Annotated in this window: 51 protein-coding genes (1 of these 51 cut by a window edge); 28 read left to right on the top strand and 23 right to left on the bottom strand. The window is 69.7% G+C overall.

The window, feature by feature from the left end:
• On the top strand, window positions 1-465 hold a 465-nt coding region (locus HNV26_RS03740; protein WP_216611762.1), incomplete at its 5' end, for a hypothetical protein.
• A gap of 227 nt (window positions 466-692) precedes the next feature.
• Here HNV26_RS03740 and HNV26_RS03735 read toward each other — a convergent pair.
• A complete protein-coding gene (locus tag HNV26_RS03735; protein WP_171440031.1) occupies window positions 693-1,094 on the bottom strand; it encodes a hypothetical protein in 402 nt (133 codons plus the stop codon).
• A gap of 163 nt (window positions 1,095-1,257) precedes the next feature.
• Between HNV26_RS03735 and HNV26_RS03730 the strand changes: the two genes are divergently transcribed.
• Window positions 1,258-1,917, top strand: a complete 660-nt coding sequence (locus HNV26_RS03730; protein ID WP_253816192.1) for a hypothetical protein — start codon at window positions 1,258-1,260, stop codon at window positions 1,915-1,917.
• A gap of 60 nt (window positions 1,918-1,977) precedes the next feature.
• On the opposite strand, the gene HNV26_RS03725 is transcribed toward HNV26_RS03730, so the two are convergent.
• Complete coding sequence (locus HNV26_RS03725) at window positions 1,978-2,277, bottom strand: hypothetical protein (protein ID WP_253816191.1); 300 nt, start codon at window positions 2,275-2,277, stop codon at window positions 1,978-1,980.
• A 206-nt stretch (window positions 2,278-2,483) separates the two neighbouring features.
• Here HNV26_RS03725 and frmR point away from each other — a divergent pair, with 206 nt between their 5' ends.
• The 3 genes from frmR to fghA are packed head-to-tail and all read left to right on the top strand — an operon-like array spanning window position 2,484 to window position 4,766.
• Window positions 2,484-2,759, top strand: coding sequence for a formaldehyde-responsive transcriptional repressor FrmR (gene frmR, locus HNV26_RS03720; RefSeq protein WP_002636402.1), 276 nt, complete (start codon window positions 2,484-2,486; stop codon window positions 2,757-2,759).
• 43 nt (window positions 2,760-2,802) lie between these two features.
• A complete protein-coding gene (locus HNV26_RS03715; protein ID WP_171440028.1) occupies window positions 2,803-3,912 on the top strand; it encodes an S-(hydroxymethyl)glutathione dehydrogenase/class III alcohol dehydrogenase in 1,110 nt (369 codons plus the stop codon).
• Window positions 3,913-3,914: 2 nt separating this feature from the next.
• Window positions 3,915-4,766 (top strand): S-formylglutathione hydrolase, encoded by an 852-nt coding sequence (fghA, locus tag HNV26_RS03710; protein WP_171440027.1) that lies wholly within the window; start codon window positions 3,915-3,917, stop codon window positions 4,764-4,766.
• Window positions 4,767-4,827: 61 nt separating this feature from the next.
• Here fghA and HNV26_RS03705 read toward each other — a convergent pair whose 3' ends face one another.
• From HNV26_RS03705 to HNV26_RS03695, 3 genes are all read right to left on the bottom strand, one after another.
• The gene (locus HNV26_RS03705) at window positions 4,828-5,325 is read right to left on the bottom strand and encodes a hypothetical protein (protein WP_011557011.1); all 498 of its coding nucleotides are present in this window, start codon (window positions 5,323-5,325) and stop codon (window positions 4,828-4,830) included.
• Window positions 5,326-5,475: 150 nt separating this feature from the next.
• Complete coding sequence (locus HNV26_RS03700; protein WP_171440026.1) at window positions 5,476-6,984, bottom strand: HAD-IG family 5'-nucleotidase; 1,509 nt, start codon at window positions 6,982-6,984, stop codon at window positions 5,476-5,478.
• A gap of 95 nt (window positions 6,985-7,079) precedes the next feature.
• Window positions 7,080-7,631: a glutathione peroxidase gene (locus tag HNV26_RS03695; protein ID WP_171440025.1), complete on the bottom strand. Its 552-nt coding sequence runs from the start codon at window positions 7,629-7,631 to the stop codon at window positions 7,080-7,082.
• Between the two features lie 133 nt (window positions 7,632-7,764).
• Here HNV26_RS03695 and HNV26_RS03690 point away from each other — a divergent pair, with 133 nt between their 5' ends.
• The 9 genes from HNV26_RS03690 to HNV26_RS03650 all read left to right on the top strand — a co-directional run bounded on the left by HNV26_RS03690 (window position 7,765) and on the right by HNV26_RS03650 (window position 16,052).
• The gene (locus HNV26_RS03690; protein WP_171440024.1) at window positions 7,765-8,385 is read left to right on the top strand and encodes a hypothetical protein; all 621 of its coding nucleotides are present in this window, start codon (window positions 7,765-7,767) and stop codon (window positions 8,383-8,385) included.
• Window positions 8,382-8,621, top strand: coding sequence for a hypothetical protein (locus HNV26_RS03685; RefSeq protein ID WP_011557007.1), 240 nt, complete (start codon window positions 8,382-8,384; stop codon window positions 8,619-8,621). The genes HNV26_RS03690 and HNV26_RS03685 overlap by 4 nt, the downstream gene beginning before the upstream one ends.
• 158 nt (window positions 8,622-8,779) lie before the next feature.
• On the top strand, window positions 8,780-9,427 hold the full coding sequence (locus HNV26_RS03680) for an START domain-containing protein (RefSeq protein WP_253816190.1): 648 nt from the start codon (window positions 8,780-8,782) through the stop codon (window positions 9,425-9,427).
• 165 nt (window positions 9,428-9,592) lie between these two features.
• A complete protein-coding gene (locus HNV26_RS03675) occupies window positions 9,593-9,856 on the top strand; it encodes a TraR/DksA family transcriptional regulator (protein WP_171440022.1) in 264 nt (87 codons plus the stop codon).
• A gap of 120 nt (window positions 9,857-9,976) precedes the next feature.
• Window positions 9,977-10,198 carry a hypothetical protein gene (locus HNV26_RS03670; RefSeq protein WP_171440021.1) on the top strand — a complete coding sequence of 74 codons (222 nt, stop codon included), beginning with the start codon at window positions 9,977-9,979 and terminating at the stop codon, window positions 10,196-10,198.
• Entirely contained in the window at window positions 10,195-11,190 is a 996-nt protein-coding gene (gene map / locus HNV26_RS03665; protein ID WP_171440020.1) for a type I methionyl aminopeptidase, read from the top strand. The genes HNV26_RS03670 and map overlap by 4 nt, the downstream gene beginning before the upstream one ends.
• 200 nt (window positions 11,191-11,390) lie before the next feature.
• The gene (locus HNV26_RS03660) at window positions 11,391-12,296 is read left to right on the top strand and encodes a transcriptional regulator (protein ID WP_436410028.1); all 906 of its coding nucleotides are present in this window, start codon (window positions 11,391-11,393) and stop codon (window positions 12,294-12,296) included.
• Window positions 12,293-15,358 (top strand): serine/threonine-protein kinase, encoded by a 3,066-nt coding sequence (locus tag HNV26_RS03655; RefSeq protein ID WP_171440019.1) that lies wholly within the window; start codon window positions 12,293-12,295, stop codon window positions 15,356-15,358. The genes HNV26_RS03660 and HNV26_RS03655 overlap by 4 nt, the downstream gene beginning before the upstream one ends.
• An 85-nt stretch (window positions 15,359-15,443) precedes the next feature.
• Entirely contained in the window at window positions 15,444-16,052 is a 609-nt protein-coding gene (locus HNV26_RS03650) for a hypothetical protein (RefSeq protein WP_171440018.1), read from the top strand.
• A gap of 102 nt (window positions 16,053-16,154) precedes the next feature.
• Here the strand turns inward: HNV26_RS03650 and HNV26_RS03645 are convergent, their stop codons facing one another.
• Both HNV26_RS03645 and HNV26_RS03640 read right to left on the bottom strand, forming a co-directional pair.
• On the bottom strand, window positions 16,155-16,871 hold the full coding sequence (locus tag HNV26_RS03645) for a class I SAM-dependent methyltransferase (RefSeq protein WP_171440017.1): 717 nt from the start codon (window positions 16,869-16,871) through the stop codon (window positions 16,155-16,157).
• Window positions 16,872-17,068: 197 nt separating this feature from the next.
• Window positions 17,069-17,944: a helix-turn-helix domain-containing protein gene (locus HNV26_RS03640; protein WP_171440016.1), complete on the bottom strand. Its 876-nt coding sequence runs from the start codon at window positions 17,942-17,944 to the stop codon at window positions 17,069-17,071.
• Window positions 17,945-18,001: 57 nt separating this feature from the next.
• On the opposite strand from HNV26_RS03640, the gene HNV26_RS03635 reads away from it, so the two are divergent.
• Both HNV26_RS03635 and HNV26_RS38145 read left to right on the top strand, forming a co-directional pair.
• The gene (locus tag HNV26_RS03635; protein WP_171440015.1) at window positions 18,002-18,991 is read left to right on the top strand and encodes a PD40 domain-containing protein; all 990 of its coding nucleotides are present in this window, start codon (window positions 18,002-18,004) and stop codon (window positions 18,989-18,991) included.
• 105 nt (window positions 18,992-19,096) lie between these two features.
• On the top strand, window positions 19,097-20,398 hold the full coding sequence (locus HNV26_RS38145; RefSeq protein ID WP_244172147.1) for a hypothetical protein: 1,302 nt from the start codon (window positions 19,097-19,099) through the stop codon (window positions 20,396-20,398).
• Window positions 20,399-20,429: 31 nt separating this feature from the next.
• On the opposite strand, the gene HNV26_RS03620 is transcribed toward HNV26_RS38145, so the two are convergent.
• Entirely contained in the window at window positions 20,430-21,206 is a 777-nt protein-coding gene (locus HNV26_RS03620) for a hypothetical protein (RefSeq protein WP_253816189.1), read from the bottom strand.
• Between the two features lie 35 nt (window positions 21,207-21,241).
• Entirely contained in the window at window positions 21,242-21,583 is a 342-nt protein-coding gene (locus HNV26_RS03615; RefSeq protein WP_216611761.1) for a DUF2917 domain-containing protein, read from the bottom strand.
• Window positions 21,584-21,779: 196 nt separating this feature from the next.
• On the opposite strand from HNV26_RS03615, the gene HNV26_RS03610 reads away from it, so the two are divergent.
• Window positions 21,780-23,216 carry an aminotransferase-like domain-containing protein gene (locus HNV26_RS03610; protein ID WP_253816188.1) on the top strand — a complete coding sequence of 479 codons (1,437 nt, stop codon included), beginning with the start codon at window positions 21,780-21,782 and terminating at the stop codon, window positions 23,214-23,216.
• A gap of 8 nt (window positions 23,217-23,224) precedes the next feature.
• Here the strand turns inward: HNV26_RS03610 and HNV26_RS03605 are convergent, their stop codons facing one another.
• Together HNV26_RS03605 and HNV26_RS03600 are read right to left on the bottom strand one after the other, a co-directional pair.
• Window positions 23,225-23,941, bottom strand: a complete 717-nt coding sequence (locus HNV26_RS03605; protein WP_171440011.1) for a hypothetical protein — start codon at window positions 23,939-23,941, stop codon at window positions 23,225-23,227.
• Window positions 23,942-24,075: 134 nt separating this feature from the next.
• Complete coding sequence (locus tag HNV26_RS03600) at window positions 24,076-25,911, bottom strand: metallophosphoesterase (RefSeq protein WP_171440010.1); 1,836 nt, start codon at window positions 25,909-25,911, stop codon at window positions 24,076-24,078.
• 185 nt (window positions 25,912-26,096) lie between these two features.
• On the opposite strand from HNV26_RS03600, the gene HNV26_RS03595 reads away from it, so the two are divergent.
• Together HNV26_RS03595 and HNV26_RS03590 are read left to right on the top strand one after the other, a co-directional pair.
• Complete coding sequence (locus HNV26_RS03595) at window positions 26,097-26,561, top strand: acyl-CoA thioesterase (RefSeq protein ID WP_140869255.1); 465 nt, start codon at window positions 26,097-26,099, stop codon at window positions 26,559-26,561.
• Window positions 26,558-27,364: a class I SAM-dependent methyltransferase gene (locus HNV26_RS03590; RefSeq protein ID WP_171440009.1), complete on the top strand. Its 807-nt coding sequence runs from the start codon at window positions 26,558-26,560 to the stop codon at window positions 27,362-27,364. The genes HNV26_RS03595 and HNV26_RS03590 overlap by 4 nt, the downstream gene beginning before the upstream one ends.
• Window positions 27,365-27,385: 21 nt before the next feature.
• Here HNV26_RS03590 and HNV26_RS03585 read toward each other — a convergent pair whose 3' ends face one another.
• Entirely contained in the window at window positions 27,386-27,988 is a 603-nt protein-coding gene (locus HNV26_RS03585; RefSeq protein WP_171440008.1) for a malonic semialdehyde reductase, read from the bottom strand.
• Between the two features lie 171 nt (window positions 27,989-28,159).
• On the opposite strand from HNV26_RS03585, the gene HNV26_RS03580 reads away from it, so the two are divergent.
• Window positions 28,160-28,513 (top strand): winged helix-turn-helix transcriptional regulator, encoded by a 354-nt coding sequence (locus HNV26_RS03580; protein WP_171440007.1) that lies wholly within the window; start codon window positions 28,160-28,162, stop codon window positions 28,511-28,513.
• 3 nt (window positions 28,514-28,516) lie between these two features.
• On the opposite strand, the gene HNV26_RS03575 is transcribed toward HNV26_RS03580, so the two are convergent.
• Window positions 28,517-29,662: a hypothetical protein gene (locus tag HNV26_RS03575; protein ID WP_253816187.1), complete on the bottom strand. Its 1,146-nt coding sequence runs from the start codon at window positions 29,660-29,662 to the stop codon at window positions 28,517-28,519.
• 181 nt (window positions 29,663-29,843) lie between these two features.
• Between HNV26_RS03575 and HNV26_RS03570 the strand changes: the two genes are divergently transcribed.
• From HNV26_RS03570 to HNV26_RS03560, 3 genes are all read left to right on the top strand, one after another.
• Window positions 29,844-30,227 carry an Mpo1-like protein gene (locus HNV26_RS03570; protein WP_090495666.1) on the top strand — a complete coding sequence of 128 codons (384 nt, stop codon included), beginning with the start codon at window positions 29,844-29,846 and terminating at the stop codon, window positions 30,225-30,227.
• 128 nt (window positions 30,228-30,355) lie between these two features.
• Window positions 30,356-31,222, top strand: a complete 867-nt coding sequence (locus HNV26_RS03565; protein WP_366816744.1) for a methyltransferase domain-containing protein — start codon at window positions 30,356-30,358, stop codon at window positions 31,220-31,222.
• 121 nt (window positions 31,223-31,343) lie between these two features.
• Entirely contained in the window at window positions 31,344-32,066 is a 723-nt protein-coding gene (locus HNV26_RS03560; RefSeq protein WP_090495668.1) for a YebC/PmpR family DNA-binding transcriptional regulator, read from the top strand.
• Between the two features lie 106 nt (window positions 32,067-32,172).
• On the opposite strand, the gene msrA is transcribed toward HNV26_RS03560, so the two are convergent.
• Both msrA and HNV26_RS03550 read right to left on the bottom strand, forming a co-directional pair.
• Window positions 32,173-32,829 (bottom strand): peptide-methionine (S)-S-oxide reductase MsrA, encoded by a 657-nt coding sequence (gene msrA / locus HNV26_RS03555; protein WP_171440005.1) that lies wholly within the window; start codon window positions 32,827-32,829, stop codon window positions 32,173-32,175.
• Window positions 32,830-32,924: 95 nt separating this feature from the next.
• The gene (locus HNV26_RS03550; protein ID WP_171440046.1) at window positions 32,925-35,144 is read right to left on the bottom strand and encodes an ATP-binding protein; all 2,220 of its coding nucleotides are present in this window, start codon (window positions 35,142-35,144) and stop codon (window positions 32,925-32,927) included.
• A 57-nt stretch (window positions 35,145-35,201) separates the two neighbouring features.
• On the opposite strand from HNV26_RS03550, the gene HNV26_RS03545 reads away from it, so the two are divergent.
• Both HNV26_RS03545 and HNV26_RS03540 read left to right on the top strand, forming a co-directional pair.
• Window positions 35,202-36,164, top strand: a complete 963-nt coding sequence (locus HNV26_RS03545; RefSeq protein WP_171440004.1) for an ornithine cyclodeaminase family protein — start codon at window positions 35,202-35,204, stop codon at window positions 36,162-36,164.
• Window positions 36,161-37,549: an MFS transporter gene (locus HNV26_RS03540; RefSeq protein ID WP_216611760.1), complete on the top strand. Its 1,389-nt coding sequence runs from the start codon at window positions 36,161-36,163 to the stop codon at window positions 37,547-37,549. The genes HNV26_RS03545 and HNV26_RS03540 overlap by 4 nt, the downstream gene beginning before the upstream one ends.
• A gap of 4 nt (window positions 37,550-37,553) precedes the next feature.
• Here the strand turns inward: HNV26_RS03540 and HNV26_RS03535 are convergent, their stop codons facing one another.
• Window positions 37,554-37,796: a DUF2171 domain-containing protein gene (locus tag HNV26_RS03535; RefSeq protein WP_171440003.1), complete on the bottom strand. Its 243-nt coding sequence runs from the start codon at window positions 37,794-37,796 to the stop codon at window positions 37,554-37,556.
• A 243-nt stretch (window positions 37,797-38,039) separates the two neighbouring features.
• Between HNV26_RS03535 and HNV26_RS03530 the strand changes: the two genes are divergently transcribed.
• The gene (locus HNV26_RS03530; RefSeq protein ID WP_253816185.1) at window positions 38,040-38,333 is read left to right on the top strand and encodes a YgaP-like transmembrane domain; all 294 of its coding nucleotides are present in this window, start codon (window positions 38,040-38,042) and stop codon (window positions 38,331-38,333) included.
• Between the two features lie 31 nt (window positions 38,334-38,364).
• Here HNV26_RS03530 and HNV26_RS03525 read toward each other — a convergent pair whose 3' ends face one another.
• Window positions 38,365-39,285, bottom strand: a complete 921-nt coding sequence (locus tag HNV26_RS03525; protein WP_171440002.1) for an NmrA/HSCARG family protein — start codon at window positions 39,283-39,285, stop codon at window positions 38,365-38,367.
• Window positions 39,286-39,522: 237 nt separating this feature from the next.
• Between HNV26_RS03525 and HNV26_RS03520 the strand changes: the two genes are divergently transcribed.
• Window positions 39,523-40,137: a hypothetical protein gene (locus HNV26_RS03520; RefSeq protein ID WP_171440001.1), complete on the top strand. Its 615-nt coding sequence runs from the start codon at window positions 39,523-39,525 to the stop codon at window positions 40,135-40,137.
• Here the strand turns inward: HNV26_RS03520 and HNV26_RS03515 are convergent.
• Entirely contained in the window at window positions 40,130-40,531 is a 402-nt protein-coding gene (locus HNV26_RS03515) for a DUF2203 domain-containing protein (RefSeq protein ID WP_253816184.1), read from the bottom strand. The genes HNV26_RS03520 and HNV26_RS03515 overlap by 8 nt on opposite strands.
• Before the next feature lie 349 nt (window positions 40,532-40,880).
• Between HNV26_RS03515 and HNV26_RS38140 the strand changes: the two genes are divergently transcribed.
• The gene (locus HNV26_RS38140; RefSeq protein ID WP_253816183.1) at window positions 40,881-41,123 is read left to right on the top strand and encodes a hypothetical protein; all 243 of its coding nucleotides are present in this window, start codon (window positions 40,881-40,883) and stop codon (window positions 41,121-41,123) included.
• 26 nt (window positions 41,124-41,149) lie between these two features.
• Here the strand turns inward: HNV26_RS38140 and HNV26_RS03505 are convergent, their stop codons facing one another.
• The 5 genes from HNV26_RS03505 to HNV26_RS03485 all read right to left on the bottom strand — a co-directional run.
• Window positions 41,150-42,166 (bottom strand): hypothetical protein, encoded by a 1,017-nt coding sequence (locus HNV26_RS03505; RefSeq protein ID WP_171439999.1) that lies wholly within the window; start codon window positions 42,164-42,166, stop codon window positions 41,150-41,152.
• Between the two features lie 115 nt (window positions 42,167-42,281).
• Window positions 42,282-42,776, bottom strand: a complete 495-nt coding sequence (locus HNV26_RS03500; RefSeq protein WP_171439998.1) for an endonuclease V — start codon at window positions 42,774-42,776, stop codon at window positions 42,282-42,284.
• Between the two features lie 17 nt (window positions 42,777-42,793).
• Window positions 42,794-44,014 carry a DUF1444 family protein gene (locus HNV26_RS03495; RefSeq protein ID WP_366816743.1) on the bottom strand — a complete coding sequence of 407 codons (1,221 nt, stop codon included), beginning with the start codon at window positions 44,012-44,014 and terminating at the stop codon, window positions 42,794-42,796.
• 157 nt (window positions 44,015-44,171) lie between these two features.
• On the bottom strand, window positions 44,172-44,891 hold the full coding sequence (locus tag HNV26_RS03490) for a c-type cytochrome (RefSeq protein ID WP_171439996.1): 720 nt from the start codon (window positions 44,889-44,891) through the stop codon (window positions 44,172-44,174).
• On the bottom strand, window positions 44,888-46,032 hold the 3' portion of the coding sequence (locus HNV26_RS03485) for a YncE family protein (protein WP_171439995.1). It continues 109 nt past the right edge of the window; only the last 1,145 of its 1,254 coding nucleotides appear in the window; its start codon lies off the right edge, out of view — the gene reads right to left on this strand; its stop codon occupies window positions 44,888-44,890. The genes HNV26_RS03490 and HNV26_RS03485 overlap by 4 nt, the downstream gene beginning before the upstream one ends.

The raw sequence follows: 46,032 nt of genomic DNA, 5'->3' as shown, positions 1-46,032 counted from the left end.
CCTTGTGACATGGCGTCCTCACGCTCGCGCGCCAACCGCACCACGTCTCGCTCCACCAGCGCCGCCAGCCGCGTGGTACCGGTGATGGCCCCCGAGGTGGCGCCGCCCGCTCCCGCGCCTCGGCAAGAGGCGCCCCAGGTCTCGGTGGCCCGGATGGCGCCCGAGCCCGTGGTGCCCGAGCCAGAGGTCTCCTTTTCTTCGCCTGAGGACAACGACGACATCGAGCCCGAGCTGCCACAAACAGCCCAGTGGGAGCTGGAGAAGATGGCGCGGCTGGCGGCGCTGGTGGAGCGAGACGTGGTGCGGTTGGCGCGCGAGCGTGAGGACGCCATGTCACAAGGCGACGTGCAGCGGGGGGCGCAGATTGACGCGCTCCTTCAGCGCAACCTGGGACAGTTGCGCGAGCTGCACGACGAGGTCCGCAGGCTGGCCGAGGAGGTGAACGGCGTCGCCCCCGAGGAATGAGCGCGAGGGGGAACGGACGCAGCGGATGGGTGCTACCACTCGCGCGGAGGTCCGGCTGTGGGCTCGTGAACGGGCGGGTTTTTTCTCGCTGGCGAGCTGCACGAGCCCCGCCTCGAGGTCTGCGAGCGAGCGGGCCTCGTAGGCGATGCGGTGGGTGCTGGCCGCGTCGTCGCCTTCCACGGCCTGGAGTCATGGCTCGTCGCGCATGGCTCCAGGCTGGAAGGGCCTCAGGCGCGGATGCTCGTCTTCCGGGCGCCCGCGCGCTTGTAGACCTTGCCCGCCTTCAGCGGGGTCGTATCGCCGCGTCCTGTCGTCTTCTTGGGGCGGCCCTCCTTGCGGTAGGCCACGGCGGCCGCGGACGGCAATGTCTTGCGCCGCGAGGTGCTGCTCTGGCCTGGCTCTGGTTCGGGCAGCTTGCGGCTTTTCGCCGTGAGGCCGCTTCCTGGTGCGTGGCGAGGACTGACGCTGCGGTCCGCGAAGGTCCGTTTCCCCAGGGCCCGCCGGCCGCTCTTCTTCGCGTGGTGCGTGCTGTCCGCGCTGGCGAGCTGCACGTCGGTGGGCTTGAGCTCCAACGTCGTTCCCTGCCGCTTCGCGCGCTTCACGCGCTCCGTCTGACTCTTCTCTGGCATGCAACCTCCAGCGACACAGGTAGGAACGCCGGGTGGGGGATGCCAGGGAGCAATGGTGCAGCCGGGCCCCGGTGCCCAGGTCTGGTGGTGTCGTGGCGCGTCCGTCATGGCATTCCGGGACGGGTTGCGGCGGCGCGGGGGGAGGTGCTCCGATGGTGGTGCCATGCGCCGCGCTCGACTCTCCCTGGACGCGCCGTACCTCTCGCCGGAGTCGGGCGAGTTCCGCATCGTCTGTCCTGGCTGTGGGCATGCCGTCACGGTGGACGCCGAGGCACGCTGCATGAAGTGCGGCGCGAGCCTGGAGGCGGCCTTGAACGCCGCGCGAGGCCCGCCGCCTCCGTTGCCGCCGCGGAGGTTGACCCGGGCACAGCGCGCGGCCGTCTCGCGGCCCAGGCTGCACAAGCACTACTTCGTGGGAACGCTGGCCCTGTGGGCGGGGGGGATGCTGCTCCCGGTGGGACTGTTCTTCCTGCGGCCCCTGCTCCTGCAGTCCGCCATCTTCATCGGGATGGGGCTGTTGTTCCGGCGCACGAGCTGGCCGGCGTCACTGCGGCGCGAGCAGCAGCGCCAGTTGAAGGCATGGGTCTGGGGCTTGCCGGCCGCAGCGGAAATCACGCGGGTGGAGCGTCAGGTGGCGCCCACGCTGCATGCCGGACGCCTGGTACAGCTCGATTATGTCTTCACGGTGCATGGCCAGCGCGTCGAAGGGCGCATGCCTTCACCGCACGCGTCGGACCTGCTGCGGCGCCCGGGAGAGCGCGTGTGGGCCGTCTACGTGGCGGAGGACCCTGGCGCCAGCGCGCTGTGGCCGCCGGGCCCTTGAGACGGGCACGGCCCCCGCCCGGAGGTCGCGGGGCGCGGGCCGCGTCACGACGTGTCCATGCTAGCCGCCGTGAAGGGGCAGGCGCTTCTTCGGCCCGCCGAGGTGCTTCACGTTCATTTCGCTGGGGGCCTTCTTGCGGCCCTTGAGGGTGGTTGCGCGTCGCCGATGACTCTTGGGCTCATGTGCCTCGGCGGCGGGGCCCAGCGTCACGCGCTCCAGCGTCTTCTGCCGCCGCAGCGCGGCCGCGTCATCGTGGGGCATCGTCTTGCGCCCCTTGCTGGCCTGTACGCTGGGTTGGGCTCCGTGCGCGCCGACCCGCCGCCTGTTCTTGATGCCTGCCACGATGGTCCGAACGGCCATGTTGCCTCCCTGTGGGTGAGGTAAGGACGGCGCCACGGCTTTTCCATCCCCCTCCATGGGACGGCGGAGGTCATTGCTCCCCTGCCTGCCGGGAGGCGGAGATTCCGTGCGCTGTCAGGGCACCTTCATTCATTCCTTGTCGAATACCCCCCGGGGGTATATGTCCATCGCGGCAGGATACTCCCACCCAGTATGTCGTCGCCGCCATGCCTCACTCGCCGGAAGAGAAGAAGAAGGCGCTGCTCCGCGTCCGCCGCATCCGCGGTCAGACCGAAGCCCTGGAGCGTGCGTTGGAGTCCGGAGCCGAATGCGGCACGGTCCTCCAGCAACTCGCGGCCATCCGGGGCGCCATCAACGGACTGATGTCCGAGGTGCTGGAGTCACACATTCGGGAGGAGTTCGGTCCGGCGTCCGACGAGGACCCACGCCACGCCCAGCGGGTGCGGGACATGACGGCGCTGGTCCGCACCTATCTCAAGTGAGCGGGAGTCCCTGCCTTCACCCCCTAGCCCCAGGAGCATCCTCATGAAGTCCCGTGCCGCTGTTGCCTTCGAAGCCGGAAAGCCCTTGAGCATCGTCGAGCTCGACGTCGCGCCTCCGCGGAAGGGCGAGGTCCTGGTCCGCATCACCCACACGGGCGTCTGTCACACCGACGCGTTCACCCTCTCCGGGGATGATCCGGAAGGTCTCTTCCCCGTGGTGCTCGGCCACGAGGGGGCCGGCGTGGTGGAGGCGGTGGGCGAGGGCGTGACGTCCGTGAAGCCCGGCGACCACGTCATTCCGCTCTACACCGCGGAGTGCGGCCAGTGTCTGTTCTGTAAGTCCGGCAAGACCAACCTGTGCGTGGCGGTGCGTGCCACCCAGGGCAAGGGTGTGATGCCGGACGGCACCACGCGCTTCTCGTACAACGGCAAGCCCGTCTACCACTACATGGGGTGCTCCACCTTCAGCGAGTACACCGTGGTGGCGGAGGTGTCGCTGGCCCGCATCAACCCGAACGCCAACCCCGAGCAGGTCTGCCTGCTGGGCTGCGGCGTGACGACGGGCCTGGGCGCGGTGAAGAACACGGCCCGCGTGCAGGAGGGGGATTCGGTGGCGGTGTTCGGCCTGGGTGGCATCGGCCTGGCGGTCATCCAGGGCGCCCAGATGGCGAAGGCGGGTCGCATCATCGCCATCGACACGAACCCCGCGAAGTTCGAGCTGGCGAAGGCCTTCGGCGCCACCGACTTCGTCAACCCCAAGGACCATGACCGCCCCATCCAGCAGGTCATCGTGGAGATGACGGGCTGGGGCGTGGACCACTCCTTCGAGTGCATCGGCAACGTGGGCGTGATGCGCGCCGCGCTCGAGTGCGCGCACCGTGGCTGGGGCCAGTCCATCATCATCGGCGTGGCCGGCGCGGGACAGGAGATCTCCACCCGCCCGTTCCAGCTCGTCACGGGCCGGACCTGGAAGGGCACCGCCTTTGGTGGCGTGAAGGGCCGCTCGGAGCTCCCCGGCATGGTGGAGGACGCGATGGCCGGGAAGATTCAGCTCGCGCCGTTCGTGACCCACACGCGTCCGCTGACCGACATCAACGAGGCCTTCGACCTGATGCACGAGGGCAAGTCCATCCGCACCGTCGTCCACTACTGACCATGGAACGCATCGAACACCACGCGAGTTTTGGCGGCCGGCAGGAGGTGTGGAAGCACACCTCCTCCGCCCTGGGCGGCGAGACGCGGTTCGGCATCTACCTGCCGGAGGCCGCGCTGCGCGGCGAGCGCTGCCCGGTGCTGTACTGGCTCTCCGGCCTGACCTGCACCGAGCAGAACTTCATCACCAAGGCGGGCGCGCAGGAGCACGCGGCGCGCCATGGCTTCATCGTCGTCGCGCCTGACACCAGTCCTCGTGGCGACGCGGTGGCCAATGACGCTGCCTACGATTTGGGGCAGGGGGCGGGCTTCTACCTCGACGCCACGCAGGCTCCCTGGGCGCCGCACTTCCGCATGCAGGACTACGTGGCCCGGGAGCTCCCCGCGCTGGTGGAGCAGCACTTCCCGGCCACGGACGCGCGAGGCATCTTCGGCCATTCGATGGGCGGTCATGGCGCGCTCGTCACCGCCCTGCGCCACCCGGGCCGCTACCGCAGCGTGTCCGCCTTCTCCCCCATCGTCGCACCCTCACAGGTGCCGTGGGGCCAGAAGGCCTTCACCGCCTACCTGGGCGACAACCGTGACGCGTGGGCGGCCTGGGACGCCGTCGAGTTGGTGAAGACGGCGAAGGAGCTTCTGACGCTCCTGGTGGACCAGGGCGAGGCCGACGAGTTCCTCGCCACCCAATTGCGCCCGGAGTTGCTGGCCGCCGCCTGCGAGGCCACGGGCCACCCGCTCACGCTGCGGCGGCACGCGGGGTACGACCACAGCTACTACTTCATCGCCACGTTCCTCGCGGACCACTTCGCGCACCACGCGAAGGCACTCGTCGGTTCCGAGAAGGCGCGTCCGTAGTCGCGACGGTCATCCCGGGTTCCGGTCAGCCCCGACGTGACATGTCGGGGCTGGCCGTGTCTCAGCGGGACTGGGTCGACGACCCTTTGCCACGCCGGGGCGGGCGGGTGCTGGTGGTGCTCTCGGGCGGGAACAGCCAGCCGTCCGCGCCGCGCGGGGCGGTGTTGCTGGTCCGCGCCGTCTCCGTGGGCTCCAGGTGCAGGCCACGGCAGCCGCGGCACCAGGACTGGGGCCGGCGCTCACCGCGCATGGTGCGGTAGCCGAAGTCCTGCGCCGTGGGGCCCATGTGGCCGCAGCGCGGGCAGCGGCTCAGGGACGTGACGCCCGTCTCCTTCGCCTTCTGCTTGCCATGCTCCACCACCAGCGCCAGCGCCGCGGCGAACCCCACCCGCCGCTCCGAGGCGACGTGGAAGCGCCGAGCGCGCTTGCGGCCCTTGCCGCCCAGCACCGGTAGCAGGTCCATGCCCCCAAGCAGGTTGCGCTGCTCGAGGACGCGCGTCGAAGAGCTGTTCGTGGTCGAGTGGCTCACGAGAGCACTCATACCGGGGCGGTCTGACATGCCCTGTGGAGGGGGATGCCTGCCCGCCCGCTCCTCGGAGGGGTACTGAACGAAAGTTCAATGAATCCGAGGATCTACACATCCACCCCGATTGGTAGGACGCCGGCGGCACAGGGACGCCCCATGCCGCCGAGTCCCAAGGTGGGCCGGTTACTCCCCTCCGTCCGTGCCGGACATGCCGCCGCCGGTCTCGTTGGCGCCGAAGACGGGCGTGCCGCCGGGCAGGCTGGGATCATGCGGGAGGCTGCCGCGCGGGCTGCGCAGGTAGACGAAGGGCGTGGCGAACAGGAAGTTGGACACGCGCGACGTGTAGATGTCCGCGTACCGCTCCACCTGCCGGGCCAGGTGGCTCTTGTCATTGCCCGCGCGCGTCAGCAGGCCCCAGATGGGATTGGACAGCTCGGTGGCCGCGCGTGCCAGGGGCCCCAGCTCCGCGTCCAGCGCCTCCAGCTCCGTGCGCAGCGTGGCCTGCCGCGCCACCAGCTCCGCCTCCGACGGCGTGTCCGTGCGCGGGCCGTACTGGAAGCGCCGCCGCTGGAGCTCCAGGCGAATCTGGCAGTTCTCCGCCTCCAGCCGCTCCTTCACCACCATGCGCTCGGCCAGCCGGGACTCCGTGGCGCGGAACGAGGCGATGGAGCGCACCTCGTCCTCCAGCTCGCGCAGGATGAGCGCCGTGCGCCAGCGCAGCACGTTCTTCGTCACGTGCACGTCGCCGAACATGTGGTCGCCCACGTAGAGAATCTGGTCACCGCTCAGTCCCAGGTGGCGCTCCAGCTCCACCGCGCTGCCGCCGAAGTACGGCGTGCCGGGCTTGAAGGGGCCCGAGTGCGGACGCAGCAGCGCCTCGCCGCTGGACTCCACCACCTCGAAGAGCGACGAGCGCGTGGTGAAGAACTCTGGCTTGCGCGCGGAGACAATCACCACGTCGAAGAGCTGCCGCCACGTCATGCCTTCGGGCAGGTGCCGGTCGAAGGCGAAGTGCATCATGGGCTCGGTGTAGGCCCACTCGCTGTTGGTGATGAGCAGCAGCTTCTTGCCGGCGTTGCGCTGGTCCAGCAGGGCCAGCGGCGTCTCCGGGTCATCGATGACGTAGCGCTCCGGGTCGGCGATGATCTCCGCCTTCAACCGCCCCTGCATGTGCGTGGCGTCCAGGTTCTTCCGCACGTGCTCGTAGAGGTCCGAATAGCCCATGGGGCCTGGGAGCTGGCCGGCGTCCAGCCGGTCCACGAGCTGCGCGTAGATGCACGCCTCCGATAGCGAGAAGAGCGTGTTGAGGAACACCCAGCGCTGCTCATGCAGGTCGATGATGGTGCGCGCGTATTCGTCGCGCTGGGTCTCGAAGCTCATGGCCTGCGTGCCGTGCAGCGCCTTCTTCACGAAGCCGAAGCGGTTGGCCTTGAGGAGGTTGCCCTTCTCCGTGTCGATGATGAGGCCGCGCATCGGCAGCTCGGGGTCGAACGACAGGTCCGCCACCGGCCAGCCCTGCTCGACGAGCCGGTCGCGGATGTGCTCGTAGGCACGGCGCTCCCACGCCTCCACATGGTAGTGGATGAGCGTGTAATCCATGTCGTAACCCACCGCCTTGATGGCGCGCAGGTTGAGGGTGCGGTTGCAGAACAGTCCGCGCTCGGGCGGGGGACCAGGAATGAACGTGCTCATGGCCCCCCTGGCTTGCCCCGGAGCGCGCGAAAAGTCACTGCTTTCGTCAGGGCCCGTCCGCTGGACGGCGGAAGTCCAGCGGCGCCCCGGCCGGCTCAGGCCTGCTTCGCGAGCTCCGCGTCGATGGCGGACAGCAGACGCGCATCGTCCGCGGCGACGTCCGGTGCGAAACGCGCGGCGACGCGGCCGTCACGCCCGATGAGGAACTTCTCGAAGTTCCACTGCACTTCCGGCACGGGGTTGGCGGTGATGCCGTAGCCCTGGAGCCGGCTGCGCATGGGGCCTTCGCCCACGGCGTCCGGGATGGCGCCCGTCAGCGCGTGGTAGAGCGGGTGCTTGTCCGCGCCCACCACCGAAATCTTGGAGAACAGCGGGAACTTCACGTCGTAGGTCAGCGTGCAGAACGCCTTGATTTCCGACTCGCTGCCCGGCTCCTGGCCCAGGAAGTTGTTGGCCGGGAAGCCCAGCACCTCGAAGCCCTCGGCGCGCTTGCGCTCGTAGAGCTTCTCCAGGCCTTCGTACTGGGGCGTCAGGCCGCACTTGGAGGCCACGTTGACCACCAGCAGGACCTTGCCCTTGAACTGGCCGAGCGACTGCGGGGCACCGTCGATGGACTTGAGGGGAATGTCGTAGAGGTTCTGGCTCATGCCGCACCCTATAACCGCTCGGAGGGGGGCGGGCTGGGGAGATTATAAAATCCAGAAATCACAACTATCCATGGGCCGACAGGAGGTAGGTTCCGCCACCTCTTTCACTCCTTCCCTCTTTGGAGAACTGCCCATGACGTGGACGATTCGGAGCCTGCTCCTTGGTGTCTTCCTGCTGTCCGGCTGCAAGCACACGGGAGGCGGCAGCGTCACCCCCACCCCGACGCAGCCGCAGGCTTGTGATGCGCAGCAGGCGCAAATCTCCCGCGAGGCCGATGAGCGCGCCAGCCCGTGGAGCGTGGACCAGCACCTGGCGAAGAACTTCCCTGGCAAGAAGGTGTCGTGGCTGATGACGGACGCCGCGTACCAGAACTTCGTGGTGAAGCCGAACGCGCAGAACTTTGGCCGCTGCAATGAGAGCGGTTGCTATCTGTTCGCCGCGCCGTCGGAGACCATCCAGGCCGCCGTCGAGAAGTCGATGGTGAATGGCGCGCATGACCCGGCGGTGATTGGCCAGGCGCTGGGCCTGCCGGCGAAGAACTTTGAAGGACCGCTGCGGATGATGACGCTGGACCTGGCGGCCACCGGCGTGTGCGTGCGCCTGCCCGTGGACAGCGACCCGGGCGTCTGGAAGTGCACCAGCGAGGAGGACACGGACTGCTTCAAGTTCGGTGGCTACACCTCTGGCGGCGTGCCGGAGCTGATGGTCATCGACGCGCCCGTCTCCCAGGCAGTGGTGACGGAGATTCCGTGAGCGAGGAGCAGGTCCTCATCCAGAGCCCCCTCATGTACCGGCTGGTGCGCTCGGCGGAGGGGGCGCTCTTCCTCGACGTGGTGGTGGGGGGCATCGCCCAGTTCACGGTGCGCGTGGTCCTCACCGAGCAGGAAGCCGAGGCCTACGGCCGGCTGGGCCGCCCCTACGCGGACCGTCTGGCCATGGATGTCATGGCCAGCCCGGCGTTCGGCGGGCGGGCCGTCCGCGTGCCGTAGGGCGCGGCGTGGGGGGGGCCGTCCCGGGCCACCTTCGGAAGGTGGCTCGGGGACGGTGCTTGCGTGGGCCCGTTGCGCATTCGTGAATGCGCCGCCGCGCCAGGGTGTCGGATGCTGACGTGACGTCACATCCGGCCCGAGCCGCGAAGGATGCTTGCATGAAGATGTCGTGGAGTGGTGCGGTCCTGTCCGCCTGTGTGCTGGGGCTCGCCGCCGGAGCCGCCCGCGCGGAAGAGGCGTGGAAGACGGTGGCGGAGAAGCCTTACGTGGTGAAGGTCCGCGCGCGCCCGGGCTCCGAGGCCAAGGACGTGTGGGCGGAGGGCGAGCTGGCCGCGAGCGCCGCGGATGTCCAGGCGGTGCTGCGGGACGTGGACGCCTACCGGCGCTGGATGCCGTATGTGAAGGAGTCCCGCATCCTGAAGGACCTGCCGGACGAGGGGCAGCTCACGTACACGAAGCTGGACCTCCCGGTGGTGTCCTCGCGCGACTACATCTGCAACGTGGTGTTGGAGTCCAGGCTGGCGGAGGACGGCTCGGGTGTGTTCGCGCAGCGCTGGCAGGCGACGCCGGACGCCATTCCCCAGCGGCGCGGCACCGTTCGCATCCGGCTCAACGAGGGAAGCTGGCGCGTGGAGCCTCGGGGCGAAGGGAAGTCCCATGCCGTGTACCGCTTCACCGTGGACCCGGCCGGCTCCATTCCTGGCTTCCTGGCGCGCATGGGACAGAAGGACGCCGTGGAGGACACCTTCCGCGCGGTGGAGAAGCGCGCCCGGCAGCACGCCGCGGCCCGGGCACGCGCGGAGTGACGCCGGTGCGCCGCAACCGATGCAGGGCCCTGGCCCGGGGAGCGCAAGCCTTGCGCGTTTTCAGGGCTGTAGCGCCGCGCACCGCAAGGCACGCTTCCTGAAAGCATTATCTCCTGCTGGGCCGAGGGGCCGGAGTGGCCGGGGTGGCCGCAGTGGGAGACGAACATGGAGCTGCTGGCTCGGGAGGCCCAGGAAGCATTGCGGCAACGCAGCCACCGGCTGCGCGCTCGGGCCTCGTTGGGGGGGGAGGGACTGTCCTTCACCGAGGCGGAGGAGCAGGAGTTGCGGGACATCGAGGAGGCGCTGACGCGCATCGCCCATGGTGAGTTCGGCCGGTGCGCGCGCTGCGGCGGGGCCATTGGCCGGCACCGGCTGCGCGCTGTTCCGGAGGCCCGGCACTGCCTGACGTGTGCCGCCCTGGCGCGCTGAAGGCCCGCTCCCTGCCCGGGCGGGCGGCGTCGCCTGGCGAGCAGTGCCGCCGTCCCGTCTGGGAAAGAAGCCGTGCATGGGTGCATGTCTAGGGGTATAGACACGCCCGAAATGTGTCCCATGGTGAAGACCGAAGACCTGATTGACGCTCAGGCGGTGGCCGGGTTGCTGCGCCTGCGCCACGCCAACAGCGTCAGCACCTACCTGCGCCGCTATCCCGACATGCCCCGGCCCGTCCTGGACCTGGGCACGGGGCGGCCCCGGCTTTGGCTTCGTCCCCAGGTGGTGCGCTGGATGCGCGCCCGTAAGTCCGAGCAGCTCCGCGCTGGAGGTGAGTCATGACGACCGCTGTTCCCCGTTCCCCGCCCGCCGTGCTTCCGGGCCCCAACGACACCTGCTGGTGTGGCAGTGGCAGCAAGTACAAGAAGTGCCACCGCGGCGCGGACGCCGCCGAGGCGCGCAAGAAGGGCCCGGACGTGCTTCGCAAGGGCATCCGCCCGGGCGTCATCAGCCCGCGCCGCGAGGTGCCGCTCCACATCCCCCGTCCGGACTACGCACTGACGGGCCGCCCGTCGCGCAAGGACGCGGGCTCCGACATCAAGACGCCGGACGTCATCGCCCGCATGCGCAAGGCCTGCAAGGCCGCCGCCGAGGTGCTGCAAGAGGTGGCTTCGCACGTGCGTCCGGGCATCACCACGGACGAGCTGGATGCGATTACCCATGAGGCCTACATCAAGCGGGGCGGGTACCCCAGCACGCTCAACTACCACCGCTACCCGAAGTCGCTCTGCACGTCCGTCAACGAGGTCATCTGCCACGGCATCCCGGACAGCCGGCCGCTGGAGGACGGCGACATCGTCAACCTGGACGTCACCATCTACCTGGATGGTGTGCACGGTGACTGCTCGGCGACGTACTTCGTGGGCAACGTGGACGAAGAGAGCCAGCGGCTGGTGCGCGTGACGCGCGAGTGCCTGGAGCAGGGCATCGCCGCGGTGAAGCCGGGCCGTCCCATCAGCGACATCGGCCGCGCCATCGAGACGCACGCCACCCAGCACGGCATGAGCGTGGTGCGCGCGTACTGCGGCCACGGCATCGGCGAGACGTTCCACACCGCGCTCCAGATTCCGCACTACTACGAGGCCGAGGCCGACACCGTCATGCAGCCCGGCATGATTTTCACCGTCGAGCCGATGATCAACCTGGGCGGCTGGGGTCACCGCACCTGGGATGACGAGTGGACCGCCGTCACCGCCGACGGCAGCCGCAGCGCCCAGTTCGAGCACACCCTGCTCGTCACCGAGCAGGGCGCGGAAATCCTCACCGTGGCGTGAGCCCGTGGACGCGCGCGGCCGGACTCCTCCGGCCGTGCGCTCCGGCTCCCCGGAGGTCGCTGTCAGGGGTGTAGCCCGTCGGGAGAGCGCGGCCCCGCGCAGGGGGGCGCCGCTCAGAGGCCCGGGAGCCCGCTCAGGCATTCGTGCTAGAGATTCCGGGGAGGGGATGTGGCCTCATCGCCACGGGAAATCACCATCTCATGGGTACGGACAGCGCTCTTCCCGAGGAGATTCTCGAGACGGTTCTTCGTTCGATGGACACCGCCGCCGCGGGCCGCTTGCGCTCCGCGCCGGAGGCGCCGCGGGCGCTCGCCCTGGCCCTGCGTGAGGCGGCCTCCCTTCAGTGCGCGGCGCCCGAGCCCCTGGTGTTCGCGCGGCACCTGGGGGAACGGCTCTCCGAGGCGGAGGACCCCGTCGTCGCGCTGGAACGTTTGCACGCAAGGGACCTCGCCCTTGCGCTCGCCTGCGCTCAAGGGACGCCGGGGGCGGCGGACCTCTTCGAAGCGCAGGTCCTGCGCAAGCTGCATGGCTCGCTCGCGCGGCTTCACCCCTCGCCCACGTTCGTGGATGAAGTGCTTCAGGCGCTCCGGGGAAATCTGCTGATGCCTCGGCCCGACTCGCCGCCCCGGCTCCTTGGCTATGCGGGCGTGGGGTCGTTGTTGCACTGGGTCAACATCTCCGCGGTGCGCCTCGCGCTCCGGATGCGAAAGGCCCAGGGGCAGGAGGCCCGGGTGGACGCGGAGATGCTGGCCGCGGACCCCGCGCAAGGCGGGCTGGAGCTGGGGCTGGTCCGTGAGGAGGCCCGCTCGCACGTGCGCGCCGCCTTCGTCCAGGCGGTGGCCTCCCTGGATGACGAGGACCGGGAGTTGCTGCGTCTCCACTTCGTCGAGCATCTGTCGCTGTCTCGCATGGGGGAGCTCTACGGCGTGCACAAGTCCACCCTGTCCCGGCGGCTGTCCGGGGTGAAGGCGCTGCTGGAGACGCGCACGCACGAGGGGCTGACGGAGCGGCTGTCGCTCTCCCAGGAGGAGCTGGACAGCATGATGCGGGCCGTTCATGGCCGTCTCGACGTGAGCCTGTCCGGACTCCTGGCGGCGAAGGAATGAGCTGCCCGGACGAGAACGACCTCGCGCGCCACCTGGAAGGCCAGCTCTCCTCCGAGCGTGAGCAACAGGTGCGTGCCCACGTCGCCGGCTGCGCCGAGTGCCGGAGCGTGCTCGCCGCGCTGAGCCCGGATGAGGCGCGGACCTCCTTCGCGGAGGTGGGGCCGCTCGCCACGGGCACACGGGTGGGGCGCTACGTGGTGCTGGGGCTGCTGGGCGAGGGCGGCATGGGCCGGGTTCATGTCGCGTATGACCCCGAGCTGGACCGCAAGGTGGCGCTGAAGCTGCTCAAGCCGGAGCGTTTCCAGGAGGACTCGCTGGCCCTGGCGCGGCAACGCCTGGAGCGCGAGGCCCGCATCATGGCGAAGCTGTCCCACCCGCACATCGCCAGCCTCCATGACGTGGGCGAGTACCAGGGGCAGCTCTTCCTGGTGATGGAGTTCCTGGAGGGCGGCACGCTGCGGCGCTGGCTGGCGGAGCAACCGCGCCCGCTCCGGGAGGTGCTCGAGCGCTTCCGACAGGCGGCGGATGGACTGGCCGCGTCGCACGCGCTGGGCATCGTCCACCGGGACTTCAAGCCGGACAATGTCTTGCTGACGAAGGGGGGCCTCGTCCGCATCACTGACTTCGGCCTGGCCAACGCGACCCTGGTGCCCGGAGCGGCGGCTCCCGGCGCGGTGACTTCGGCGTCCCTCACCGTCACGGGGACCTTGCTGGGCACGCTGGCCTACGGCGCGCCCGAACAGCTCCGCGGCGAGCACGGTGACGCCCGTTCGGACCAGTTCTCCTTCTGTGTCGCGCTCTACGAGGCGCTCAACGGCCAGCGTCCCTTCGAGGGAAATACGCGTGAGGCCTTGCTGGAGCAGGTGGCGCGGAATGCCGTGCGGCCGGAGCGCGCCGGTGTCCCCGCGTGGCTGCGGGCCGTCGTCCGGCGCGGGCTCTCCGCCGACCCCGCGGAGCGGTTCTCCTCCATGGAGGCGCTGCGTGCGCAGTTGTCTCGGGACCCCGTGGCGCGCAGGCGCACGGTCGCCCTGGTGATGCTGGGCGCGGTCCTGACGGGGCTGACTGTTTTCGGGTTGCTGTCCAGGCCGCCGCCTCAAGCGCTGTGTCAGGGCAGTGAGCGGCACTTCGCGGGCGTCTGGGATGCGCAGATGCGGGAGTCCACCCGGCGGGCCTTCCTGGCCACGAGCGCCCCGGACGCGGAGGCGTCCTTCTCCGCGGTGGCGGCGGCGCTGGAGCGCTGGAAGCTGGAATGGACGCGCGAGCACCAGGAGGCCTGCGAGGCCACGCGGGTCTGGGGTGAGCAGCCAGACCAGGTCCTGGGCCTGCGGATGGCCTGCCTCGACGAGCGGCTGGAGGAGGTGACCCGCGTGGTGGCGGCGCTCCAGAAGGCGGACGCCCGCACCGTGGCGCGCGGCTTCGGGCTGGGGGGCTCGTTGGCGAGCCTGCGGCGCTGCTCGGACGTGAGGACGTTGATGGAGGCCGTGGCGCCTCCGGAGGACCCGGCCGTGCTGTTGGAGGTGACGGCGGTCCGGGCGGAGCTGGCCCGGGCGAACGCGGGGCTGTTCGCGGGGCATACGCCGGAGGCGTTGAAGGTGGCGCTGGCGGCACGGGAGCGGGCCGTACGCACGCGCTACCGCCCGCTGGAGGCGGAGGCCCACCTGCTGTGCGCCACGCTCCAGGAAGACGCCAGTGCGTTCGAGGATGCGCGAGCCTCGCTGGTCCAGGCCGGCCTCGCCGCGGAGGCGGGGCGCCATCATGCCGTGCTGGCCCGGGTGCTCTATGCCCAGGCGTGGTTGAGTGGCCATGACCTGGGACGGACAGAGGATGCCTGGGCCTATCTGAACCGCGCTCAGGCGGTGGCTGAGCCGCTGCGCGACCCCGAGTTCGACGCGCTGTTGAACTATGTCCGCGCCGAGTTGTTCGAGCAGGAGGGACGTTTCTCCGAGGCGGAGCCACTGCTGCGCGAGGCGCTGGACCGCGTCACGGCGAAGGGCGTCTCCCATGCCGCTGCCCGCGCGGAGCTCAATGGACGTCTGGGCTTGCTGGCCCGGCATCAGGGCCGGCTCCTGGAGGCGAAGCGCTGGCAGGAAGAGGCGCTGCGGCTTCAAGAGGACTTGCATGGCCCCGACCACCGCGACACCGCCAGGGCCCTGGTGAACCTGGGCGGCACGCTGGCCCACGCGGGCGAGCTGGCCCGCGCGGAGGCCGTCGTGCAGCGGGCGCTGGCCAGCCTCCGCCGCAGCCTGGGCGAGGAACACCTCGTGGTGGCGCGCACGTTGTCCAACCTGGCCGTCATCTATTTCGAGTGGGGGCGGGGGCCGGAGGCGCTGCGCGCGGCGGAGCAGAGCCTCGCGGTCGCTCGCAAGAGCGTGCCGCCGGAGGGCGCGGACGCGGTGCTCATGGGCATGACGTCGAACCGGACGGGGGTGCTGGGCGAGCTGGGCGCGCGCGAGGCCGAGCTGGAGCAGGCCCGGCGCAGCCTGGCCCACCGTGAGCGCGTGTACGGCGCCACGCATCCGGAGGTCGCGCTGGACCTGCACGAGGTGGGGCGGCTGTTGCGATTGCTGGGGCGCGCGAAGGAGGCTCGGGGCTTCCATGCGCGCGGCGTCGCGCTCCAGGAGTCGTTGCTGGCGCGAGGTGAGCTGGAGGGGGAGGGGCTTCGCTGGCTCGCGGATGCCCTGCTGTTCCTGGGGCGCGTCGAGGAGGCTCGGGGCCACGCGGAGCGGGCGCTCGCGAGGCTGGAGCGGGACTGGGGGCCGGTGGCGCCGGAGCGCATCAAGGCGCTGGTGCTGCTGGGCGACATCCATCTGGCGAGGCGCGCGCCAGCGGAGGCGGTGGCGCCCTTGAGGACGGCGCTGGCGGCGCTCGCGAGCGAACAGGTGACGTCCGCGCGGGTTCCCCTGGCGCGGCGGCGGCTTGCCCAGGCCTTGCGTCTGTCCGGGGCGGCTGACGAGGCGTGTCAGGAGGCGCGCAGGGCGTGGCTGGAGTGGGAGCCCTGGCGCAAGGCCTACCCAGGTGAAGTCGCCGAGGCTCGCGCCGAAAAGGACCGCTGTCCGCGCTAGCCGTCCGATTTCGACGCAACGATGGCTCCCGGGATGTCTCTTTGTGGGGGGCAAATCCCCATGAACCTTTTTCCGGGAAGTTCCGATGAAGAACCTGACGCGTGCGTTGGTGCTGTCGCTCTCCCTCCTCGCTGTGGCGTGTGGTGACTCCAAGGAAGACGACAAGGACGGTGAAGGAGGCGGCGGAGGAGGAGGGGGCGGCAACGCGCTCCAGTGCTCCGCGGTGGGGTGGTGCACGACGTGGAGCGCGGACACCAACGAGGTGACGAACGCACCGCCTCTGACGGGGGGCACCCTCCGGGAGGGCACCTACCGCGTCGAGCAGGGCATCGGCTACGACGCGGCGATGGTCCTCCGTGGCAACTCCGTCATCCTGCTGGGGGGGAGCTGGAACAACTACCTGGGCACCTGGAAGGTGAGCAACGGGAAGCTGGAGCTGACCCGGGCCTCCTCATGCGACGACTACAGCGAGGGGCCGCTGGACAACCTCGTCACCGAGGTCCATTCCTTCGCGGTCCGGGGCGACGAGCTCTTCACCCAGGACCAGGACGACTCGCGGGGGACCATCCTCCGTTGGAAGCGGGTGAATGACCTGTGTGAGGAGAGCGCCTCGTTCAAGTGTCGGGGGAGCGTCTGCTCCTGTGCCACGACGACGAACAAGCCCATGACGGGGCAGCAGAGCTGCGCCGGGTGAGCGCCGGGGCTCAATCTCATGAGCTCCTCCTCCGTGGCGTGAGTCCGTGGACGCGCGTGGCCGGACTCCTCCGGCTGCGCGCTCCGGGCTCGGCGGTCGCTCTCAGGGCGCGTATCTCGCCAGGAACACCTTGAACTGAAGCGACACGAAGAGCGGCTTCGGCGCGACCAGTCCCGCATGGGCGAGCATCGCGAACAGGGCGGCATCGGATTCGATGGGCCGCAGCGTCATGAAGCGCTCGCGCCGACGCTCCAGTTCCTCCCGTGGGGTGCCATAGGCCCGCCATCGCCGGAGCTCCACGTTCAACAGCTCGGGGTCCATGCCGATGCGGCAGCCTACGACGAGAGGGGCTCCGGGCTTGAGCCGACGGGCGACTTCCCGGAGCAAATCGAGGCGGGCTGCTTCACCCTCCACGTGGTGAAGGACGCCCATCATCTGCGCGCCATCAAAGAGGGGGCCGGACGGGAGCGTGTGGAGCTCGCCGTGGTGCAGGTGCGTGCGCGAGAGGAGGCCCTCCGCCTCCAGGCGCTTTTGCGCGACGTCGAGCATGGCGTCGGAGGGGTCCACGCCCGTGAAGCGCCAGCCGGGGACGTCGAAGCGGGTGTAGGGCATCAACTCCGCACCCGTGCCCACTCCCACGAAGAGCAGCGAGGCCGCGTCCTGGCCGTCGAGCTGGGCCGTCAGCGTGCTGACGCCGAGTTCATACAGGGCCTGGGTGCCCGCGAGCGCGACGGACGCCTGGGCGTCGTAGTGAGCGGCGCGGTCCGCGCCAAATCCTGGAACGATGTGGTGGGCGGGATGGTGGTGGTCGTGAGCCATGAGAGGTCCTCGGAAAGTCGTAGTGGGCTTCGAGGATGCGTTCTGGCTCGGGTGAATGGGAGGGCGGGGATTCAGGTGGGATCGGCGGAAGCGCAGGTCCGTCCCACGGCTGCCATCCAGGCGAGTGAGGGCGGCGGCGCGTTTCACTTCGAAAGGGGGCCCCCCATGGTGAACGCGAGCCACGCCTGCCGCGGCGGTCAGGCGTGCTTGAGCGCGCGAGCGCGGTAGGCACGAGGCGAGAGACCGAACGCTCGCGTGAAGCTCGTCGTGAAGTGGGACAGGTCCCCGAAGCCGGCTTCCAGGGCGACGTCGGTGATTCGCGCACGGCTGCCGCGCAGCGCCGAGGCCGCCACGCGAAGCCGTGTGGCGATGACGAGTTGGCGGGGGGTCTGCCCCGTCACTGCTCGGAACATGCGAAGGAAGTGAAAGCTCGTGAGCCCCGCGACGTCCGCGAGCGTGTCCAGCGAGCAGTCCTCCATGAACCTTGATTCGAGATACCGCAGGACCCGGGCCACTCTGCGCGCCTGAAGGTCGGAGACCTCCACCCGTGTCTCCGTCGGGTTGCTTCCCAGCGTCACCCCCGCGTCCACCACCGCCAGTGCCGCCTCTCGCAGGTCCTCCACCTGGCCACTCTCGAGTGCTTGTCGCGCGAGGAGCACTGCGTTCACCGATGTGAGCGACGCCGGAGCGCAGACGCGCGCGAAGGGGCGCGTTCCTCGATGGGAGCGCCCCAGCGAGCGGAGGGCATCGTCCAGTAGCGCGTCGGAGCACTCGATGACGAGCGAGCGGTCCCCTCCATCATCGACGTGCCGGAACTCATAAGGCGCCGACCGGTTCCCGAGCACCAGCGCGCCCGGCCCCACCACCGCGGCCCCCTCGGGGCTCCGGACATGGAACACGCCGGACAGCACGACACTGATGCAGACCTGTGCGTGCTCGCCGCCGAAGATGGGGCTGCGGGCGCCTGCTCGACAGACACAGTCACTGATGTCGAAGGCCTCGCCCTCGCTGAGCGCGTGATAGCCGGGAGCCCGTTCGGGAAGCACCGCAACATTCCCAAAGTTTCGCCTCATGGGCCGATGCTATCCCGACCGCCGTGGTGCTGAAGCAACGTCCAGGAGGAGCCGTACATGGCGGGGATGTCGTCGATGCGAGGCGTGCTCTTGATGATGACGCTCTGGGAGCTGGGCTGTGGCGCACACGGTGGACGGCCCGCGGAGGCGCTGGAGAATCACGGGGGCACCTGCACGCCTGAACTCTACGGCGCGGGGCTCTTCACCACCGGGGCCTGGGACTTCTTCATGGCCTTCTCTCCAGACCAGCGACGCGTGCTCTTTGGAAGGGCAGATGACCGTTTCCAACACTATACGCTCTACGAAACGCAGCTGACCGATGAAGGGCACTGGTCCCGTCCGGTGCTCCCGCGCTTCGCCACCGAGTGGAGCAACGCGGACCCACACTTCTCACCCGACGGGCGCACGGTGTACTTCATCTCCAACCGTCCCGAGCCTGGGGAGCAAGGTCCCCGAAGCTCGTATGACATCTGGGCCGCGTCGCTGGACACCGACGGAGCATGGGAGGACGCGCGACGCCTTCCGGCTCCCGTCAACGACAAGCACCGCGACGAGTGGTCACCGGCCGTGGCCGCCAATGGCAATCTCTACTTCGGGGGTGAGCGAGACGGCACATTGGGTGGCAGCGACCTCTGGGTCTCCCGCTGGGTCGACGGCGCCTACCAGCCGCCAGAGAACCTGGGGCCCGCCATCAATTCGTCGGTCCATGAGCTCGAGCCGTGGATTGCGCCTGATGAGCGCTACCTCATCTTCAGTGCACTGCGGCGGGAAGACGGCCTGGGCGGATACGACTTGTTCCTCAGCCGCAAGGTGGATGGCGCATGGACACCTGCACGCCGGCTCTGCGAAGGCATCAACACGCCCGCGAGCGACTACAACCACAGCGTCTCCCCCGACGGAAAGTGGCTCTACTTCAGCAGCACGCGCCCCTTCACGGGCGACGTGGGGGCACGTTTCGATGCGCCACGGGATGACAGCGCCGTCCAGGGCATTGGCCGCGGCACGGGGGACATGTACCGCATCCCCATGAGCGCGCTGGGGTTGTGAAGCCGGCAGCGGAGCGCGTCCTCCTGGCCGGCTGCGCGCGCGGCTCGGGCCGTTGAGCCGGTGCTACCGTTGACCCCTCGTCAGCCCCATGCGAGAGGGGGGCGTATGTCCGACTGGAAGCGCCTACAGGAACTCAACGGCGGCGACGCCATCTGGTACTCGGAGCCTCAGCTCGATGTGAAGGACGAGGTCTGGCTCTACTCGGCGGGGGGCGAGCTGCGAGTCTGGAGCGCGGGCACCCTCTACAAGCCGGAGCCCAAGGCACTGAAGGTGTCCGCTCCCGTGACGGGGCGCTTCACGCTCTTCAAGCTGCTGTCCCAGCTCTTCGTCGACGTGGAGGTGCGCGGAGAGAAGGCCGTGGTCCGCCGAGGCACCCTGAACGGCGCCCACCTCGTCTCCCTCTGCGACGCGTCGGACGTCGAGGCCCTGGTGGCGCGCTACCGGAAGCTGGGCTTCCGCGATGGCACGCCCTGGAACGCGAACCGGAAGCGCATCACGGTGCGGGAGTATCGCAAGGGTGCCTCGACCCAATGGGTCATCTGGGTCGATGGGAATCGGACCGTCGAGAACTACCGCAAGGAGACGGCCGCCGGCAGCCGCGAGGCCGCCATCCAGCGGGCGGAGCAGCGCATCCGTGCCCAGGAGAAGGCTGGCTTCGTCCTGCGCAACGTGGAGCTCCGGGACGCTGCCCATTCCAACCCCGAGCCCGCGGCTCCGAAGGGCGCGCCGAAGAAGCCCGCTGCTCCCAAGGCGCCCACCTTCTCCAAGCCGCAGGACGCGTTCGCGGCGGTCGACACCGCCATCGCCATGCTCAAGGACCTTCACGCGCGCTACCCCAAGGCGCACTTCGTCGCGGAGCACCTCGACGTGAAGAAGGAGCCCAAGCGCATGGGCTCGCTCGACCAGAATCTGTCCTTCTTCAAGCGTGTCTACAAGCACCGCATCGGACGTTGGAATGGCGTGAAGGCGCTCAAGCCCAGGAAGACAGAGTCGAGCTGGGATTACTTCCTGCGCGTGTACGGCTCCATCACTTGGATTGTGGACAACGCGGTCGACAATGGCCTGCCCACGTTCCCGTGCGGAAACGTTTCGGGAGGAGGCTGGAGCTGCCTGGAGATCGCCGACGACGTCTATGACCTCGACGGCCTCGTCGAGGCGACTGGAAACGCGGAGCTGGAGCGCCTCACCGTGTTCCACGGCGGCTGGCACACCGGCAGGTCCTTCGCCTTTGACCTGCGCACGAAGTCCCCGACGCGCGAACACGCCGTGGTCGGCTTCGATGAGAGCATCCAGAAGCTGCCCAGGATGACGAAGCCCGAGCGCATCCAGCCCTTCGGGTTCTGGCTCCACAAGCGCGTGACGCAGTTGACGCGCATCGTGGAGGGCAACCTGCGCGAAGTGCTCTGAGTGGGCCGGCGAGGAGGGGCCGGCCTGGGGCTCACCCCTCCTTCACCCAGGCGCGGAGCTTCGGGCATGGAATGGTCGTGGCGAGCGACTCTTCCATGCTGAGCTCATAAGTCGAGATGGCGCCTGGCAGGTCGTGGCCCGCGATGTCTCCGACCGCCTGCATGGCCGTGCCGATGCGTGGGTCGACGCGCGCGCCGTGCTCGGCGAGGAAGCGTTTGATGGTGGCGCGCCACGCCACGCCTGCCTGAGGCTGCTGGGTGACTTTCAATGCGGAAAGGGCCTTGCAGAAGTCGCCGTAGAATTCACGCAACCGGGTGGCTGCCGCCGTCCGTTCCGCCTCCGTGGTCCGGAACCGCGCCCATAGTTCCACCTGCACCCGCTCGTCATGGTTGCCTGGAAAGGTCGGGAAGGACCAGGTCTTCACCCGCTCTTCCACGCAGCCTGGGTCGAGGAACAGCGATCGCACGCCCCATGCCTCCGTCTGTCTTTCTTCTTTCTGGACCTTGCCGTCTGGCGCCAGGGTGAAGCGCACCCGGATGCGATCATCCGTGTCGGGGCCGGCCTTCCAGGGAACGAACTCAATCGAATGAGGGGCCTTGCCGTTCCCGCGCTGGATGGAGACCAGGCGCATGCAGGACGCGAGCGTCTGGCGTTGGTTGTCGAAGGCGCGTCGCACGGCATCAGGTGACAGGCCCGGCGAGGTCTCCACCCGTTCCGCCGGGGAGACCTCCGCGGCCTGCGCGGTGAGGAGCGAAGACACGAGCGTGAGGGCCGAGGCGAGGCGGCGACAGTCAGGGAGGCTGGGCATGGCGCGGACGATAGCAAGGCAGGGCATGGCACCGGCTATCGGACGAGCCCCTCATGCTTCCTCACGGGAGGCGTGCACGGCGTCTGGACCGGAGCGCGCTGCATCAGGCAGAAGCGCGAGGGCGTCAGCGCCTGCACCACCACGTGCCCGGAGCGCTCCATGCGCAGCGTGTCGCCAGGGTGCAGCACGTAGTCTCTCGCATCGCCCTCGCAGGTGAGCCACAGCATGCCTTCGCGACACGTCAGCGTCAGCGGATGTCCGCTCCGGGTGCGCTCGCTCCACAAGGCGCCCTGGGCCAGGTGAACCGGGCCCACGTTCCGCGTTGGCGCTGCTTCGAGCCGCAGCCCGCTCACCACCGTCCTCATCCAGTCCCACATCACCGCGTCCTCCAGGGCGCCAACATGCGCTCCCGGGCGGATGCGGAACAGATTCAGTCAGGTGAGATTGTTATCGGTACAGTTCTGCTCCAATGAACTGTGCCGGTCGCCGTCGGCGGGAGCTGTATCTGGGCAACGGGCCCGTTCTCGTCTCCGATACCGGCCGTGGTGGATGCGGCTCACCTCGGGAGGAGCCATGGGCGCGGTGGCACACAAAGCAAAGCTCTACGAGCAGGTGGCCGAGCGGCTCGCGGATGCCATCTCCGCGGGCACCTTGCAGCCTGGAGACAGGCTACCGTCCGTGCGGCAGCTCAGCCTGCGCGAGCGGGTGAGCATCTCCACCGTCCTGCAGGCCTACCTGCACCTGGAGTCCCTGGGGCTCATCGAGACGCGCCCCCAGTCCGGCCACTACGTGCGCCGCCGTGAGCGGCCCCGGCTGGCGGAGCCCCAGGTGTCCCGGCCCGCGTCCAGCGCCACCGCTGTCACCGTCAGCGGGCTCGTCGCGAGCGTCTACCGGTCCATGGGGGATGCCCACATGGTCAAGCTGGGCGCCGCCTCGCCTGCGCCGGAGCTGCTGCCCGTCCGCAGGCTGTACCGCGAGCTGAACGCGCTCAGCCGCGAATCGCGCGACCGGAGCATCCAGTACGACGCGCTGCCCGGGTGTCCGGAGCTGCGCCAGCAGCTCGCGCGCCGCTCCCTGGACTGGGGCTGCTCGCTGGCCGCGGACGACTTCATCACCACCTTCGGCGCGTCCGAGGCCATCCACCTGTGCCTGCTCGCGGTGGCCCGCCCGGGAGACACCATCGCCATCGAGTCCCCCGCTTACTACGGAACGCTGCAGTCCATCGAAGCGCTGGGCCTGCGCGCGCTGGAGATTCCGTGCTGCCCACGCAACGGCATGCAGATGGAGGCGCTGGAGGCGGCGCTGACGCGGCGGCGCATCGCCGCGGTGCTGGCGGTGCCCAGCTTCAGCAATCCGGTGGGCAGCTGCATGCCCGACGTGCGGCGCCAGCGGCTGGTGAACCTGCTGGATGCTCACGACGTGCCGCTCATCGAGGACGACATCTACGGAGACCTGCACTTCGGCGCCGAGCGTCCGCGCGCATGCAAGGCATTCGACACGCGCGGCAACGTGCTGCTGTGCAGCTCGTTTTCGAAGACGCTCGCGCCGGGCTTCCGCGTGGGCTACGTGGCGCCGGGCCGCTTCCGGGAGCGGGTGGAGTTGCTCAAGTTCTCCACCTCCGTGACGACCGCCACCGTGCCCCAGTATGCGATTGCGCGCTTCCTTCAGAATGGAGGCTATGACAGGCATCTGCGCTCCTTGCGCCGCCGGCTCGCCGCGCAGGTGGAGCGCATGGCCGAGGCGGTGGCGGAGTTCTTCCCCGAAGGCACGCGCGTGACGCGGCCCTCGGGCGGCGCGCTGCTCTGGGTGGAGTTGCCGCGGCAGGTGGACTCGCTGGCGTTGAGTGCGAAGGCCCTGGATGCGGGCATCAGCATCGCCCCGGGGCCCATCTTCTCCGCGCGGATGGATTCCTATCGCCACTGCTTCCGGCTGAACTGTGGCCACCCGTGGACGCCGCGCATCGAGGCGGCCATGTCCACGCTGGGGGCGCTGGCGCGCGGACTGACCTGACGTCGGGCTCAGTGCGCGAACAGCAGCCCCGCGCCTTCTCGGGCCGCCCGGTCCACGGCGCGGGAGATGGCCTCAATCGCCGGGGCGGGGGCTGCTGCCCGGCCGGTCCGTGTCAGCTTCAGGCGGAGCGACGTCATGAAGCGGGCCCAGTTGTTCATGGGCATGTAGTCAGGGGGGCCGCTCAGGTGCTGGCGCAGGTCGTCGCGCACGTGCCGTACCTCCGCGGCCGTCCAGTAGCCCATGGAGGGGAAGTTGCGTCGCAGGCCAATGCCCTCCGCCACGGTCCGGTCCGGCGCCCGGCCCCAGACGAGGTGGCGCCACAGCTCGAACGTCCGCTCGGGACAGTTCTCTCCGATGACGACGTCCGAGGCGCGGACCTGCTTGTCGGTGGGCTTGAGGTCCGTCGCCAGCTCCATGCCCTCTGGAATGCCCAGTTCCTCGCAGGTGAAGTAGTCGGACAGCTCATCGAGCAGGTCCAGCATCGCGTCCGCGTGGCGGGTGGGGGGCTTGCGCAGGGACTCGGCGCCCTGCTGGAGCAGGTGGTCCACGAGGCCGAGGAGGGCCATCAGCTCCTCGTCCGACTCGATGTCGGCCAGCTCCTCCGCGTTCAGGTGCTCTGTGTTCTCCCGCCAGAGCCAGTCGCGGAAGGCCGCGAGCCGCGCCGGCGTCAGCAGGGGGACGAGTCCGTCGGGCGGGGTCAGGTAGATGAAGACAGGGGCGCTCATGAGCCCTGTCTACTCCGATGAGCCCCCCGTTACATCGGAGCACGGCGCAATCCGTTCTCGGAGAGGGGCCATTGGGGTCTGCCCGGCTTCTATCCATCCTGTCGGGACGGCGGGCTGTCCGCTGGTGGCACGTCTCACACACGGATGGGGGGCTCGATGAGGACGGGCTCCGTGGCCTTCGGGTCATTCGGGTCGAACGCGGGCGCGTAGGGACCGGCGTGGGTCTCCTTCCACTTGCGAGGCACGCGCTCGATGCCCACGGGGAAGACGGTGAGCCGTCCGTCTTCACCGATGCGCAGGCGGAGGAAGTTCTTCCAGTCCGGGAGCGCCAGCGAGATGAACGCCTCGTTGGAGTGCGCGCCGAAGCGATTCACGCTCAGCCACAGGTAAAGGCCCATGACGAAGGGCCCCACCAGGAAGCCGCCCAGGAAGGTGAAGCCCGAGGACAGCAGGAACTTGCCCGCCAGGTGCCACCAGCCCGCGTCGCAGTGGATGCCGTCCGCGGCGAGCTCGGGGCACACGCCCAGGCCGCTCACCGTGAAGTAGGTGGCGCCCCAGGCCACGAAGAAGGCCGCGGCGATGTGTCCAAGCCCGTGGAGCGTGCCCGCCAGCGTGCGCCACTTGCCGAAGGCCGAGTCCGCCAGCCCGATGAGTCCGCCGATGGTGGCCATGCCCAGCACCAGCGTCCACGGCCGGGCCACCATGCTGTTGGCCACCGCCAGGGTGACGTCCGAAAGCCGCGATATTCCGAACGAGCCCACCTCCGCGTAGGCCGCCAGCGCCAGCAGCAGGTAGAGCATGCCGGTCATCAGCCCGAACAGCGGACTGTGGCGGATGAGGAGCAGGTTCTGCCGCGCCAGCTTCCGGGAGGTCCATTCGTCCGGGAAGCTCTTCTGCAATGTGTAGCCGTCTCGCAGGACATGGGCGGAGGGGGCGTGCGTGGGGTGGAGGAAGGCTCCGCCGCCGCCCGCGGTGATTTTCTGCCGCCCGCCGGCGTCCTCGTGCCGCCGGTAGTGGTGCAGGTCCCCGGCGAGGAAGACGTTGATGCGCCGGCCGAACACCTTCTCCTGGAGGTACTCCAAGTTGTTCTCCAGGTAGCTGCCCTTGCGCCGCTCGGTGGCGGCCAGAATCCACGCGGGCTCCGCGTTGCAGAGGATGATGCGGTCGTCGGGGCCCATGTGGCTGGCCACTTCGCGGAAGTACTCCACCTGCGGCACGTCGATGTCGCTGTTGAGCTGCACGTCCGTGCCGATGAGCCACCAGCGCTGGGGAAGCTTCAGCGCGAAGTAGCTGCGGCTCTGCCGCGTGCGCCGGCCCGCAATCCACCGGTTCGCGCAGAACAGCCGCAGGAAGGCGCCGAGCCCGTCGTACCAGTCATGGTTGCCCGGAATCACGAACAGGTCCGGGCTGGGCGCATGCGAGCGCCGCATGGCCGCCTCATAGGGCTGGACGAGCCGCTCGTCATACACCTCGCGGCTGGCGCCGGGGTACACGCCGTCACCACCATGGACGAGCAGCCGTCCTCGCTGTGTGGCGTGGGACTCCGCGTGGGGTTGGCCCTGCACGGACAGCGTCAGCTCCGGCAGCGCCAGCAGCCGCGCCACCGCGTAGGTGGAGTTCCAGCCGTCGCCGGTGTCCGACACATAGTCCAGCCAGAAGCCGCCCTCCGGCATCGGCTCCTGCGAGTAGTCGAAGTAGGGCACCTGCGGCCGCACCACCGCTTCGACGAGCCGCTGGTCCGCGCGTGCGCCGAAGACGGCCGCCACCAGCGCGTCCAGGCCCGTGCGCAGCAACTGCGCGGGATGAAGCCAGCGCACCATGTCCGCCCGCTTCCGGGGATGCGCCGCCATGCTCTGGTCCGACACCGGCAGGCCCTCGCGCGGGGACAACGCGTAGGGATGCAGGTCCTCGGCGGGGAGGTCCTCTCGAGGCGGCTTCAGCGGCTCCAACGGCTCGCGCTCAGCGGCCATGAGCGGGCTGCTCCAGGAAGTGGCCGGAAAGGACGGTGAAGCCGAGCCCGGGGGCCGCGGGCGAGGACGTGTGGAATCGTGAACGCATGGCTGTCCTGGATTACCACGGCCGTGGCCCTCGGCTGGAGGCCAGGCGGGCGCGGTTCGCGGTTCCCTGGGGCCGCCGGGTGGGGCACCCTGAGGACATGCCGGACTCGCCGCTCAAGGATTTCCCGGTGGTTGTCTCCTTCCCCCTCCACTGGGGGGAGATGGACGCCTTCGGCCACGCCAACAACACGCGCACGTTCACCTGGTTTGAGACTGCCCGCATCCACTACTTCGCGCGCATCGGCCTGACAGGGCCGTCCGGCGCGGGGGACGAGCGGACGAACCGCGACGGCGTGGGGCCCATCCTGAAGGCCACCAACGCGGAGTACCTGCGTCCCGTCCTCTTCCCCACGCGCCTGGTGGCCGGTTGCCGCGCCACCCGCATCGGAACGTCGTCCATCACCCTGGAGCACGCGGTGGCCGGAGAGGACGACGGCGTCCTCTACACCCGGGGGAGCTGCGTCATCGTCACCCTTCGCTACGCCACCCACGAGAAGGTCCCCGTGCCGGCGGAGCTCCGCGCGGCCATCGAGGCGCTCGAAGGGCGCTCCTTCAGCTCGTGAGTGAGCGGCGGTTTCTGGGCATCGCGCCGTCCACGAGCGACCTGGCGCTGGGGTTCTACGAGGGCATGGCGGAGGAGTACCACCTGCTCTTCGCCAACTGGCCGCAGGTGGTGGAGCGGCAGGGCGCCATGCTGGACGCGCTGCTGCGCCGCTGCGAGGCGCCGCCGCCCCGGCGGGTGTTGGACTGCGCGTGTGGCATCGGCACCCAGGCGCTGGGATTGGCGGGCCGTGGCTACACCGTCCACGCCACCGATTTGAGCCCGGCCGCCGTGGCGCGTGCCGAGCGCGAGGCTCGCGCGATGAACGTGCACCTCACCACGGGCGTGGCGGACATGCGCACGCTGGACGCGCAGGTGGAGGGCACCTTCCCGGTGGTGCTGGCGCTGGACAACGCGGTGACGCACCTGCTGACGGACGAGGACCTGGACGCGGCGGCGCGCGCCATGGCGTCGAAGCTGGCTCCCGGTGGGCTGGTGGCGTTGAGCGTGCGCGACGCCGACGCGCTGGTGCAGAGCCAGCCCCGCTTCACCTCGGAGCGGCTCCTGGATGCACCCGAGGGCCGCCGCATCCTCTTTCAAATCTGGGACTGGGCCGCGGACGGACGGACGTACACGGTGCACCAGTTCATCCTCCGCCCCGAGGGCAAGGGCTGGCACACCACCGAACACACGGGCGTGTACCGCGCGCTTCAGCGCGTGGACCTGGAGCGGGCGCTCACGCGCGCGGGGCTGATGGATACGCGCTGGCACACGCCGGAGGAGACGGGCTTCCATCAGCCCATCCTCACGGCGCGGCGGGCCTGAGTTTCGCGGGACGGCGGGCCGCTACTCGATGCGGCACGCCTCGCTGAAGTCCAGGCGTGGGTTGCGCGGGAAGAGCTTCTCCGCGTCGCCGTAGCCGAGGTTGATGAGGAAGTTGGACTTCCACTTCCCCTCCGGGAAGAACGCCGCGTCCAACTTCGCGTTGTCGAAGCCCGCCATGGGGCCGCAGTCCAGGCCCAGCGCCCGCGCGGCGAGGATGAAGTAGCCCCCCTGCAGCGAGCTGTTCATGTAGGCCGTCTTCTCGCGGGCCTCAGCGGGCATGGCGAGGAAGCCCGCCTTCATGTCGCGCGCGGGGAAGAGCTGGGGGAACTTTTCGTAGAACGCGGTGTCGTACGCGATGATGGCCGTCACTGGCGCGTTCATCGTCTTGTCCACGTTGCCCGGGGACAGGGTGGGCTTGAGCCGCTCCTTCGCCTCGCGGCTCTTCACGAAGACGATGCGCACCGGCTGAGAGTTGGCCGCCGTGGGCGCCATCCGGGTGAGCGCGTAGAGCTGCTGGAGGACGTCGTCGGCCACCGGCTTGTCGAGCCACGCGTTGTGGGTGCGGGCGTCGAGAAAGAGCTGGTTGAGGGCGTTGGCGTCGAGGCCGGCCTGCTGCGTTGCCATGGGCGAGTCCCTTCCTGGAGTGATTCGGCGCGTGACCTTCATGAGCCACCGCCACGGTTCTTCAGGTAATGGCTTCGCTTTTGATTCGCAAGTGACTTCCAAAAAGTAAGTGACTTGGGACTTCCGTGCCGGTGGCAGGGCGGCTCGCTATATTCGGGGGAGGAGGCGCCAATGGAGCATCCGCTGACACGGTGTGCGCGGTACGAGAAGGCCAGCGAGCTGATGGGGAAGCGCTGGACGGGCCTCATCCTGCGCATCCTGCTCGCGGGGCCCCGGCGCTTCGGCGAACTGACGGACGAGATTGGCAGCATCAGCGAGCGCGTCCTGTCGGAGCGGCTCAAGGAACTGGAGGCGGAGGGCGTGGTGTCGCGTCACGTGGACGCGGGGCCTCCCATCCGCGTGGCGTACCAGCTCACGGAGAAGGGACAGGCGCTGTGGAAGGTCGTGGATGAGCTGGCGCGCTGGGCGGAGCGCTGGGTGGACGTGAAGCCCGCCTCCGCCGCTCGCAAGCGCAAGTCCGCGTGAGGTTCAGGCGCCGCCGCGCTTCGCGTCCGCTGGGGCGTTGGGGTGGCGGGCCAGCAGTATGCGCAGTTGGGGCTGACGCCGCACCGCTTCCTGCTTCAGCAAGTGCGCGATGAGGGCCGGCGGGGCCGCGCTCCAGCGGGCGATGTTCTGGATGAGCATGGGCGAGCGGTAGGTGCGTCCGCACAGCAGCGACGCCGTCTTGCCATCCACCGGCAGGCCGATGAGCGCCGCCAGCGCGCGGCCTTCCGTGTTGAGGATGAGCTCCACCTTCTCCTCCGCGGGGCCGCTGGCGAAGCGCTGGCGGAGCACCTCGCGTGCCGCGCGCCGCGTGGACTCCGGCACGTCGCGGTCATTGCCCACCTTGTGCAGCTCCATGAGCCGGCGTGCGCTCCACAGCCGCCGGAAGAGGCTGGCGGGGAGCTGCGGGTTGCGCACGAGCCAGCGCCGCACCCCTGTGTCCGCCGCGAAGGCCGCCCGGGCGCACAGTGCCTCCAGGCCGACGGGGTTGCGGTGGTAGCGCGCCACGAGTCGCGCATGGGGCAGACCCGCGCGCGCGTTCTCCAGCACGGCCTTGATGACGGCGGGCACCGGGTCGAAGCACAGCGCGGAGAGGATGGGGTCCTCCGCCGCGTGGGCATGGGCGATGCGCTGGTCCTCGGGGAGCGGGTGCAGCCGCAGTTCGAAGAGCTGGCGGTAGTTGCCCAGGGCGGCTTCGGGCTCGTCCTCGGCGTCCGGTGCGGTGTCGGGGGTGGTCGCGGCCTCCAGCGGTGTCGCGTCGAGCGCGGGGAGGTCTGCTCCGGGCTCGGCGTCCAGCGGCGTCAGGTCGAGCACGGGGAGGTCTGCTTCGGGCTCGGGGGCCGCGGGGGACGTCCGTCGCTGGGGCTCGAAGGCCGCGGGCGGAGCGGCGACAGGTGCCGCCGGGCTCGCGGCGGGCGTGGGCAGCAGCGCGCCCTGGGTGACGAGCCGGGAGAGGATGGTCCGCAGCCGCTCGGGGGGCAGGCCCGTCAGCGCGGGCAGGTTCCGGGCCGGGGTGGCGCCGTCCAGGCGGGAGAGCACGAAGCCCTCCTCTGGGCTGAGGGCCAGCGTCCGCAGGTCGACCGCGGGGTTCGGCTTGGGCATCCACTCCGTCATGGCTCCAGAGTCTTTCATGACCTGGAGGACTCCGGCAGGCCCGGGCCAGGGAGGCGGCATCGGACTGGAAAACATGACGGATGCTGGACGGCCTGCCTGGCTGGTGGACGTGCGGGGAGTACCCTTGCCTGTCCATGCCTACACGCTCTGCGTCGAGCCGGGTTGACGGGAGGGAGCCCTGGGGCCCTAACTTCCCACCATGTCCGACCGCATCGAGACCTATGCCGAGTTCTGGCCGTTCTACCTGCGGGAGCACGCGCTGCCATCCACGCGCTGGCTTCACTTCACGGGCACCTCCCTGGGACTGGGGCTGGGCGTGACGGCCGTCGCGACGGGCCGCGCCGCGCTGGTTCCAGCCGCGCTCGTCGCCGCCTACGGCTTCGCGTGGTTCAGCCACTTCGTCATCGAGCGGAACAAGCCGGCGTCGTTCAAGTACCCGCTCTGGTCGTTCATCTCCGACTTCCGCATGGCGGGGCTGATGGCCATTGGACGGCTGGCCCCGCACCTGGAGCGCGCTCGAGCGGGCGGCGTGGGCTCGGGTGAGGTGGCCCGCGCGGTGCCCGCGACGCAGCAGGTCCGCTAGCGAGCAGGCTCGCTGGCACGGAGGGAAGGCGGGCTTCGGGCCGCATTGACGCATCCGGGGCCCTCTCCCAGAATCCCCACTCGTTTCGGGCATCTGCCCGGGGGATCTCCGTGAACCTGCTGACCCGCGTGAAGAAGAGTGTCCGGCACCGCGCCGCCTACAAGGCGTCGGAGCCGTTGTCGAAGCTGCTCAGCCTGACGGGCTTCGGCCGTTATGGTCCGGGTCCTCAGCTCAAGCAGCCCGAGCCGCTGCGCCAGGCCGGCATCCCCGTCGAGACCTACCGCTTCGACGTGGCGGAGCTGGAGCGCTTCTGGGACGAACTCCAGGCGCAGAACGCCGTGATTCGGCACTTCTGCGGCTTCCAACCGTATTGGGAGAAGCGGCCGCAGTACTACTTCACCTGGAAGCAGATTGAACCGCTGGTGGCGCGCGAGGACGCCGTCTACGTGGACATCGCCTCCACCCCGAGCAGCCCGTACCTGGACGTGGTCCGGATGCTGGGGCGGACGCGGAACATCTACGCGCAGGACCTGGTCTTCCCGCCGGGCATCCACGGCCACCAGATTGGCGGCTCCGCGGCGGAGCTTCCGCTCGAGGACGGCTCCGTGGACGCGATGACGCTGCACTGCTCCTTCGAGCACTTCGAGGGCACCGCGGACACGGGCTTCATCCGGGAGGCGGGGCGCGTGCTCCGGCCCGGTGGCAAGGTCTGCATCGTTCCGCTGTACCTGGGCGAGTACGCCTTCACCATGTGTGACCCCGCGTGGGGTTACGACATCCGCCGCGACGCGGAGGCCATCATCCACCTCTTCCCTCGCTGGGGAGAGCGGCACGGCCGCTTCTACGACGCCGTCACCCTGAAGGAGCGCGTCCTGGCGCCCGCGCATGCGGCGGGACTTCAGTCTCGCGTCTTCCACTTCGAGAACATCATGAATCTGCACCCGACCTGCTACACGCACTTCGGGCTCGTCCTGGAGAAGCCCGCGAAGGTGTGACGCGCGGGGCGCTGGGGGGGGACAGGCCGGCGACCGTGCGGCCTGTCCTGGTCAACATCCGCGCTCAGGGGGGCTACAGGGAGTAGCCACGCGGAATGCGGCCGACCTATACATCCCTCCCATGGGACGCATTTTCGAGACACGCAAGGCCACGATGATGGCCCGCTGGAACAAGATGGCGAAGGTGTTCACGCGGATCAGCAAGGACATCGCCATCGCGGTGAAGGCGGGTGGGCCCAATCCCGATTCGAACTCCACGCTGCGCCGGGTGCTCCAGAACGCTCGCGCCGCGAACATGCCGAAGGACAAGGTCGACGCGGCCATCAAGCGCGCGAGTGGCCAGTCGGCGACCGACTACGAAATCGTGCTCTATGAGGGCTACGCGCCCCACGGCATCGCGCTGCTGGTGGAGACGGCGACGGACAACGTCGTGCGCACCGTGGCCAACGTGCGCATGCACTTCAACAAGCACAGCGGGAACCTGGGCACCACGGGCAGCGTGGCCTTCATGTTCCAGCGCATGGGTGTGTTCCGGTTGAACCCGGAGGGGTTGGACCTGGACTCGCTGGAGCTGGAGCTCATCGACCACGGCCTCCAGGAGATGGGGGAGGGCGTGGGAGAGAAGGGCGAGAAGCAGATCATCATCCGCTCCGCCTTCGCCGACTTCGGCCAGCTCCAGGCCGCCATCGAGGCCAAGGGCCTGGTGCCCGTCTCGGCGGACTCCGAATACGTGGCGCTGAACCCCATCGAGCTGCCCGAGGACAAGGCCACCGAGGTGCTGGAGCTCGTGGACGCGCTGGAGCAGGACGACGACGTCCAGCGCGTGTTCCACAACCTGGCGTGAGGCTGGGGGGCCACCGCCCGTGTCACGGTGGCCACCGGGGGCATCTGACCGCCTGGTGAACCGGGAAGGCAGGCGCGCGGCGTCCCGCGCACGTCGGCGCCCGGCTTCAGGCGTTGACGCCCACGCCCACCGGGCAGCTCACGCCGGTGCCGCCCAGTCCGCAGTAGCCGCCGGGGTTCTTCTCCAGGTACTGCTGGTGGTAGTCCTCGGCGAAATAGAAGGGCGGAGCGGGGAGCAGCTCGGTGGTGATGGCGTCGAAGCCCCGGGCCGCCAGCGCCTTCTGGTACGCGTCACGGCTCGCCACGGCGGCGCGCTGCTGGGCTTCGCTGGTGAAGCAGATGCCGGAGCGGTACTGCGTGCCCACGTCGTTGCCCTGGCGCATGCCCTGCGTCGGGTCATGGCTCTCCCAGAAGATGCGTAGCAGCTGCTCGAAGGACACCTTCTTCGGGTCGAAGACGACGCGGACGACCTCGTTGTGTCCGGTGAGGCCGCTGCACACCTCGCGGTAGGTGGGGTTGGGCGTCAGGCCTCCGGCGTAGCCCACCGCCGTGCTGTACACGCCAGGCGTCTGGTAGAACTTCCGCTCCGCGCCCCAGAAACATCCCAGACCGAAGTAGACCTCCTCCAGGCCTTCCGGCACGGGGCCCTTGATGGGCGTGCCCAGCACCTCGTGCTTCTCCGGGACGGGCATCACGTCCGAGCGGCCCGGCAGTGCTTCCTCCGGGGTCGGAATCCTCAGCTTCTTGGTCGGATTGAAGAACATGCCCCAGGCATAGCGGCCTGGCGTGCGCGATTCACCCCCAGAAGGAGCTGGCGTGCGGGCAGCGGGTGGCCGGCCGTCCCGCCTGCCGCGCTGCTTCACGCGCCCCCGAGCGTCGTGAGGGTGCGGGGCCAGTGGACGGTGAAGGTGGTGCCCTGCTTCCGGTTGGAGCGGACCTCCACGTGCCCCCCGTGTGCGCTGACAATCTGGCTGACGATGTAGAGCCCCAGGCCCAGGCTGCGCTTCTTCCTCGCGATGTCCTGCGGTGGCGCGGTTGCGGGCAAGCTCTTGAACGGGTCGAACAGGCGCGGCATCAGCTCGGCCGCAATCGGCTCGCCGGCGTTGTGGACCTTCAGCACCACCTCATCCGCCTCTCCGCGCACCGTGACACACACCGGTCTGTCTTCCTGGCCATGCTGGATGGCGTTGGCCACCAGGTTGCCCAGCACCTGCGACACGCGGTCCGGGTCCCAGTTCCCTCGAGTGTCTCCGCTCGCCTCGAACACCATCGAGCGCTCCGGGGCGCTGACCCGGAGCTCCTCCAGCGTCGCCTGGCATACCTCCACGAAGTCCATGGGCTGGCGGGCCACGGGAAGTCCTCCGCCCAGTCGGGTGCGGGCGAAGTCGAGGATGTCCGTAATCATGCGCCCCATTCGCGCGGTGGCCTTGCGGATGCGGTCCACGGCGCGACGCTCGGGTGGTGTCAGGTCCTCGGACCGCGTCAGCTGGAAGGCCGAGGCGTTGATGGCGTTGAGCGGGTTGCGCAGGTCGTGTCCCAACACCGCCATGAGTTGTTCCCGGAAGTCCACCGCCCGCTGGAGCACGGCCTCGGCCCGCTTGTGGTGGGAGACATCCACCACCGTGCAGCTCAAGCCCAGCACCCCTTGGTCGGGCGTGCGGACCGGGTGGAAGCTGGCCTGGAAGGTCCGGGCATCTCCAGGGATGGTGAACTCGACGGCGTCCACGGGTTCACCTGTCTCAATCGTGCGGCGGAACAGGGGCTCGAACGTGCCCACGGCCGTCACGGGGGCCATCTCCTGGAAGCGGCGGCCCAGGTGGGCTTCCGGCGAGTGGCCATCGATGTCCGCCAAGGCCTGGTTGATGCGCACGAAGCGCAACTCCCGGTCCAACTGGGCGATGCCCAGAGGCGTGGAGGCCAGCATCGCGTCCAGCTGCGCCAGCGAGCGCTGGGCGTCCGCGTGGGCCTGGCGCTCGCGGGCCCGGAGCCGGGCCTGTACCAGGTGCGCGGTGGCCCGCTGCGCCATGGTCCGGAACAAGAGTGCGTCCGGCTCGGAGAAGACGAAGGCGGTGCGCGAGCACATGTACGCCATGCCCAGGAGTTGGTCGCCATCCAGCAGGGGCACGCCGTACACGGCGCGCAGCCCTTCCTGCTTCAGCGTGGGCAGCGCCACGCGAGGGTCCGTGGAGGCGGAGCGCAGCGTCAGGGGCTGACGCTGGCGGAGCACCTCGCCCACGAATCCTTCCTCCCGCTTCAGCGACACGCCGAGCGCCTCGTCCGCGCCCAGGCCCACCGCCGCGCGCACCACCAGCGCGTCGCCTTCCACCAGCACGAACGCCGCCGAGTCGACCGAGAGCGCGGACTCCACCAGGACGGTGAGCAGCCGCGAGGGGAGGCTGGCCATGGAAGGGCTGTCCAGCGCGGCCTGCGTCATCCGGTCCAGGGCCTGGAGGATGCGCTGCCGCTCCTGGGAGAAGGACGTCACCGTCCGGGTGACAATCCGGTCCAGCGCGTCCTCCATCCGCTCCAGCTCGCCCGGCGCGGGGTAGGCCGCTTCGGCTTCCAGCCTGTGGAGGATGCACTTGCGCAGGAGCGCGTACTCGGATGTCACCTGGCCCAGGTCGAAGCCGGCGTCCAGCCGGGACATCGCGTGCTCGTCCGGCACCGTGGTGAGGATTTCGTCCGGGCCGTGGTCGATGAGGTCCGCGAGCATCTTGAGCAACTGGGGCATGTGGTCCAGCAGCCACGAAGGCTGCGCCGCGTGTCCCACGTGAAACGCTCGCATGGCCCGCTGCCAGTCCTCCAGCACCTCCTCCTGGTGGGCGCGCAGGAACTCCGCCGCCTTGAGCGTCCGTGCCCCGGAGGACTCCTTGTCGCCCGCTGTGCGTGACTCTGTCTCCAGCATCACCGGCCTCCCGAGGCCCTGGGGCCGCCCACCCCGCCGTTCACTTCCATTCTGGGGATGATGGCGCCTGCGCGCCTCGTCCCACCGTCGCTGGATGCGGGCCTGGTGGATGCCACCCCGGGCGGCACGGCGGAGCACTGGCCGCTCGGACGTCCGACTTCGGGCGCTTGCCATCATGTCCGTGCGCTGGGAGCTGTGGGCCCGCACGGGCTCGGTTAGGGTGTCTGCAAGATGCGCACGCTCCTGCTGACCCGCTCCGACGTCTCCCGCAACCTGCAGGCTCCTCTCTTGCTCGAGGACATGCGAGAGGCCTTCCGCACCGACGCACTGGCTCGCACCGTGGCACCGCAGCGCGCCCGGGCCTCCCTCCATGCCGAGGGCACCGCCCTGGTGCTGTTCCCTGGCAGCCTGCCCTCCATCCCCGCCTACTCCGTGAAGGTGCACGCGAAGTTCCCCGGCCAGTCGCCGGCGATTCGAGGCGTGGTGCATCTGCACGACGTCGCTACCGGCGAGGTGATGGCGGTGATGGACGCCGGCCACCTGACGGCGGTGCGCACGGGCGTGGTGGGCGCGCTGTCGGCGGACGTGCTGGCGCGGCCGGACGCGAGCCGGGTGGCGCTCATCGGCGCGGGCCGGCAGGCGGTGTTGCAGCTCAAGTCGTTGCGGTTGGTGCGCTCGCTGACGCACGTGCGGGTGTTCGACACGGCGCCGGAGCGCTCGCTCGCCTTCGCCACGCGCATGTACCAGGAGTTGAACCTGCCGGTGCGGATGGCGGAGTCCCTGGAGGAGGCCGTCTCCGACGCGGACATCATCGTGACGGCGACGTGGAGCCGTCACCCCTTCCTGCACCCCGGCATGGTGCGGCCGGGCACGCACATCATCGCGCTGGGCGCGGACGAGCCGGGCAAGGCCGAGCTGTCCGCGGAGCTGCTCCGTCAGTCCCGGTTCGTCGTCGACCACCGGGGCCTGGCGGTGTCCACCGGCGCCGCGGGCGCGGTGGGACTGGGTGAGGAGTCCATCCACGCGGAGCTGGGCGAGGTGCTGGCTGGCCTGAAGCCGGGGCGCACGTCGGCGGAGGACGTCACCGTCTTCGCGGCGGTGGGGCTGCCCTTCCAGGACCTGGCGGCGGCCTGGCACGTCTACCAGTCGGCCCAGGGCGACGACGCCGTGAGCGGGGTGGACTTCGACGCATGAGGCGCAGGGTGCTGGGGCTCCTGTCGCGCATCGGCCTGACGCGGCCCGCGCTGCGCGCGTGGGCGATGTACGACTGGGCGAACTCGGCCTTCATCACCACCGTCGTCACGGTGGTGTTCCCGCTCTATTACGCCTCCGTGGCGGCGGAGGGCCTTCCGCGCGAGGTGGCCACCAGCCGCTTCGCCACCGCCACCGCGGTGGCGCTGAGCGTGGTGGCGGTGTTGTCACCGGTCCTGGGCGCGCTGAGCGACCGGGCTGGTCGCATCAAGCACATGCTGGGCATCTTCGCGGGCCTGGGCATGGTGTCCACGCTGGCGCTGGCCACGGTGGGCCCGGGTGACTGGGCATGGGGCCTGCTGCTCTTCGGTCTGGGCAACGTGGGCGTGACGGGCAGCATCGTGTTCTCGGACGCGCTCTTGCGGCACATCGCCCAGGACGACGAACTGGACCGTGTGTCCACCGCGGGCTACGCGCTGGGCTACCTGGGCGGCGGTCTGCTGCTGGCCGCGCAGCTGGTGCTGCTGATGCGGCCCCAGTGGTTCGGACTGGCGGACGCGGGGGCCGCCTCGCGCGTGGCCTTCGCCTCCGTGGCGGTGTGGTGGGCCCTCTTCTCGCTGCCCCTCTTCCGGCGCATCCCCGAGCCGAAACCGGACGTGTCCATCCAACGTCCTCCGCTGTCCCTGCGCGGCATCTTCACGCAGCTGGCGGGCACGCTGGGCGGGCTGCGCCAGCACCGTCAGGCCTTCCTGTTGCTGGTGGCCTATCTGCTCTACAGCGACGGCATCGGCACCATCATCCGCTTGTCCACGCTGTACGGGACGGAGCTGGGCATTGGCCGGGGCGCGCTGATTGGTGCGCTGCTGCTGACGCAGGTGGTGGGCGTACCGTGCGCGGTGCTGTTCGGCCGGGCCGCGGGGCGGGTGGGCGTGAAGCGCGCGCTGATGTTCGCCCTGTCGGTGTACGTGGGGGTGACGTTCCTGGGCTACTTCATGCGCACGCCGGTGCACTTCTTCGCGCTCGCGTTGCTGGTGGGCATGGTGCAGGGCGGCAGTCAGGCCTTGAGCCGTTCGCTCTTCGCGCAGATGGTGCCCCGGGACAGGGCGGCGGAGTTCTTCGGCCTCTTCAGCGTCTTCGAGAAAGTCACCGCGGTGGCCGGCCCGCTGGTGTTCGCGGCCACGGTGGAGCTGACGGGCTCCAGCCGGCAGGCGGTGCTGTCCCTGCTCTTCTTCTTCGTGTCGGGCGCGGCGGTGTTGTCCCGGGTGGACGTGGCCGCGGGGCGACGCGCGGCCCGCGAGGCGGAGGCGCGTGCCGGATGGCGCGGCGACGGTGCACCGGAGGCCACCGCTGCCCCGGAGGGCGCGCCGGACGCGAGCCGCGGCGTCTGAGCCGTCAGTGCTTCGTGGGCGGGATTTCCCGGGGCGCGGAGAAGAGGCTGTCCCGCCCGTGGTTGAGCACGACTTCTCCGCCCACGACTTCACGCACGTCCGCCAGGGCCACCGCGAAGTCATGCCGGCGGATGAGGCCCTTCTCCACGATGAGCTCATCCCCCGTCATCTCGATGATGCGCCCGAGAACGTGTCCGTCGTTGCCGCGCACATTCATCCCCTTGTGGATTTCCGAACGGCTGAACATGGTTGCCTCCCCCAGGGCGGTCCGTTTAGCCCCGTGCGCGAAAGCTGGCTTTCACTCGGCAAGCTGGCAGCGGACAGGCGGGGCGCCGCACCGGTGATGCCCGCGTGAGATGCACGGCGAGCAGGCGCTCGGCCTGGGCGCCCGGGTGCGGCTGCCTGGCTGCCCGGCGTTCCACCCGTGCGGGGCTCTGGCCCGGGTGGCCGCCCGCCAGGACGTGGCCATCTTCGCCCCTGGGAGGTGCATATGGTCGTGGGTTTCTTGGCGTCGCGGCCGGGGCGGTGGCTCCGCATCGTGACGGGCGCTGGGATGGTGGTGGGCGGACTGGCGGCAGGGACGTCGCGAGGCGCGGCGGTGGCGCTCGTGGGCCTGGGGCCCCTGGTGGCCGCGGCCCTGGACTGGGTGCCCACGGCGGCGCTCTTCGGTCTGCCCATGGACGGCCCGACGCTGCGGCGCGAGCTGGGTGTGTCCGACGAGGCGTCGCTGTTGGAGGGACTCCCTCGCGCGTCCATGCGGGGCGTCTCGCCGACGCTTCACTGATGGACGGCCCGCCGCGTCGGGCCTTGGGAGCTCATGGGGAGACGGGCTCCGCGGCGGCATGGGGCCACGCGGGAGAAGTCAGCGCGCTCCAGTCCTGTCCGCGCGCCCAGTCCTCGAAGGTGTGCCAGCGGACCTCCGGGAAGCGGTGCCGCAGCGTGAGGACGTCCGCCTGGTAGCCCTTGCGGTCCAGCCACTCGTACATGGCGGCAAGGTCCTCGCTGCGCTCGCGGATGTAGTCCAGGGGAAGCTGCTCGTAGTGGATGCGGTGGCCGCTCACCATGGACAGCAGCCCGGCGGCCTGTTGGCCCGTCACCTCGTCGGAGGCCACCTCGATGCGTTGTTCCTCGAAGCGCTCCGGCTCCTCCATGACGCGGACGGAGAAGGCCGCGAGGTCCTCCAGCGCCACCATCTGCAGGCCGCGCGTGGGCCACAGGCCCATGGCGAGCACGCCCGCCTTCAGCCCCTCTTCGAACATGCCGCTGGTGAAGTTCTCCATGAAGAAGGTGGGCCCGAGGATGGTGTAGGGCAGGCCGCTGCCGCGCACGTGCATCTCGATGCGGTGCTTGCTGTCGAAGTGGGGGATGCCCGTCAGGCGGTCCGCTCCGGCCACCGACGAGTAGACGTAGTGCTGTACGCGCGCGAGCCGGGCCGCGTCCGCCAGGTTCTTCCCGTGGCGAACCTCCGCCTGCACGCCGCCCGGGCCAAAGGGCGTGGCGGTGGCGAACATGGTGTCCATGTCCTGGGCCGCTTGGGCGATGGCGTCCAGGTCGTCGTAGTCCCCGACGACCAGCTCGGCGCCGAGCGACTTGAGCTCGCGGGCGGCGGGGGAGTCCGCGTGGTGGATGAAGGCGGTGACGCGGTGGCCGCGCTGCAAGAGCTTCCGTGCGACGGCACCACCCTGCTGGCCGGCGGCGCCGGTAACGAGCACGGAGCGTGAGAAACCCATGGGCATGTGTGCACCTCGTGACGTCAGATGTCCGGAAGTTGGGGATGACGGACGCCGCTGGCGAGCACGCCGTGGGCGCATCGAGTCTCACGGCCAGGGGTTGCCGGGCGGCCGGGCCAGCAGGCGACCTGGGGCGCCTGCTCCCTCCGCGCGCTACCGCGTCGTTCCGAAGACGCTTGGGGACGCTCGGTGCTTGCTTGGGTGCGGCGCCTTCTCTTGGGAAATGTCATGGTCCTGCCCACGATGAGCAAGCGTGACAAGCTTCAGGACTCCGAGCTGGTGGTTGCCGCCCGGGCACTCGACGCGGAGTTGGCGCGCTTCGAGTCCCAGGCCGAGCAGCTCGAGAAGGCGCCACTTCAAGCCGAGAAGCACCTGGAGCGCGCGTCGGCGATGCTGCAGGGGCTGGCGGACCTGGACGAGCAGCTCCGGGGCCGGGTGACGGCGCTGGTGGGGGCCATCTCGAAGGTGAGAGATCGGCAGCAGGCGCAAGCCGAGGCCATCCACCTGCGTGCGCAGGAGCTCCAGCGGCGCACCGAGGTCTTCAAGGACCTGCTCGTGCGCTACGGTGCCCTGGGACAGAACGCGGGCGAGCTGAACGTGCAGATGCAGCAGTTCGCGCAGCAGCGGCAGGCGGCGAAGACGCCGGAGGAGAACGCCGCGCTGACGGGGACCTTCCAGGCGCTCCAGGAGCGGATGTCCCTGGTTGCGGACGAGGCCCATTCGCTGGCACAGGCCGCGGAGGAACAGGCGTTCCTCGACGTGGCCCGGCAGGCGGACTCCCTGCGTCAGCAGCTGTTGTCGGCGCGGAACAAGATGTCGCTGTTGCAGAAGAGCTTCGGCGGCGGGGTGGCTAGCTGAGGTACGTGGGGGCGAAGTCGTCCGGGCTTTCGATGGGACGCCGTCCCGCGAAGCCGTCGAGCAGGGCGTGCCAGTGGGAGACGGCGGGGTCTCCGAAGCGCCAGCACAGGTAGACCTGCTCGCCGCCCCGGTTCGCGCGGAAGTCCACGAGGCCGTCCGCGCCCTTGATTTCCAGGCCCATCTCCTGGAGCTGGAGGAGCTCGCCGCGGATGCGCTCGAGGAGGGTGTCGCGCTCGTCGCGCAGGGAAGCCAGGCTGGGGTCGTTGGGCTTGGGCGCGGCGCCCAGTTCATCCGCGAGCTGCTGGGCACGCTCCACCCACGGGCGGACCCGCTCGAAGGTGCGCGTCAACAGCGGCACCAGCCGGTTGGCCTCTTCCACGCTGAAGTAACGCATCCCCCCGAGCATGCATCGGTAGGGCATGCGCTTGCTACTGTCCCGTCGCGCGAGGGGGCCGCCTGTCGCCCATTCAGCGCTGGGCTGTGTCACGCGGGTACACGCCTGCGCTATCTGTGGGCGTCATATGTGTATGGGAATGCGGTCGAGGTTCATGGGGGCGCAGATTGAATGTTGGCTATTCGTTCCGCTCTGCTTGGTGTTGCTCTCGGGCTGTGTGTTGTCGCGGGCGCCTCGGCCCGCGACGGCGCCTCCCGACGAAGCGGCTCGCTACCGATTTCCCGTTGTGCTTCCCACCGATGGGCAGCACGTCCTGCCTGGCGCGGTTGCCGCTGCCATCGCATTCGCAATGGAGGACTTTCTTCCGTTGGGGGCGAAGCCGCGTCGAGGCGCTACGCCCACGGAGGTCTGTGCCTCCCAGCGCCAGTCCTACGACGTGACGGCTGTTCCTGGGGCGAATGCCGTGGTCTTCGTCAGCTTCTTGGCCCGGCCGGACGCATGCCGCGACATGGATGGGCCACCTCTCTCGGACGTTCCCATCGTGTACGCCGTGGATACGGCTACGTGGGTCATTCTCTCCGTGCAGGAGTAGCGCGGCCCGCGCCAGCCGCCTCCTCGCTATCGGCCGCGCAGCAGGGAGGCGTGATTGTCGCCCAGCCAGCGCTGGGCAGTGTCACGCAGCGGGAACAGGGCTTCGCGCTCGCGGAAGGCCGACGTGTGCTCGGGTGCGCAGCGGCCCTCGTTGCCCGTTCCGTCGTCTAGGTCCGCGTGCAGCATCGCGTGGAAGACGAGGTAGTCCACCACGAATGCTGGCACATGCGGCCGGTCCAGCGCCGGGTGGATTCGAATCTCGCGTAGCCGCGCGTCATAGCCGCCCACGTGGATGCTGCGACGCTTCGTGCCCGCCGGCTTGCGCGCCCAGCCCACGTCCACCTGCACCCGGCCGTCAAACCAGCTTGCGTTGAGCCGCGTGAAGATGGCCTGCAGGTCGAAGCAGCGGCCCCGCGTGCGCAGCGGCTTTCCCGGCCGGCGCTCCCTGCGGACGCGCTCGTTGTGCGCGTGCGCGTAGGACTCCAGCACCTCGCCCGCCTGCGCATCCGCCCGGCCCGCATAGGCTGCCATGGCCTGCACCACCGCGTCCGGTGCTCCCAGGAAGAGGTGGTGGATGCGCAGCCGCAGCCCCTCCTCACCGCGGCGGAAGCTCACCAGCGTGGCCCGGTTGTCCGTCAGCCGTAGGTGAACCGGCAAGCCAAGAATCGAAGACAACCGCCGTGCCAGGTCCGCCGCCAGCGGCAGGGCTTCCTCGCGCGCGGGGAGTCGGCTTTCCGGCACGCTGCTCGCGCGCTGCTCCGACGCCAGTGGCAACGCTTCATCACGTTGATGCACGGGACGTCGGTCCTCCACGCCGGTGCTCGCGCGCCGCTCCGTCGCCAGTGGCAACGCTCCCTCACCCGAAGGATGTCGGCGCTGCACGCCAGTGCTTGCAGGCCACTCCGCCGTCAGTGGCCGTGCTTCCTCACGCGCCGGAAGCCTACGCTGCACGCTGGTGCTCGCGCGCGGCTCCGTCTCCACGTCCGCGCGCTCGGGCGCCGCCGTGTCGAACAAGCCCAGCTGTGAGGTAGGGTGCGAGGACATCCACTGTCAAAGGTATGCCTCTCGGCGCGAGGATTCCAGGAGGATGGTTGCTCCCCGGGCGGAGAGGCAGCAGTCGCTGTTCGGAAATGTCGGGGGTTTGGCTTCGCCGCCCCGCTCACGACGTGCGGCAGAGCCGGTCCACCCGGTTCAACATCGTGGGCGTGCGAGATGCCCCATGCATTCGCCGGATGTGCTCCGCCGCTGTGGCCGCGTCCATACCCGCTGCTCCGACGAACAACGGCCGCAGGCTCTTCCCCCTCAGCACGGGCACAGAGGGCCCGGTGGTGACATAGGCCGTCTTCGCCACGCCGATGACGGGTACCTCCCGGTTGAGTGCTTCGTACAGGTGCGCCCCCAGGCCGGGCCGGTCCTCGCCGAGCCACACATAGCCATCCACGATGATGGCCTCCAGTGGCACCTCCACCCGTGCCAGCACCCGGAGCAGGTGCGGCAGCTCGCGGCGGTAGAACTGCCCGGGCTCGTACGGCGCGGCGGGAGGCCCATGCTCCACCAGGTGCGAGGCCTCGTGCCCATCCGCCCAGTTCCGGAACAGCACGCACCCGGCCACCGTGAGTTCGGGGCGGTAGTCCACGTCCACGCAGGCGAGCATCGTGCCGTCCTCCTGTCTCAGGGCGACTGGAAGTCCTCGAAGGTGACCTGCGCGGCGCGAAGCTGCTCCACCATCTCCGGGGACGGCTGCCCCGTGGTGCGGTAGCGCGGCGGCCACAGCTCCGGCACTGGCGTGAGACAACGGCCCGCGATGCGTTGCACCTCCCGCCACGGCACGGTGAAGAACTCATCACCTTCCGCCGTGGGGCGCACGGCGACCATGTCCGCCTCCGGCAGCAGGGCGTCCACGTCGTGCGACCAGACACACCAGGAGATGGGAAACTCGTCCCGCTTGCGCGCCGTCGCGCTGTAGCTGGCGACGAACAGGTCCACCTCCTGTTCCGCATGGAGCGCGTCGAGCTCCTCCTTCTGGGCGCTGTACTCCGCCAGCGCCAGTCGGACGTGGGCCAGCCGCACCCGGTTCGCCAGCACGTCCTGACCGGGGTGCACGTAGGGCACCACGCGTCCCGCGTCGTCCACCGTGTACAGGGCGGGCGTCAGGCATCGGGACGCGGCCGCGTACTCCCGCTCTGCGCTCTCGGTCAGCCGTGCCACCAGCTCCGGACGCGCGTCGCCACCGATGAGCAGGGTGGAGCGCTCCGGGAGGATGGCGATGGGCCGGCCCTCCACGCGACCGGCGAAGGACGCGAGGAACCCCGGGCGCAGCAGCCGGGACGTCTCATAGGTATCGCGCGTCTCCACCGTCCACAGCGGGCCGTGCTCCTCGTCGTAGAGCTCCACGCCTTCGTCCGGGAGCCGGGCCAGGTTCGCGTGGGCCGCCGTGAAGGCTTCGTCCTCGGTGATGCCCCAGGTCTCCAGGTGCCGGCGCTGGACGAACATGGCGGACTCCGGCAGGTCCATCACCAGCAGTTCGCGCAGGAAGGGCAGTGTCCGCCGCCCGACCATCTCCCGGTCCGCCTCCGCCGGCTTCTGCAGCGACATGCCGAAGGTGGACGCGCGCAGCACGGGCAGGAGCAACTCGCGGGCCTGCTCCCAGTGGAGCGAATCCGGCGACTCCTGCCACAGCGCGCGCAGGTAGCGCTGGATGAGCTGGACGCGTTGCTCGGGCGGCAGCTCGCGCGTGTCCGCGAAGAGGTTGTCCAGGAAGAAGGTGCCATCACTTCCGGCGCGGGTGATGTCCAGGCCGTAGTCCTGCGTGCGCCGCTCCACCTTCTCCACCGCCGGGTCGGCGCGCAGCAGCGCCTCCACCTGCCGCATCAGCGCTTCGCGCGGCTCCACCGCCCAGGCTTTGGAGGCGTCGGGAGGTACCTCGCCGGCCGCTGGTGTCTTCCTCCCGAAAAGCCTGCCCCAGAACCCCATTCTCGCTCCCACGTGTGTGTCCGCGGCGAGGTTATGCCCGGTGGCCCGTGGGCTCCACCGGAACACGCAGGTCCCGTCACAAAGCCAGGAATGCCAGCAATGCGCCCAAGTCCTCGTCAGACAGGGACTCCAGGCTGTAGAGCGGCATGTTGCCCCCGACACCGAAGAACTGGCCGTGCCTCACCTTCTCGATGACGACCAGTGACTTGGGCACGCCGGGGAACAGCGCGTCGTAGTCGTTTGTCACCTCCGGCAGAATCGACGCCAGCTCGGTCAGCCGGCCCTCGCCAGTGTGGGGCTCGCCGTGGCAGCCCTGGCAGGCCTCCACGTAGACCTGCTGTCCGCGCGTCACGTCACCGCGCGTGACTTCGACGATGTCCTTCACCACCGTGAAGGGACGGGCCGGCGCGGACGGGCTCGGGCTGATGCTCACCAGGTATTCGTACAGCGCCCGGCTCTGCGGCGAGTCTTTCGGCAGTGGCGTCACCCCCCGCATGAAGTTGACGTAGCAGAAGTTCACCGCGTCCAGCAGGCGCGTCTCGAAGCCGCCCCACCAGCTCTCCCGGAACGCCGAGTCATACAGCGTGTAGCCGGAGTCCATCCGCCCCTCAGGCGCGGTGGGCGTCGTCGCGTGGCATGTCGCGCACGAGAAGCTGTTGAAGCCGCTCTCCGACAGCCGCGAGTCGTTGAACAGCACCTCGCCGTACTCCGCCGCCGGCACGCGGCCATCGTCGCTGTCGTCGCAGCCGGTCAGCGCCAGGGCCAGCGCCACCACACCCCATGCCGCGCGCTTCATGGCCGCCCCCGCAGGATGCTCACCGAGTCCGGGAAGATGCCCACCTCCACCGTGCCCACCACCGTGCCCTCCGCCAGGTCCACCGCGTGCAACGTGCCCGGCCCCACGTGGTCGCCTTCGCAGACGACCAGACCGATGCGCTCGTCGGGCGTCAGCGTGACTTGATGCACGTTGAGACAGCCGGCGTCCGCCAGCTGCACCTCGCGCAGCACGGTGCCCGTCTCCGGGTCGATGACGGCCAGCGCGTCCACCAACTGGTAGGGCATGTACAGCGTGCGGCCGTCCGCGGTGAACGCGCCGAACATCGGCGGCCCGCGCAGCGGCACGGCGCGCTCGGGCATCATGGCGCGCGTCTGGGGGTTGAGCACGTGCACCTGCCGGCTGGCCATGGAGCTGACCCAGACCTCGCCCGTGGTGGGGGACTGGGTCAGCGCGTAGGGCTGGTGCCGGGGCGCCACCGCGCCGCCCGAGCCCGCTGCCACCACCTTCACCCGCGTCACCGGCGTGTTCGCCTCCGCGAGGTCGACGATGGCCACCTCGTCCGACCAGCAGGCGATGTAGGCCGTGCGCTCGTCGGCGGACAGGCGCACCGCGTGCGGCGCGGGGCACACCTCCACCATGGCCTTTCGGGTCATGGTCCGCGCGTCGATGATGGCCAGGTTCGCGTTCATGTCCGACTCGGGGCGGCCCTGGCGCGCCATCTCGGCAATCTTCAGCGTGTCGAAGTGCGTCTGGTACAGCGTGCTCCCATCTGCGCTGATGATGACGTCACCGGGATTGGGATTCACACGCACCGAGCCCACGATCCGGTTCTCGCGCGCGTCCAGCTTCAGGCAGTAGCCGTCATCCGCGCCCGTGCCGTGGGCACCATGCGGCCCCGAGCCACCCCCTGGCACGTAGTTGGAGATGCCGACGTAATAGAAGTCCCCCGCGGGCGACACGGCGGTGTGGTGCGGCCCTTCCAGCTCCACCGGGTTGAGCCCCACCGGCACGCGCGCCAGCTCGCGGAAGTCCGGCGTGCCCACGGTGGCCAACTCCACCAGGCTGAGGGTGTCATCCAGGCTGTTGGTGACCAGGATGCGTCCGCCGGGGCCCGGCGGTGGAATGAACGTTCCTTCCCGCCAGGGCTCCTCGTGCGCGT

It is taken from the genome of Myxococcus xanthus, from assembly GCF_013116825.1.
In the GTDB taxonomy this organism is placed as follows: Bacteria; Myxococcota; Myxococcia; order Myxococcales; family Myxococcaceae; genus Myxococcus; species Myxococcus xanthus_B.
The sequence above is the reverse complement of the archived record's forward strand: the minus strand, read 5'-3'. Positions and strand labels throughout refer to the sequence as shown.

What these genes read in the sequence shown, in the direction of transcription:
- HNV26_RS03535 (WP_171440003.1), bottom strand. Translation starts at nt 37,796, where the DNA reads ATGTTCAGCCGTTCGGAAATCCACAAGGGGATGAATGTGCGCGGCAAC.
- HNV26_RS03540 (WP_216611760.1), top strand. Translation starts at nt 36,161, where the DNA reads ATGAGGCGCAGGGTGCTGGGGCTCCTGTCGCGCATCGGCCTGACGCGG.
- HNV26_RS03600 (WP_171440010.1), bottom strand. Translation starts at nt 25,911, where the DNA reads ATGGCCGCTGAGCGCGAGCCGTTGGAGCCGCTGAAGCCGCCTCGAGAG.
- frmR (WP_002636402.1), top strand. Translation starts at nt 2,484, where the DNA reads ATGCCTCACTCGCCGGAAGAGAAGAAGAAGGCGCTGCTCCGCGTCCGC.
- HNV26_RS03675 (WP_171440022.1), top strand. Translation starts at nt 9,593, where the DNA reads ATGGAGCTGCTGGCTCGGGAGGCCCAGGAAGCATTGCGGCAACGCAGC.
- HNV26_RS03695 (WP_171440025.1), bottom strand. Translation starts at nt 7,631, where the DNA reads ATGAGCCAGAACCTCTACGACATTCCCCTCAAGTCCATCGACGGTGCC.
- HNV26_RS03615 (WP_216611761.1), bottom strand. Translation starts at nt 21,583, where the DNA reads ATGTGGGACTGGATGAGGACGGTGGTGAGCGGGCTGCGGCTCGAAGCA.
- fghA (WP_171440027.1), top strand. Translation starts at nt 3,915, where the DNA reads ATGGAACGCATCGAACACCACGCGAGTTTTGGCGGCCGGCAGGAGGTG.
- HNV26_RS03530 (WP_253816185.1), top strand. Translation starts at nt 38,040, where the DNA reads ATGGTCGTGGGTTTCTTGGCGTCGCGGCCGGGGCGGTGGCTCCGCATC.
- HNV26_RS03595 (WP_140869255.1), top strand. Translation starts at nt 26,097, where the DNA reads ATGCCGGACTCGCCGCTCAAGGATTTCCCGGTGGTTGTCTCCTTCCCC.
- HNV26_RS03500 (WP_171439998.1), bottom strand. Translation starts at nt 42,776, where the DNA reads ATGCTCGCCTGCGTGGACGTGGACTACCGCCCCGAACTCACGGTGGCC.
- HNV26_RS03515 (WP_253816184.1), bottom strand. Translation starts at nt 40,531, where the DNA reads ATGCGTTACTTCAGCGTGGAAGAGGCCAACCGGCTGGTGCCGCTGTTG.
- HNV26_RS03645 (WP_171440017.1), bottom strand. Translation starts at nt 16,871, where the DNA reads ATGGCTCACGACCACCACCATCCCGCCCACCACATCGTTCCAGGATTT.
- HNV26_RS03715 (WP_171440028.1), top strand. Translation starts at nt 2,803, where the DNA reads ATGAAGTCCCGTGCCGCTGTTGCCTTCGAAGCCGGAAAGCCCTTGAGC.
- HNV26_RS03605 (WP_171440011.1), bottom strand. Translation starts at nt 23,941, where the DNA reads ATGAGCGCCCCTGTCTTCATCTACCTGACCCCGCCCGACGGACTCGTC.
- HNV26_RS03690 (WP_171440024.1), top strand. Translation starts at nt 7,765, where the DNA reads ATGACGTGGACGATTCGGAGCCTGCTCCTTGGTGTCTTCCTGCTGTCC.
- map (WP_171440020.1), top strand. Translation starts at nt 10,195, where the DNA reads ATGACGACCGCTGTTCCCCGTTCCCCGCCCGCCGTGCTTCCGGGCCCC.
- HNV26_RS03680 (WP_253816190.1), top strand. Translation starts at nt 8,780, where the DNA reads ATGAAGATGTCGTGGAGTGGTGCGGTCCTGTCCGCCTGTGTGCTGGGG.
- msrA (WP_171440005.1), bottom strand. Translation starts at nt 32,829, where the DNA reads ATGTTCTTCAATCCGACCAAGAAGCTGAGGATTCCGACCCCGGAGGAA.
- HNV26_RS03560 (WP_090495668.1), top strand. Translation starts at nt 31,344, where the DNA reads ATGGGACGCATTTTCGAGACACGCAAGGCCACGATGATGGCCCGCTGG.
- HNV26_RS03570 (WP_090495666.1), top strand. Translation starts at nt 29,844, where the DNA reads ATGTCCGACCGCATCGAGACCTATGCCGAGTTCTGGCCGTTCTACCTG.
- HNV26_RS03660 (WP_436410028.1), top strand. Translation starts at nt 11,391, where the DNA reads ATGGGTACGGACAGCGCTCTTCCCGAGGAGATTCTCGAGACGGTTCTT.
- HNV26_RS03520 (WP_171440001.1), top strand. Translation starts at nt 39,523, where the DNA reads ATGAGCAAGCGTGACAAGCTTCAGGACTCCGAGCTGGTGGTTGCCGCC.
- HNV26_RS03505 (WP_171439999.1), bottom strand. Translation starts at nt 42,166, where the DNA reads ATGTCCTCGCACCCTACCTCACAGCTGGGCTTGTTCGACACGGCGGCG.
- HNV26_RS03620 (WP_253816189.1), bottom strand. Translation starts at nt 21,206, where the DNA reads ATGCCCAGCCTCCCTGACTGTCGCCGCCTCGCCTCGGCCCTCACGCTC.
- HNV26_RS03610 (WP_253816188.1), top strand. Translation starts at nt 21,780, where the DNA reads ATGGGCGCGGTGGCACACAAAGCAAAGCTCTACGAGCAGGTGGCCGAG.
- HNV26_RS03670 (WP_171440021.1), top strand. Translation starts at nt 9,977, where the DNA reads ATGGTGAAGACCGAAGACCTGATTGACGCTCAGGCGGTGGCCGGGTTG.
- HNV26_RS03550 (WP_171440046.1), bottom strand. Translation starts at nt 35,144, where the DNA reads ATGGCAAGCGCCCGAAGTCGGACGTCCGAGCGGCCAGTGCTCCGCCGT.
- HNV26_RS03735 (WP_171440031.1), bottom strand. Translation starts at nt 1,094, where the DNA reads ATGCCAGAGAAGAGTCAGACGGAGCGCGTGAAGCGCGCGAAGCGGCAG.
- HNV26_RS03640 (WP_171440016.1), bottom strand. Translation starts at nt 17,944, where the DNA reads ATGAGGCGAAACTTTGGGAATGTTGCGGTGCTTCCCGAACGGGCTCCC.
- HNV26_RS03490 (WP_171439996.1), bottom strand. Translation starts at nt 44,891, where the DNA reads ATGAAGCGCGCGGCATGGGGTGTGGTGGCGCTGGCCCTGGCGCTGACC.
- HNV26_RS03525 (WP_171440002.1), bottom strand. Translation starts at nt 39,285, where the DNA reads ATGCCCATGGGTTTCTCACGCTCCGTGCTCGTTACCGGCGCCGCCGGC.
- HNV26_RS03575 (WP_253816187.1), bottom strand. Translation starts at nt 29,662, where the DNA reads ATGAAAGACTCTGGAGCCATGACGGAGTGGATGCCCAAGCCGAACCCC.
- HNV26_RS03635 (WP_171440015.1), top strand. Translation starts at nt 18,002, where the DNA reads ATGGCGGGGATGTCGTCGATGCGAGGCGTGCTCTTGATGATGACGCTC.
- HNV26_RS03700 (WP_171440026.1), bottom strand. Translation starts at nt 6,984, where the DNA reads ATGAGCACGTTCATTCCTGGTCCCCCGCCCGAGCGCGGACTGTTCTGC.
- HNV26_RS03650 (WP_171440018.1), top strand. Translation starts at nt 15,444, where the DNA reads ATGAAGAACCTGACGCGTGCGTTGGTGCTGTCGCTCTCCCTCCTCGCT.
- HNV26_RS03655 (WP_171440019.1), top strand. Translation starts at nt 12,293, where the DNA reads ATGAGCTGCCCGGACGAGAACGACCTCGCGCGCCACCTGGAAGGCCAG.
- HNV26_RS03580 (WP_171440007.1), top strand. Translation starts at nt 28,160, where the DNA reads ATGGAGCATCCGCTGACACGGTGTGCGCGGTACGAGAAGGCCAGCGAG.
- HNV26_RS03730 (WP_253816192.1), top strand. Translation starts at nt 1,258, where the DNA reads ATGCGCCGCGCTCGACTCTCCCTGGACGCGCCGTACCTCTCGCCGGAG.
- HNV26_RS03585 (WP_171440008.1), bottom strand. Translation starts at nt 27,988, where the DNA reads ATGGCAACGCAGCAGGCCGGCCTCGACGCCAACGCCCTCAACCAGCTC.
- HNV26_RS38140 (WP_253816183.1), top strand. Translation starts at nt 40,881, where the DNA reads ATGGAGGACTTTCTTCCGTTGGGGGCGAAGCCGCGTCGAGGCGCTACG.
- HNV26_RS03725 (WP_253816191.1), bottom strand. Translation starts at nt 2,277, where the DNA reads ATGGCCGTTCGGACCATCGTGGCAGGCATCAAGAACAGGCGGCGGGTC.
- HNV26_RS38145 (WP_244172147.1), top strand. Translation starts at nt 19,097, where the DNA reads ATGTCCGACTGGAAGCGCCTACAGGAACTCAACGGCGGCGACGCCATC.
- HNV26_RS03705 (WP_011557011.1), bottom strand. Translation starts at nt 5,325, where the DNA reads ATGTCAGACCGCCCCGGTATGAGTGCTCTCGTGAGCCACTCGACCACG.
- HNV26_RS03545 (WP_171440004.1), top strand. Translation starts at nt 35,202, where the DNA reads ATGCGCACGCTCCTGCTGACCCGCTCCGACGTCTCCCGCAACCTGCAG.